We start from the raw sequence: 57671 nt of genomic DNA, 5'->3' as shown, positions 1-57671 counted from the left end.
CTGTCCATGCTCCATTATAAAGAATCCACTGTGAAGTGCCGTCCGCCAGCCTCTTGTATGCAATTTTCCCGGATGTGCTGGAGACGGAACGATCATATACATATAGTGTTCCCGTATCCGGCATGACCGCCGGCGTCTTCAGCGTGAAGGTAAGGTCATAGTCGGTATATGTCTTCGGATGAAGGGCCGAGGCGCCTTTGAGAATTTTATACTTTTTGTTGCCATCCACAGTTACGATACTGCGGTTCGGGTCCACCGGCCATCCGTTCGCTCCCGAATCGAAATCCGTAAAGTGCATCACATCCGATACCTGAATGCGCACGGATGCTGAAGCTTCCGGGTTGGCGACTGATGTGACGGTGATATCTGCCTCGCCTTCCGCCAAAGCGGTTACCAATCCATGTTCATCCACAGCCGCAATTCCCGGTTGGGAGGTATGGAAGGTAACCTCCTTATTCTCGGCATCAAGCGGATCAAATTGAACTTGCAGCTGCTTTTGTTCCCCCTTGACCATGTTGACACGGCTCTCACCCAGCAGCAAACCGGATACTTCCCTGCTTGGAACCGTGAATTTGATGTCATCAAACAGGAGTTCACTGAAGCCTCCGGCATAAAACCCAACCTGGCCGGACGCATTGAATGTCGCATCGCTCGCCTTCAGCTTCAGTTTGTTATCCACATAAACACTGATCTCTGGACCCTTAACGATGACTTTCATGTTATAGACCGTATCCGGCTGCAGATCAGGTGCAGGCAGCGTATTCTGCTTCACTGCAGCCCAGGCCGCATTATACAAGAGCCAGGCAGATGTTCCATTTGCATACTTCCGGTAACCAATTCTGCCGCCGCTTCCGCCAGAGTTCAGCCGGTCAAACACATAGAATGTGGCATCATCTGCAATGACTTTTGGCGTCTTAAACTTAAAACTCAGCTCATAATGGTTAAATTCGTTCTCGTTTAGCGTCGTTGCTCCTTTAACGAGCTTATACATATGGTTGCCGCCTTCCACCTCGACAATGCTTCGGTTCGGGTCTGTCGGCCAGCTGTTCCTGCCGTTTTCGAAATCGGTATAATCGATAATGCCATCCCCAACTTCAACAGTAACCTGAACCTCATCCTTTAAGGCCGGGTTGTCAGCAGAAACGGCTGTAATCGTTGCGTTCCCTATACTAACACCCTTCAGCTTGCCGCTTGGATCCACCTTCACAATTGAAGGGTCGCTCGACGTGTACTGAATAGCGGGGTTCGTTGCGTTCCAGGGAATGACTGCGGAATACAGAGCGAATGACTTCCCAATCCCGATGGTAACGCTTTCGTTATACAACTGGATTCGATCCACAGCAATGTGATCCGGAGCCAGGTATGGACCGGCTTTCCCCTGGATTCCCATCTCGCTGAAAGGGATCGCCGGGAAGCCAGGGATCTTTTGGAACACTTCGGCATCCGCCTTTAAATTCAGATCCCCATTCGCGAGATTAACAAAGCCAGGATCATGATCCGTAATCCAGTTGTTCGCATACTGGAGCAGGTTTCGTTTGTCATTTGCTCCCTGATTATTCGTGCCGCTTAGTTTCCTCGTCGGGTTATAGATTACATTGTTCTGAAACGTGTTGGTATCCGGATAAAACCGGTTCTCCGTGAAGAAATCCGCCAGTTCCGGGTATTTCTCCATATGCGGTGTGCCTTCGAAATTGTTGTTCTTTTCAAACAACGCCTTCCATTTAGGCATATAATTTTTGGAGATTTGCTGATCCGGTTGATCGCCTAGATACATGTCCGAATATTCATACGGTACCTTAGCATCAATAAAAATATTGTTCCGGGTCTTGATATGGGCACCGCCGTTATTGAGAATGGCATCGTTACCCATGCCGTTAAATATGTTCTCTTCAATGGTAATGCCCATGGTAAAGTTATCGGGATATACCCCTTGAACCCCTGCCTTGCCTTCCCCGATATTGTGGAAATAATTCCTGCGGATTACCGATCCCCGTTCCTGAGGCGACTCGCCCAGATTCATATAGATGGCGCCGAGGTCCGAGAAGGTTTTGCAGACGTCATAAATATTGTTGTATTCCACGAGATGGTCATTGCCAAAGATCAGCATTCCTGGATGGGGAGCGTCATGGATTTCGTTGTGGGAAACCTTGTTCCCCGCCCCGGTCAGAAAAATGCTCGGATTATAGGCTTTATGGTAATAAGCAAAATCATGGATATGGCTGTTCGCCACGACATTGTTTCCTGGCTCAAGCGTCTTCTTATCTCCACCATTCAGAATCACCCCGGTCCCTCCGATGTGATGAATATGGGAGCTGATCACCGCATGATTCACTCCGTTCACTTTGGCAAAGTCGTTATACAACCAGCGGCTCTGCGTATTAATCAGTACGCCCCCATTGGAGAAATTACGTATTTCGCAGTGCTCCAATCGGACGCTGTCACCGCCCATAATAACTGCTGCGGAGTCCCGGCCATTCTCCAGGATCAGGTCCTCAAAGGTCACATGCGAAAGATTATTCGCGTTAATCATCGGTGTTTTAAGCATTGTAACCATGATCTCAGGATGATCACTTTCAAAGGCAGCCGTAGGCATGAAGTAGAGTTTGCCCTGCTTCCGGTCGATGTAATATTCACCTGGCATATCGATCTCCTCAAGCAGGTTCTGGGCAAAATGGAAGTCCGGGTACCAGTTGGTAAACAGACCGCTCATCTCTCCGTATGCCAAGGTAATTGTCTTGTTGCTTGTATCGATGGATGCCACTTTATTGTACGACCATTCCCAGCTGTAACCGAATATGCCATCCAACCAGATGTCATCCGCCTCTTCCCAGAGATCCGGTCTTTCGTAATTGTAGGTAAAGGTCCCGCCGCGTGTCTGCAAATCCGGATCATTGCGGGTAGGTCCGGGATCGGTAATGGTGCCCATCTGAACCGTTCCATTGTTGGGCCAGCGGGCAAGGGTCATGCCTTGACCTTCAACATACAGCTCCATCGGAGGAACCTGACTGACGTCATTGGCTTTGTAATAACCATGCCGGCTCATTACCCCGTAATCGGTGATACCTTGAGCTTTCAGATCTACCTGAAGAACCTTCGTTCTGGCATCTGCACTGATGATTCGGTCCAGGACATTCGTGTCCGTTACCGGAGAAAACCAGCTTTTCTGAAGTTCCAGACCGCCGTTTAACCGCACACTTTCTCCTGGGTAAGCCTTGTAGGTTATCCGCTTATTCTCCGTACCGGAATCCTGTTCCTCCAGCAGAAAGCTTTCGCTTCTATTGTAGGTGCCGCCCCTTAAATAGACCGTCACACCGCCTTCAGGCAGCCCGGAATCCGTCTTCAATTGCCGGATTGCGTCCCTTGCCTTCTCAAGTGTGCGAAATGGAGCAGCTTCTGTTCCCGGATTCGAATCATCGCCATCATTTGAAATATAAAAGACAGCACCAGGGTCCACCGTATCTTCCGCATTTGCTCCCGTAACCGGCAGACACCCCACCAACAACACCAGGATTAATGCAATAATGATCCTTCTCCTCATCATCTTCGGAAATACCTCCCTTATCAGATCAATCAGATAAATTACACATGATCACTACCCTTTTACAGATCCAATCATGGTGCCTTTTTCGAAATATCGAAGCAGGAAAGGATACATAACGATCACCGGCAAGGAGCTGACAATGACAGCCGCCATTTTCAAGCTCTCCGGAGCAGGCGGTGTTGCAAGCGTCGCCGTAGTAAACGGGTCGAGCTTGCTCTCGATGAGGATTTGGCGGACAACCTGCTGCAGCACGAATTTGGATGAATCGGTGACGTAAAGCAGATTATCCATAAACGCATTAATGTGATAAACCAGATTCCAAAGCCCGATTGTCACAAGAGATGGAATGGACAGCGGGAGCAGAATACGGAACAGAATCCGCAAGTCCCTTGCCCCGTCGATACGAGCTGCTTCGATCAGTGCATCCGGAACGGAGCGAAAAAACGAAATCATCACAAGCACATGAAAAGCATTGGCAGCGGATGGCAGCACATAGACCCAGTGCGTGTTAAGCAGATGCAGTTCTTTGATTAATAGATATTGCGGGACAATCCCGCCATCGAAGATCATTGTGAACAACAGCAGCATGATCAGCAGCCGCTTCATGGGCAGATCGGGACGGGAGAGCGGATAAGCGGCGCAGACGGTAACGAGAAGTGTTAAGGTCGTGCCTACGACCATCCGAAACAGCGTATTCGCATATCCTGACCAGATTAATGGATAGTCCAGAAGCCCGCGGTATGCTTCCCACTCGAAATCCCGAGGATAAAAATGAAATCCGCTTCGCAGTGCTTCTCCCCTACCGCTGAAGGAGACGGACAGGACATGAATGAACGGGTACACAACGATGATTGCCAGGATGGACAATATAAGGTAGATCATGGCGGGGGCAATGAGCTCTTGCCATCTTTTTATTTTCATGACTGTCTTCCTCCTGCCTTTACCATAGACCGCTCTCGCCGCGGCTCAATTTTCGCACGGTCAGATTAGCCCCCAGAATCAGCAGGAGCCCCACCAGCGATTTAAACAAACCAATGGCCGCCGTGTAGCTGTACTGAAACTGCTGCAGACCTACCCGGTAGACATAAGTATCAATGACATCACCCGTTTCATAATTGACCGGGTTTAACAGATTGATGATTTGTTCGAAGTTTGCGCTTAAGAAACCACCTAGACTCAAGATGAACATAATCGCGACGGTTGGCATAATGGATGGGATATTAATTCGAATGATTCGCTGCCACCGATTGGCTCCGTCAATGACGGCCGATTCATGCAGCTCCGGGTTGATCGCCGCCAAAGCTGCAAAGTAGATAATCGAGCCCCAGCCGATATCCTTGAGGATTGAAGAAATGACCACAATCGGACGGAAATATTCCTTCTTTCCCATATAAAAGACAGGTTCCCCTCCAAACCACTTCACAATTTCCCCTACAACGCCGGACGTTGGAGAGAGAAAATAAATAATCAGCCCGGACATGACGACCCACGATACGAAATGAGGCAGGTACATGGTCGTCTGGATAAACCGCTGGAAATACCTTGACCTCACCTCGTTAAGCAAAATCGCCAGTATGATTGGTGCAGGAAAAGCAAAGATCATTTGATACAAATTCAGGAGCAGGGTGTTTTTAAGTAATCGATAAAAGTCACCATTCTGAAATATTTCCTGAAAATGGCGGAAACCGACCCACGGACTTCCCCATATGCCGTCGACGACCCGGAAATCCTTGAAGGCAATGACGACTCCATATAATGGGCCGTATTTAAATACAACGAAGAATGCGAAGGCGAATAGAAATAATAAAAGCAGCTCTCCGTGTTTTTTTATCGTTTTCATGGCGCACTTCCTTGTTAAACCAAACCGCCAGCCCTCCCCGCAAGGGATAATTAAGCCCTCACGGGTGGCTTAGCCAAGTCAGGGTTATTTTTTGAATTGTGCTTGGTACATTTCATTGGCTTCCTTCGTTAATTCATCGCCGCCTTTTGCCTTCCATTCTGTTACGAATGTATCAAACTCAGTCAGAGGAATTTCGCCGCTGATAATTTGTGCGAAATATTTTTGCATGAGTGACGTCAATTCCTGTTTGTATTTTCCGTCCGAAGGCAGCACAGAGAATAACAGCGCATCGGTCCATCTTGGAGCCGATGAATACGTTTTGACAGCCTCATTCAGCTTCGGATCGGAATATTTGTCCCGATAAGCCTGGGTGGTAATGTTACCAAAAGAGAACAGGCGGATTCCCAGTTGATCACGCTGCTCCTGCTTATCGAATCCAGGCAGGAATGTAGTCGCCCCCGAGGTAGCCCCGCTCTCAGCAAAATCCCATTGCTCCCCCTTTACCCCAAGGCTGGTCATATTGATGGTCTCTTCATCATTGCTCTGTGCCTGTAGAATTTCGAACAGCTTCTCAAGCTTCTCAGGCTGATCCTTGACTTTGCTGCCGATAACCAGGAAATTGCTCTTGATTCCCCAATCCCATGAGCCATCACCGCCAGGTCCCTTCGGATTTTTGGAAAATGCCATCTTGGCATCCGGATTTAGTGCCAGCATTTCCTTGACTGTTGCAGATTCCGGCAGAGCGCCTTTGCTGATCTGCTCTTCAATGACGCCGATCCGGTTGTTGTACAGTTTCTTACGATATGAATCCTGTGTATCTGTAATAAATTCCGGATCGATGACCCCATCCGCATACCATTTGCGCAGCTTCGCCAAGGCTTCCTTGGTCTCAGGCATGATCGATCCATTTACAATCTGACCATCCCTCTCCATCCACATGGTCGGCTCCACACCGAATGCACCGAAGATGGAATAGAAACCGGATGACCACGTGGACGTAGCCGTTCCTGTCAACCCGTACGTATCCTTCACACCGTTACCGTCCGGATCCTTTTGTGCAAAGGCATAAACGGCTTCCTCGAATTCATCCAACGTCTCCGGGACTTTCTGAATGCCGACCTGGTCCAGCCAGTCCTTACGCCACAACATCCCCAGATCGTAAGGCTTCAAATCGATAAACATCGGGATAGCCCACAGCTCGTTATTAACGGTAACGGTCTGAAAAAGCTCTTTCTTTTTCTCAATATCCGCGTAATACTCCGGCATTTTCTCCTTCAACATGTTCTGATCAATGCTCATTAACACGCCCTGATTCTGGTAAGCGATTACATTGGAAGGATCACCGAGCATGAATATGTCTGGTATATCCCCGGAAGCGATACTGGCGTCCGTTACCTTCACGGGTTTGATCTTTACATTGAACTTTTGTTCCAACCACTTCTGAACCTCCGAGTCATTCACAACTCCATCTGCGGCAAAGTGAATGCCCCAGGAGATTTCGATTGGATTGGAGTTAGCTCCCGGCGTTTCTCCTGCATTCGAACTCGGGCTTGAGGTGTTCGTCTCGGAAGTGCATCCGGTAAGCAAGCTTGCCGTTAAACTTACAGCCAGTAAGATAACGCTTACAAATTTGATTCTTTTACGCAAAAGAATCTACCCCCTGTTGTTGGATTGGTTATGGATTCGAGAATCCCGCATCCTGCCTAACGACCCGGCCGGGTATTGGAAACGGTTTTTACATACTTAAAATTTAAGCTTTAACCCTTCCGGCGCACAATCCTCTCATTCCACTTTTTTTATGTTTTTGGCTTCAGAAGCCGCATAGAGTCACTGACGTTATTCCGTTTTTTGTATGTTTTTCAATTTCGATCTGTTCTAATTCGGCTGGTGTGATATATAATGGACTGCACAACTGTTGAGATCATCGAATTTTATTGTAAGCGCTACCACATCTGAGGTAAGGAGGGATTGCCATGAGGGGACTTTTAGCCATGAAAAATAACTCCATGTTCGTGAAACTGCTCCTATCGATGACTGCCATAGCTTTGATCACTGTTGTTCTCATTTCTTCGGTCACTTACATGATTTCGGCTGATAACAGTGTCCGTAATGCTATCAGTTATAATGAATCTGTCTTGACTCAGCAGAAGGAGCTGATTCATAAGGAGCTGACCACCATCGGAAATGCGGCCAATAGTCTGCTGATGGCTCAATCCTATGTATACCATACCATCGGAGGCAAGCTCTCTGTTAGTTCGTTAATTGATCTATCCACTCTTGTAGAAGAGCAAAAAAAGCTCAGTCCCTACATCGATTCCATCTATCTGTACTACGCCCCGCTTGAACTTGTCCTGACATCACGTCCGGAGATAAAGACATCTCCTATATCCGACTTTGCTGACCAGTCCTGGCTGGATACCTTAAATCAAGACTCATCATCTCGTACCGTCTGGTTAACGGGAAGATCGAATGGATTTTCTCCGGATCATCCTGCGACCTCCCTGATTCAGAAGATGCCACTGATTGGCCAAGTGGAGGGCGCGATCGTCATTAATTTGAATCTGGATCGACTCTTCGCTGACTACTTAAGTCATTACAATAGCAAGAAAGGCACCATCATGGTCATTGGTCCACAGGGTGAACTCCTCTATTCCGATGCTCATGACAGAGAAGCACTCCTTCAGCAGTGGGATGCCGAACAGGTATCATCGGAGAGCGGCTACTATATTGGTGATTCCGATCAGATCGTATCCTACACTGCATCCAATATGACAGGCTGGCGATTCGTCGATATCACCGAACGATCTGTCCTTCTGCAAGGCATGAACCGAATTAAAGTCCTCATTTGGACAGTCGCCATCCTATATATAACGGCTGCTGTTGCTATTTCCTATGTTTTATCGAGAAGATTATATCGTCCGCTGCAAAGTGTGATTTCCTATATTGTGAGCTCGGAAGAATCCGAACGACGCGACAGATCCGGTGCTCCCAGCAGCACGGATGAAGCCGGCTTTATCCGTCATTCCTTTGAGCAGATGACACGTAACCGCGATATTTTAATCAAAGAAAAGCTAAAAGTAGATGAACTCCTCACCGGAAATCGCACGGCCATTAAGGAAAAGTATCTGAACGATCTCATTCTGGGCAACGTTCCAGAAGAAGCACCAAACAGACCCGACCATGCGGCAGAGCTGCTTGGATTACAGCTTGATTTCAATCGTTTTTCCATCCTGACCCTTGAGCTCGAAGAGCATCAGCCGTTGAGGGGATCGGAGGATATATTTCATTCCCATCTGCTCCAGTACAGTCTGATGGAAGAGCTGGGAAAAGATATCGATGGAGAGATTTTTGTCAAAGACAGCAGGCATACGGTCATCCTTCTCTCCTTGCATCCGGATGCCGATGATACCTTTCCTGTGGAACAAGCCAGAAGCCTCAAATCATATTTTCTCAGTCGTTATGGGATCTCTGTGACCATCGCTGTCAGCCGTATTCACTCCGGAGAACAAGCCGTGCGTGCAGCTTACAACGAGACTCAAGAGGCACTAAATATGAAAATCTACATTGGGAAGGGCGAAATTCTGCCCTATTCGATCCTTGATGAATGGAAATCGGAAGAAGGTACCTACTATTATCCGTACGAACTCGAAACGAAGCTGCAGCAATCCCTGCTGAAGACGGATAAAGAGGAATGTACTGCCGTGATCCGGGCCATCACCCGGGAGGTGCTAAAGCAAAGGCTGGGTAAAGCCAATATTCATCAGCTGTATGTTCAATTAAGCGGGGAGCTGGTTAAAACACTTGTTCAGACTGGCGGCGAGGTGACCGCTGTTATCGGCGAAGGGTCGTCCTATACCGATGCTCTGGCGCGTGCCGAAACCGTTCAGGATATGGAGAAATGTGTGTTAACGATATGTAACAAGATCATCGACTACCACCGGGAGAAGCGCTCCAAAATGACGGATGTGACCCTTCAGCTGGCCACCGAATTCATGGACAACCATTACAACAAGAATATCTCTGTGGATAACGTGGCCGAACACGTAAAACGCAGTTCGTCCTACTTGGGTCGCATCTTCAAGGAGTCAACGGGCATGACGGTTAATGACTATCTCATCCAGCTGCGCATCAAGCGTGCCATGGAGCTGTTGAAGCAGACAGATGCTTCCGTTGAGGAGGTTTGCCGGGAGATTGGGTACGCAAACGTCAGCTATTTCAACAAAATATTCAAGGCCAGAACAGGATTTACCCCAGGACAATTTCGGCACCAACATACGGCAGACCAACAGTTAACGCAGGGAAAGGGGCCGAAGACATCCTAATTGGGACCATTTCCGATTGAAGAAGTCGACCAGGCCCGACCTCAACATTCTGTCGTTCCTGGCATTCCGTTAATAGCGAGATATCCCTAAGATGACTCGCCTAGGTATGTTATGTGTAAAAAGAAACCGTCCCTTAGGTATGTGGCTGCGCACACTTCCACTTTACAAGGAACGGTTTCTTAGGGGGTTATCATTTTCAGGATGGCGCTCTCAAGCCAACAAAGCCTGAGCAATCTGATCGATGATGCCATTGATGCCGGTTGGTCCATAACAGCCGATCCATGTCGCGGCATCTACGGAATATATATGCTGTCGCTCATCGGTATCCAGCATCCCCCAGACACTTTGCTCTGTAGCAGACATCCCCTCCTGCATGATTTCGCTGCTAAGCAAAAAGTAGTGGCTGGCATGTACGGCCGGCAGTCTGTCAACCGAAATATGATAAGCCGTGTCGGAGGGATCGGCTACAAATAACGGGGCAGGCAGACCCAGGTCTCGATAGAGCACAGCGCCTGTACGATGTGAGGCTGTATGTACCCGAACCATTGACTCAAACGGACGAATTAGTGCCACGCTCTTACCTGCCAGTACAGGAGCAAGTTCTTCTGACAATAATGCAGTTCGTCGATGATAATCTGCAATGATCCGCTTGGCCTCTGCTCGCTTGCCTGTCAGCTCACCGAACAGACTCAGAATGGTCTGCCAGCTCTCATTGCGTTTAAACATGAGAACCGGAGCGGTCCGGCTTAACCGTTCATAGTGCGGTTCATGCACCTCCGTACATATAATCAGATCCGGAGACAGTCGTTCCACCGCAGGTAGATCGGGATACTCATACGTTCCAAGTAATTCGGTACCCTGAAGTCTGGCCCTGATATATTGAGGGAAATGGAACGCCGCACTTCCCGATCCTACACTGCCTGCCGGAGTCAATCCAAGTGCAAGCAGATGATCCGCATATTGCACATCAAGTACAGCAATACGCTGTGGAGATATGGTGACATCATATTGACCTCTCAGATGGCAAATCACGATGCCTTTTGACGACTCATACCAGGAAGCCATGCGGTTCTGCGGCAAGGGATACACAGAGAGAGCACTTGCTCTCGAAGCAGCAGTCTGCCTATAGAACTGCGGAGGAACTCCATGGTATTTCTTAAATGCCCTGCTGAAATAATACATATCGCGATAGCCCATTCTATCTGCAATTTCCCCAATGGGAGCATCCGTATGACGGAGCATTCGCGATGCACTCTCCATCCGCAGCTGGATGACGTACTCCATCGGTCCAATTTGCTTCTCCTGCTTGAACCGTCGCTGCAGCTGTCTTACGCTGCATCCCGCAAGTGCCGCCAGCTCTTTCAGTTCCAGATTCCGGCGATAATGCCCCTCTATGTACGCAGCGACAACATCCACCATGTCTGACGCTGTCCCGCCCTGACCACGTTCATACTCCATAATGAGTTCGTAGAGAATCCCCTGCAGCAGTGCATTGGTGTGAAAACGCTCCAGCCCTTCGCCCCTACTCCATTTCGCTGCAATTTTCTCTGCCAGCTGGACCCATTCCGCCTGAGTTCGCGGATGCTCAACAAACGAAGTACGCAGCGGGTGATTGCGGTGCGAGGGCAGAACAAGGGAGACTCCTTCCATGGAGGTTGCCTTATACATGATCAAGATATAATCGATGTTGTCTGAGGTAGCAGTCAGCGTAAAGGAGGATCCCTCTATCACATGAGCAGCAAAAGAAGCTCCAATGTGGCAAACCTCACCATTCATTGCAAGCTCCCCTTCTCCGCCACCGGCCAGCAGCAACAGATTTGATGATAATTCGGCTTCGCTAAGACTACTGCCTGGCTGCAACGTACCGCTATACACGTCAAGCATCTTGATCGTCGTATCACTCCATGGACTTGTCTGTTCTTGCAGCGGCATTTCTCTCATCTCCTGACAATAGCAAAGGTAAAGTTGTTGCTGCTGTCATTTTAATTGAGATTCATTCTCATTGTCAATTTTCGGACATTTGTTGCAATACTCCTCTGACATTTGATAGTACAAGCAGCAGGTAAGGCGCTTGCTCTTCGCAACAGGAGCGTTGTTTTGTATTTCTGTAAATCGGGTAAACGGATTACGTTTTACACCGAACACCTGCCCGGGTGCGCCTTGTGTCAGATAAGTAAAATCATGCTGAACGTGCTGGCTTTCCTGTCCATCATCATCTGCATCAGGTATATACAGCCGGCCGATACGTACCATGATATTCTCCCAGAGAATACTCATCGATAGAGGTGCAATTGCAGCAAGCGTCTTTAACAGTGGTGTAAGCTGTACAGCAAACATCTCTTCTACTACTCTTTCCCGCCACACTTCCCTGTCTCCTGTCACTGCATCTGCCTGAAGCCGATTCACCGCCAGAAAAGGAAAACGTGTCCCCCCCTCATGAGCGGAGAGCTTCGGATGATAGAGGAAGCTGTTCTCCAGCTCAAAGGAAACATGCTGATGATGAAAGGTCATCGCCTCCACCAGCGGAGCAGTCCACAGATAGCCAATTCGCTTGGCTAGCATTGAAGCGGCAACCTTCATGTCAGGCGCATCGATATACTCCTGGAACCAGCTGATATACTCTCGGCATGCAGATTCATCATGCAGCTCGCTCAAAGCAATGGTACGGACACTATGTTCAGGCGGTTCACCAAGCCATATCGAATGATCCTCCACCGTTTGTTGCCATAAGTCTGTCGAGAGATATTGGTTCATGTTAATTCGATCCGAGCAGGGCTTCCGAAGCCTGATCTACAATCAGATTAATGGCAAGTGGTCCGTAGTATGCGATCCAAAGGGTCGAATTCACATCATACGCACGGTTATTTTTCACGGCATCAAGGGACTTCCAGACTGGATTGCTAATCATAGCCTCTGCTTCTGCGGCAAACAGTTCGTCCGACAGTACGAAATAACGATCCGCTCCAATCTCAGGAACCTTCTCCATTGAGATTTCAACAGAGGTATCATCCTTGATTCCCTCAACGAGTGCAGGCATGTTCAAGCCCAGATCCTGATACAGGATACCGCCTGTACGATGCTCAATACCATGAACACGAATACCTTCTTTTCTCGGACGGATCAGAGCTACCGTTTCATCTCCCATTTTCTCTGACAGCTTCGCCTTCAGACCAGCGACTTTGTCCTCATATGCCTGACGCACCTTCTCTGCCTCGTCCTGTTTGTCTGTAATCTTAGCGACCGTGGCTAACGTATCGCGCCAATCTTCGTAGAAGTCGAGTACAAGGGTGGGTGCAATTTTGCTTACATTCTCATACCGTTTCTCCTGGAAGTCGGTCATGATAATCAGATCGGGGTCCAAGGCTACAATCGCTTCCAGATTGGGCTCGTCCCGCGTACCCAGAACCTGTACGTCACTCGGCTGATCACCTAGGTATTCTGGAAAATCGGTGTTGCCTCCAGCGATAACACTGCCTGCCGGCTTCTCGCCAACGGCCAACATTTGATCCAGAAACTTAACATCAAGCACAGCAATTTTATTTGGTTTTTCGTCGAGTGTCAGCTCACCCTTCATGTGCTTGATCGTTACAGGGAAAGCTCCGACCGTCTGAACTTCTTCATTCGCAGGTGTCTCCGCTGGTGCTGCAGCAGACGGCTTACCACTATCTGTACCTGCTCCGGCACCGCAAGCCGTCAGGACAAGAATCAGAGCCAGCATCAGGCCCATTAACAATCGTGATTGGTGGGCAATGTAGGCATTGCTTCCAGCTGCTTGCCCCTTCGTTCTATGATTCATGATGAATCCCCCTTATGTATTATACTGATAATGATTTTCATTATCGAAACATAAGGAGAGTATAAACGATCTCCGCATCGCGTTACCATGTACTTTTGCGACATTTCAGCCGGACTAATGCGACATGCAGGGAGAAGGAGGATACTATTTTGCTGTATACTTGTTGTTGTAGGCAATGAAATATAGGGATGTAGAATCTTCCACAGCAATCATATCCTTAGTATCTTTGTTATTCATTTTAAATAGCCTTGTACCTACTTTATATGTATTCGAACTTACAGTGTTCGCCTCATTAAGATCTCTCTCATTGGTTGAAGTTACTTCTATCTCGCCTATTTGTTCAACTAGTTCATCTTCTGTAACGGTCTCATTACTTGTAATGTAGACTTCATTCTTTATTTTTATCATTTTATCTGAAGCAAAACTTCCAGACGACGATGAACACCCGAATAAAAGTACAATGAATGATATGAAAGGTATGAATAGAATTTTTCTTTTCATATTACTTCACCTCCACATATAGACTAAGGTCCCTATTGCTAGGAACCATGTTGTAGTGTGTTAGAAGCTCTATGCTAAATAATATTAATGGGGTTTCTCCGCCAAGACGAGCGTTTTATCTCCTTCAGTCTCCTCTACTCAACTTCTTAAATGCCGAGAATTCCTGCTCGGAATGGATATAATCTAATATCTTTGCAGCACAGTCCGCTGAACTGAGTTCTTCCGTATTCACTTCAAGATCATATTCATCATAGGCATATATGTAGTCAAACTGGGAATGGGCAAGTCCAATTGCACGATCTCCCCTGTTTTGCTCTCTTCTGGTGAGTTCTTCCTTGGAGCAGTGCACACCCACAAACAATATCGGATAATCCGAAAGCAAATCATAAAAACCGTTAAACCACTTGTCATTGGTAATGACCGTATCCACAATAACATTCAATCCCATCTCCGAAAACAGTTTAATGGTTGAATAGAACAATGAGACAATCGGGTCAAAAAGGATATCTGTCATCACATGAGGCTCCAATTCTCTTGTAGGTTTCATATCTGGGTATGTACTGTCGATAAACTGGTCATAATTCTGGAAAAATTGATCTACAGACAAATGATGTAACGGAATGTCTCCCTGCTTTTTCATTTCCAACCCGATACTTGTCTTCCCCGAACTTGACGTTCCGTTCAAAAATATAATGAGTCCTCGTTCCACATGAATCACCCTCACGTTAAGATTGGCGTATCTCTCTTAAAGAAACATGTTCCCGTATCCTTGTGCTGGGGTATCCAGCACCTGTCGAATCAAGGCCCTATGCCTGCAGCTTGAATATGATGTTATGTGTAGTATCTACACTTATCAAGCAGATTTATATATTCTTGCGGAGTGGTAAGAAAGCAGCGGACATTAAGCTCTACTTTCTTTATCGAGGTTTACATTAAACGAAGCTGGTATAGGTTTTTGTCCAGAATCATTGGGTATCACAATAATTTCAACCTTTAGATTTAGAGAATCAGGCAGATCGTTTTCATCTATATTCTCAAAACCAACAAAGTAATAGTGCTTTTCGTCCAGTTCTATCAGACCTCCACCTGTTGAGCCAGAAGTTGAAATTAAATTCCCGTCATGATAAAGCTTACAAGAAATATTATACTCCTTCAGACTGAACCCTTTCACTTCATATCCAACCTTGATTTCATTTTCGGAGTAATTTGCATTTCTTAAATTAATCGTACCACCATCAACCATTTGGGTCTGAATCTCAATATTTGCGTTGGGCATCTCTGGTTTTCTTAATAAATATCCCACTCTAAAATACCATATCGTCACCAATACAATTACAACAAGTACAATGATAACAATAATATACTTTCTTTCTTTTATATACACATGGATTACTCCTTACATCTTCAGTCTCCTTCGAGTTCTTTTCCAAACCTGTGCTTCAAATAATATATTATCCCTGCGCGATCCACATCTGAGAACTGTCTTGGATCATCGATCATACGCTCATAGACCTCATCAATCGTTCTCCATCCGATATTTGTTGTTTCGTCACCCTCTTGTAAGAGTTCCCCCTCCACCTGACATATAAAATACATGCCGATAGAATCCACAGGCCCTTTCATGGTTTGATATACACAATACGGCTCCAAACATTCAACTTCAAAATTCGGATTGATCCCACATGTATCTATTCGCTTGTGACTACCTTCTACGGCTACAACGGTCAAACCTGTCTCTTCATATACTTCTCTTCTCAACGCATCTATGATGGATTCGTAAAGTTCCAATCTGCCGCCCGGCAATTCCAATGAAACCTCATTCTTTTTATTTCGAGTCTGAATTATGATTTCTGTTCTGTCCCTATCTTGACGTTCAATAAAAGCTCTGGCATTAACATAGAACATGAATGATTCTCCTTTAGTTAACGTTGCTTGCTCAAAGCACTCAAAGAGAACGAGGCTCAAGAAGCCTAGTCTAATAATATCTCCAATCCTATTTAAAGCTGTCCTTCACATAATTATAGACATTAAAATCATCGTACTTCACGTAGAACCCTTCTCGTATAAGCTTCTGTTCTTCTGGATCGATTCCAAAAGAGAATGACGCGCCCGGACCAACCCCTGTCTGACCTACGGAGAATTCTTTCATGTTCTTATCGAACAATCTCACATTCGCTGAAGTGTAAGTAGAGATTCCATCCTCATGAAAAATACCATTATAAATGAACACCCCGGAGGGATTCTCCATATTAAACGTAGTTCTAAACGTAAAATAAATATCGCTGCCTCTATTCAGCACATCCAACAACAGATTAGAGTTGTGGAGCTCTGCTACATTGATATCTTGTTTCATTGGATCATTTACGTTAAAGGTAATCCATTCAGGCTTCACAAAAATTTCGACTGGAATATGTTCTGATCGTAGTGTGACTGTATACCCATCTTGATTCAAAACCTTGTCCGCTATGCCCTCATTGGTATAGTTTGACATGTAGTATTGATAAACGAATATAACGGCTAAGATAAATATAGCAAACAAAAGTATCGTCCATCTTTTTTGGTTCATATCTATCCTTTCATTTTCTGTGTTGTAACTGGGATCCATCAATTATGCAATTTAGAGAAAATCCCCTTTTGATCTTTCCTTCCAATTAAACTCACATGACAGTGCCTTACGGCAGGTCCCCACAAAGCATTCGTCTGTATGCAATGGAATATGTAACTTTTATTTTCCCCATCCACCCTTTAACTTCTCAGCAATGTATAACTGCAAACTGTGGATGTCTGAACAAACCTCTTCTTCCTCCGGTGTATTTCCATATTCCCCTAGCCAACGAGGTGTGTTGATATGCCACTCGTTTGACAAATATTGTTTACGATTCCTATACTCTATCATATGGTTCAAGAGATACTCCAGAGAGCCGAAGGATTGCTTACTTCGATCGTTAACTATGATTTGTAATTTTTCAATGATCGCCTGTAACATGTGTTGGATATATTCTTCTGTGCTCATGAGCGTCTACCAATAAATAGCTTATTCTGAGTCCAACGTAGATTATAGCCATAGCGATATAGCTCAAAGTATGGATACAGGCAGTCTTCAGCCTCCTGCAAACCTTGATAGCGGGACCACTGCAAGTAATAGGCAACCCAATAATCGCAAGCGATGGAATAGTATGCTTCACTCAACAGTTCGATATTTTCGTTGTAATTGCTACGCGAGCGAAGAAGGTCTCCAAGTGCTTCGTAAACGACCTCACTATCCTCTTCATCCGCACCTTGAATCAATCTTTGCTCTAACTTGCCAATTTCGCCTGGCTGTAATACAACAACTTCCTTCATACATGACAAAGCTCTGAATGCTTCCTTAGCTGCGTCCGCCGCTTCGTCATCCTCCGATACCTTGGAGAACAGGAGCTTCAATCTTTGGATTAACTCCTCCCCCAGACTATGCAATGTGTCCTCGGAAGCATCTTCATTCCCACCATTGAAATAACCTGGCACATATTCGCCGGCGAAATCCTCTGGGTTCAACATCTCATAGATCGGACGTATTCTGTCCAGAAAACGCTGACCGTCTGGAATCGGCTCAAATACTCGTTCAACCCCTGCTCCCGTTGGCATAAACCACTGAAATAATCCATAGAAATGGTCTGCTTCAACCTCCTCATCATCTTCTGGATCAAATTCGTCTCCGCCCATCGCTAGTAAATAGCGGCCGTATTCCTGTTGTTCCATCCATACCATCCCTCTCTTTATTCAACCCAATGACTACTCTCTACCTACCAATTACTTTTACCCTATGCTTCCCATAATCTTGTCACTTGCTCTAATTCCATCCCTTCAAATTGAAGCTTATAGATATCAGGTTTGCTGGTTTGATTAGAAAAATCAAAGCCGTAGCTTGCATCAAAGTAATTCATCATCAACGTCATGACATGTCCGTGCGTGCCAATAGCTACCTTTTTCCCCTGGTATTCTTCTAGAATTTGCTTGAACACATATACAGCTCTATTCTGGCAAACCGTGTTAGACTCGCCTCCTGGTAATGCATAATCAGGGTCTTCAAACATTCGCTTCGAAGCAGGCATAAATTCTTCATCCCTAATATGATCATCTGAAAAATGTCGTTCCCGAAGGTCTTCCATGATCTGAATGTCTATTCCCAGCGCTGTTGCCAGCCCCTCCAAGGTTAAGACAGCTCGGGCATACGGACTTGAGAAGATAGTATGTATTCCTTCATCCTTTAATATTTCTGTGATTTGGGCTGCATTCCCTTTGCCCTTCAAGGTAAGTCCTCTCGTTCTTTCCGTCCCTTCCGTATACGGTGACTCCGCATGCCTAACCATATAAATGATGGTCTTCATATGCCCTCCTTGAATTCTTCTGACTTATACAATTAATTTACAATAATTTTCAGATATGTGTATAGTAGAAATGAAGCAATATTCTTGGAAGGAAACTATATGTAACCGAAAGGATGAGATCATGTTTCTTTTCAAAAAAAAGCATCTACTATTCTCTGTATTATTTGTGCTGGCTATCTCTGTTAGTACAATCGCGTATATGAACGGTCCATCGAAACTGGAGGAGCCAATTCAACAAGTAATCAACCTTTCGGCCAATTCATTAACCTTACGTGAACTAGACAAGTTAGATGCGTTTGCTGAACTGATTGTCATTGGTTATGCCACAGAGGACTTTAGAGATCGAGAGCATGTCGTTACTACATTTGATGATGGGATCATGCAGTCCTTCCACACCAATACAACTATTAAGATTGAGAAGATACTAAAGAAACCTGAGGATTACCCTTCTGATCAGAACAAATTGACGATCATTGAACCCGTAAGTCTGAAGGGAGACGTCAAATATACAGCTAATGACTATGTCGAACTGCAAAAGGGTGATAGAAGTGTTCTTTTTTTACTAAGAAACTCCTATGGTGACTATGGATTAATTAATGATAACTGGGGGAAATTCAGCATGGAAGGGATCAGTCAGAGCAGTATACCTCAATCGGCCACTTCAAATGAATTATTAGAGTACGAGACATTTCGTGGTTCTGTCATGAAGAAGTACAATCTAGATATACAGTCTTAATGGAACTATTGGTGGGCAGCAAACTATCCGAATATACGTTTTTCATCGCTTTCTCTATTTGGGTATTCAATGGGAGTAAAATCCGTGATATCTATCCAAGTTGTTGGGTGCTAGTTGAAATGCTCTCTAACCATTCCAAACAAAATAGAAGGCCCCTCCCTCATCCCATGGGGAATCAGACGACCTTCCGATGCTTACAGAACATATAGTTGTTGTAAAAGGTAAAGATTAGCGCGGCTTGTGCAATGGCAAGCCGCGTAAGGGTGAGGCGCTGCTCTCATTCGGGCAGCACCTCATGGGGAAGCGCCACGACCGCAAAGCCGTGGCGCTTCTTCTGCTGCATGACGCCAATCCGGCGGCCTATGCAGCTTCTTCTTGGCCGCTGCACCTACATGGCAGCGGCTTCTTCTCCCAGCGGCAGCGTGTAATACTGCGCCTGCTGGTCTTCATGCTGCTGGTACACAACGACCAGCAGCGTCCGGCCTTTCGCGGCAAGCGGGCTGGCGCCAGCTAGCACACGCTCAAGCCGGAACGGAAGCACGTCCAGTACGGCGTGCTTCTGCAGTTCCTTTTCGCCGAGACCAAGGTCGGCGAAAGCACGGGCACCCATGACCGTCTGTGCGGTCATGGCCGAGGTCATCGGCAGCGCACGCGATGCGCTGCCGTCCCCACCGTCCGCCGATCCATCCGCGGCGGACCCCGCAGCTTCGCTGCCGATCACACCCGCCGCATCTGCGGCAGAGTTTTCCCCGGCAGCAGCCGAACTTCCCGCAGCGGCACCTGTACCTGTGCCGCTGCTTTCCAGCCATGCCGTGCCTGCGGCACCGGCAACGCGCGGCAGGCGAACGTCTTCGGGACGTTCAGCCAGCGTTTTCATATAGAGCGCCCACTGGTCCTTCTCCAGCGCATCGTCCCACCAGATTTTGCGTGGTTTGTACTTGTGGCCGAGGAAATAATCCAGCTTCATCAGGCCGAGCACGATATCCATATGCGGTGTATTCCGCGATTCCAGGAAGCTGTGCAGACGGGTGAACAGATCTTCGAGCTGGTGACCAATCTTCTGCCAGCCCTGACCCTCCCAGTAATCCCCGAACGCCTGGAAGAAGTCGAACGGCGAGTCAAACTCCTGCTCCATCAGATACTTCAGCGTATGATCCATCCGGTGTGCGTTCCAGTATTTCTCCAGTACATCCTCGAGCCGCTTCAAGCGCACGATATCGCTGAATGGCAGCACGTCACTGCCCAAAATCTCATACGGTGCATGATCCATATACGTGTAGTTGTACTTTTCCGCATCCAGACGCAGACCCGTACCACGAAGCATTTTGAGGAACCCAAGCTGAAGCTCTTCCGGCCCCAGTGCAAATACATCGTTAAACGTCTTACGGAACGTATTGTAATCTTCCTCCGGCAGTCCGGCGATGAGATCCAAGTGCTGGTCGATTTTCCCGCTGGCTTTGACCTTGTTCACCGTACGGCTCAGCTTGGCAAAGTTCTGGCGGCGTTTCACCAGTTCATTCGTCGGATCATTCGTGGACTGCACCCCAATTTCGAACCGGAACGTGCCCGGTGGCGCATTCTCTGCCAGATAATCGAGTACCTCAGGACGCATGATATCAGCTGTAATTTCAAACTGGAACACCGTTCCCTGATGATTCTCGATCAGGAATTTGAACATCTCCATCGCGTAATCGCGCTTAATGTTGAATGTCCGGTCCACAAACTTGATCAGCTTCGCACCCTTCTTAATCAAATACAGAATGTCCGACTTCGTCCGCTCAATATCATAATATCGCACGCCGACCTCAATACTGGACAGACAGAACTGACAGCTGAACGGACAGCCCCGGCTGGTTTCAAAATAAACAACCCGTTTCCCGAGATCCGGGATATCCTCTTCAAACCGGTGCGGTGACGGCAGATCGTTCAGATCCGCCTTCGGTCGTCCTGGCATGAGAATGACCTCTTCCCCTTTACGATACGCCAGTCCATACACAAAGTGGAACTTCTTGCTTCCTTCCAGCTCCGTCAGGAGCTGATGCAGCGTCTCTTCCCCTTCACCCATGACGATGAAATCAACATTGGGAATCCGGTTCATCCAATATTCCGTGTCGTAGGACACTTCCGGCCCGCCCAGCAATATTTTCACGTCAGGCATAACCTTTTTCAGGTTATCAATGACCTTGATCGTCTCTTCAATGTTCCAGATGTAACACGAGAATCCAATCACGTCCGCGCCGCGCTGATACAGGTCAGACACAATGTTCATGACTGGATCCTTGATCGTATACTCTGCCAGCTCAATATCAAAATCCTTCTCACTGTACGCCTTCAGACAGCGCAAAGCCAGCGAGGTATGGATGTACTTTGCATTTAATGTAGAGAGAATAACCTTCATGGTTCACAACCTTTGCCTGGACACCCAGACCATATTTTTTTGGTAAAAGTAAAGCGCCACAGCCATCCAGTCCCGGATGCTGTTCATGTAAACCTATTTCGACACCCAGCTTTGGATGCTGTTCGTGTTAAATCTCTATACATAGCCATTCCACGTATCATGGACATATTCGAATTTTGTCTTTCAAAGGGTGGACACCCTTTTCAAAAAGACATCCACTCCCTGAGCCCCTCCAATATACTACATATTGACCCATGGACACTCATCGGAACCATATCCTGTGTAAGCCAACCATCGCTTTCTTCAAAAGCAATGTCCACCTTATGAAAGACAATCTATCTCATTTCGTCCACCGCATAGAGACACACGAGACACTCCGACCGATGTAACTTTGCCAGTGACTGGATTCAAGTTTTGTTCACGATCCATAATCCATGATTCACAATCCACGATTCAAAATCCAAGTTCAAAATCCATCATTTCATAAGCACCTCTGGAATTGAAGCCTTGCCCTTTTACTTACTCATATTCGTAAAATGCATCATCATCCGTATCCACTTCTTCGCCCGTTTGCTTCTGGAAGAACTCAAGGAATGGCAGTCCGTACTTGCGGTACTTGACCTCACCGACCCCTTTAATCATCAGCATGTCACGTTCCGTCTGCGGACATACCACACTCATCTCGCGAAGCGTTGCATCATTGAAAATAATATACGATGGCACATGCTCCTTCGCCGCCAGATCGCGCCGGATCAGGCGCAGCTGCTCGAATACCGTCTCGTTGACCGCCGATGGCATCGCATCGCGACCCCGACGTCCGCCATAGTTTGTACCCGAGGCCGTAGCCGCTGTCTTGCGCACCACACGCTGCATCACTTCACGTTGGCCTTTCAGCACTTCCACCGCCAGCGGCTGTAAACGCACGACCGGATACTGTCCCTCGGAAAGCATCAGATAACCTTCGGATACCATGACGTTGATGATTTCGGCAATTTCACGTTCCGTGCGATTGCCCATGACGCCATAGGTCGGTAAGGAATCGAAGCCGTACTCCAGTACTTTCTTGGCACGCGAGCCCTTGAGCACCGACGCCACCAGAGATACACCGTACCGTTCGCGCATGCGGTGAATACAGCTGAAGATTTTCTGTGCATCAATTGTCATATCCACCAGCTCGCGGTCGTCCGTACAGGAACTGCAGATGCCGCACGGCTTGTCCTCATGTATTTCACCGAAATAATCCAGCTGCGCACTGCGCAAACAACGTGTCGTGTAACAGTAGTCCACCATCTGCTGCAGCTTCCGGTAATCGTTCTGTTTGCGGTCGCCCTCCATCGGGTTCTGCTCAATCAGGAACTTTTGGGTAATAATGTCCTGCGCCCCGAACAGCAGAATGCATTGACTCGGCTCTCCGTCCCGTCCCGCACGACCAGCTTCCTGTACATATGCCTCCATGTTCTTCGGCATGCTGTAATGCAGCACGTAACGCACGTTGGATTTATCAATTCCCATTCCGAATGCATTTGTCGCGACCATCACCCGGATATCATCGTACAAAAACTGCTCCTGGCTCTGGGCCCGTTCATCGTCCGTCATCCCCGCATGGTAGCGTCCTGCCGGCAAGCCTGCCTGCAGCAAACGCTGATGCAGATCGTCCACGTCCTTACGGGTCGCGGCGTACACAATCCCCGGCTCGCTTGCATGCTCGCGCGCGTAGTTCAAAACAAAATCCTTTTTGCTCTCGCCGCGCAGTACGCTAAACGCCAGATTATCCCGCCCAAGTCCGGTCACATATGTCTGCGGGTCCTGCAAACGCAGCAGCCGCAGAATATCGCCCATGACCTCTGGCGTTGCCGTCGCCGTGAAGGCCGCAACCACCGGCCGCTCCGGCAAACTGTCCACAAACGGCGCTACCGCCAGGTAGCTTGTCCGAAAATCATGGCCCCACTGTGATACACAGTGAGCCTCATCCACAGCCACGCAGGAGATGGGCAGCTGTCCCATCTCGTCGCGGAACCAGTCCAGCTCCAGTCGCTCCGGCGCGACATAGAGCAGCTTGAGCTCACCGCGCTGCGCCGCGCGGATGCGATCATTCACTTCTTTGCCGCTTAACGTACTATTAATATAAGCGGCAGCAATACCGGCGGTCGTCAGCGCATCGACCTGGTCCTTCATCAATGAAATAAGCGGGGAAACGACCAGTGTCAGTCCCGGATATAAGAGAGCGGGAATCTGATAACAGATCGACTTCCCGCCCCCGGTAGGCATAATGCCCAGCGTATCTTCGTATTCAAGCAGGCTGGACACGATCTTTTTTTGACCCTCGCGAAAGTCGGGGTAGCCATAATATTTTTGCAGGAGACCCTGCGCTTCTTCTAAAGTAGGTGCTTGCACACTCATGTAAAGACTCCTTACTTGTCACTGGTGTTCATCCACCAGCTTGGTCCCATCCGATTCTGACATCCGAACACGGCACCATTGCCGCATCCTTGACAACAAAATGGCGTTCTCATGACTTGTCCGTCAAGCAAAACGCCGCTCTCTTTAGTTTAACGGGCCAGCCCCGAATGAGCAACCGCGTTTTACTGTAAAACGTTTGAAGCTGCATCGCCCATACAAAAACAACCGTTCATCCAGTTTGGACAAACGATTGCTTTTTCGTTATGAACGAACCACACTCATATCCCGGCGGTATAATCAATTGCACCAATCAGCTCGTGTGCTCATTGTACTCCAATGCTAATCTTTCAGCGACTCAATTTCGGACTCCGACAGGCCACTAGCTTTCGCGATAACCGAAACTTCAATTCCTAACGAAAGCATATTTTTTGCAATTTCAAGAGCCTTTCTTTTTTCACCTTCAAGTAATCCTTTTTCTCTCCCCTGAGCTATCCCCTTTTCCGTAGCCCACTCAATCATTGAGGCTTCGTCATGCAAATACTTCTGTCGCTCTTCATACAAACGACGCGCCTCTCGATCCTGACTTAAAAACTCCAGCGTATCCATTGCTTTTTTCAGCGTAGGTTCATTCATTTGCAGCACCTCTAGTAAGATATATCACTCATATTAGGATATTTTTAACTTCATTGTAATCATTAAAACAATCCCTGTGCTATCATTATTTAATGCAGCTTTAAGTGATTACGAATAGAACCACCTACATATCCATGTCATTTGACTCCAAAGGAGGCAAAGCATTAATGGAACGCCACCATCAAGCGAATTCGAGTTCATCCACAACCAAGTCCCGCAAGCCCTGGATACGCAGACATCCCTTCCTCACAACGTTCACCTTCTTGATCTTCATACCGTTATTCATGCTCGTCGCCTATTTCAACCTTCGTCCTTACTTCTCAACATTTGACCGTTCTGAACGAGGAGATCTGAGCTATTCTATGCCTTCACGGAATGGAGAATATACAGCTGAGATTTACGGTGTACCTTACGGCGGTGCAGCCGGTGGAGTAACCATCTGGGTGGACGTGAGGAAAACGAATGATTCGGATGCCTCCCGTGTGAAAACCATCTATCGCGCCGAGCATCACGGGAATAACCATCTCGAATGGGAGAGCGAAAATACACTTCGGATCGAAAACTGGAGCGAATACTCGGATGAGACCATGACGCTCAACATCGACGACGAAATCTATGATGGCCGGGGCTGGGCCTGCAAAAGCCTGCGCATGAAGGACCAGTATTTGCGGTGCTTATCCCCTAATAAAATCCAACACAAAAGCAGCTCCGCTCGCCAAATTCTCTAGGCAAGAGAGCTGCTTATTTCACTTCTATTACCTATCCTTGCATTCTCGACTGTTCTAGCTCCATGATCCATACAGGTTTTAACCACAAGACTGCCCATCGTTAAGAGCAAACTTACTACTTACTATACCGTGCCCCAGAAGATGCATCTTAACACCTTCTCATCCTATTCCTATCACCACTTCAACACTTTACTAATTCTAAAACTTCTGTTAGCTCTCAACGTCTTTTACTTTTATCTTGTTGCTTCGTCTAATAATCTACTCTCTATCGCCCTTTCACTACAGTGTTATTCTTCCTTCTACTTTCGAGACTGTGCCTCGTCCTTCTCTTCTCGATTACGAATCTCTTTGCGTAAAATGGCTTCCAGCTTCTGACGATTATCCAGCAGGCCGGGATCGTTCGGCAGATACTCACGGGCTTTCGTGTTATGCATAAGTGCCTGTTCCCAATTGCCCAGATGGGCATAACAGAGCGATAAACGTGCATGCGGCAGCCAGCTGCGGCAGGCTGTGGGTACCGGCCGCAGACCCGTGTCGCGGCTGCTCACATCTACAGCCTGCATATACCAGTAGATTGCTGAGACCAGCTCCTGTCGTTCATGAAAACAGGCCGCGATTGCACAGCAGAAATCGGCATGCGGCAGATCGTACTGGAACGACTGCAGCAGAGCACCCAGCTTGCGTCCCGGCTGCCCCAGCCGCTCATAACATTCCGCCAGCCGCGCACAGGCAATGAGCCGATCCTCGCGATAGCCGCTGGGCTGCTCCAGCAGCTTCGCGTACCCCCGAGCCGCCGCTGCATAACGCTGGCGGTCATAACATTCGCCTGCATAGTAGAACAGCAGGCGACCCTGGGCTGCGCCCTCTTCGGCGATCCATTTGCGCAGAATGCGCACGTTACGCGCCGAATGATGGCCCGCTTCGCGGCGGTGCGTGACGGCAATGTCTGCCGTAATGACCCCACTCGCCGGGAAGCTGAGCTGCTCGTGCAGCCGGCCATGCCAGCGGCAACCTGCATCCCGCTTGACCAGGCGAAGCCTGCGGTCCGTCACAAGCGGACTCCCCTCCGGCCCCTCGGCCAGCGTATAGTTCAAGATCACAGCTGCCGTCTCCCCCTCGGACGGCAGCTGCTGCTTCAGCTTCTCCAGCTTCGCCCGTTCCGCTGGCAGCAGCACATCATCTGCGTCCAGCCACAGGATATATTCCTGCGTGGCCTGGTCGAAGGAGAAGTTTCGTGCCGCCGCAAAATCATCCGCCCACTCATACGTGAAGATCCGGTCGGTATACTGCGCAGCGATATCCATCGTACGGTCGGATGAACCGGTATCCACAATGACGATCTCGTCCGTGATTCCGGCTACCGAATCCAGACAGCGCGTAAGCGTGCGTTCCTCGTTCTTCACAATCATGCACAGACTGATGGTGATCACGTTCCCGTGCCCCTTCCTGTAGTACGCGTATTCGTTCTAATCGTCATGCTATTTTTTTCTTACTCACTGAATGCTCCTACTCCCAATCAACTCCCTGTACAACCTACGACCTGCAATCTACTGCTATCTTTGCGCTGCCACATCTTCCTTCCCCCGTTACCCTTCCGCATTCTCCTGACGACGAAGCCGTTTCACCTGCTCTACCGCTTGATCCAGCGCCTTCTTGCGCAGTTTCATCAGACGAAGATGGTTCTGCTCAACCTCGGCAAAGTGCAGATGATCCAGCTGCATCCACTCCGTTACTTGTTTCAAGGTTGGCGACATATGCAGCTGCGTTTTCCGCCGCTTGCGGGCCACGCAACATAAATATTTATGATGAACCTCCAGTTTCAAGACTTCAAAATACGGCATCAGGCACATCGCCAGGTTTCCTGCATAGAACGTCTGCTTGTGGTCATAGAACGGATGATAACCATACGGCACAGTTACGATCAGCGTCCCTTCCTCCTGCAGCAGCCGGTGAACCTGAAGCAACAATGTCTCCGGATGGGCAAAATGCTCCAGCACTTCTCCAAGCAGGACTGTATCGAAGGTGGTCTTTACTTTCCACTGCGTAATGTCCAGCATGCGAAAATCCACATTGTTCCGGACAGGTTTGGACTCTTTGGCAAGCTCTGCCTGGGCGTACCGGATACTCTCTTCTTCCAGATCGACACCTGTTACACGAAACCCCTCACGCGCCAGCAAAATGGAGGTAATCCCCTGACTGCATCCAACGTCCAGAATGCGTTTGCCGGTTGCTTCCCGGCACATCCAGTGAATGCGGGTCCGGGTGGCTTCATGGGAATCTTCCGAGTTGATCTCACCATAGTACCGTTCACTTACCCGATCATGATTCGCCATGGGTATCCCCCGATTTCTCTTGAAGATGTGCAGATTCTTCCTGGGCTCCACCCTGAACTTCCGCTGTGTTCGGCTGCACGTGTTGCTTTTGCTCATCTTCTGTCTCTGGCATTTCATTCATTGCAGGGACACTTTGCAACGCTGCTGCCTCAGGCCGATCGGGCTGTCCCAGCACGACAATATGGCCTCCATGGCACCCGGCTGTCGCATTCCGAGTATCGAAGATGAGCTTTGCATGATCCGCCATTTCCTGATAATTGAAGCCCGAATGGTCAGTCGTGATGATCACCAGATCGGCCCAAGCCCACAAGCCCGGCACAGCGGGCTGAGACTGAAGCACAGAGCCATCATCCTTGCGGAAGACCGGCACCATCGGATCTGTGAAAACAACCTCTGCTCCCGCTGCGCTCAGCAGGCGGAAAACGTCCAGCGCCGGCGATTCGCGCAAGTCGTCGATATCCTTTTTGTACGCCATGCCTGCCAGCACAATGCGTGCTCCCTGAACCCGCGTACCTGCCTGTTCCAGCAGCGCTGCTGCACGCTGAACCACACGCTCCGGCATCTGTCGATTCGTCGCGTCTGCGAGTGTGATGAATTGCAGATCTGATCCCTGCCGGTTAGCCGCCCAGGACAGATAGATGGGATCAATGGGGATACAGTGCCCCCCGATGCCTGGGCCCGGATAGAACGGCATATAGCCAAACGGCTTGGTTGCTGCCGCGTTCAGCACTTCCCAGATGTTCACGCCCATTTGTTCACAGGCAGGCGTGAGCTCGTTCACCAGTGCAATATTGACGCTGCGAAATGTATTTTCAAACAGCTTCGCCGTTTCGGCTACGGTCGTTGAACTGACTGGAACAATCTCATTGAGGAATGAGCCATAGAATTCTTTCCCATAGGATAGGCAGGCTGGTGTTGAACCACCGATAATCTTCGGGGTATTTTTTACACCATAGTTCACACTGCCCGGGTCCACCCGTTCGGGAGAATAACAGACATACAATTGTTCGCCTGTTCTCCAGCCTGTGGCAGCTTCGAGCGGCTGCTTCACATGCTCCTCCGTTGTGCCGGGGTACGTCGTGCTTTCCAATATAACCAGGCTCCCCTCCTTCAGATAAGGAGTCATGCCATCCACCGCTGCAGCAATATATGAAATATCGGGCTGATGATCGGGCGTCAGCGGGGTAGGTACACAGATAACAATCACATCCGCCTGCGTTACTGGTGCATAATCCGTACCGGCTGTAAACAACCCGGCTTGAGCTAGCGATTGTATAGCCTCGTCTTCAATTCCGATGACATACGAATCGCCCGCACGAAGTCTTGCTACCTTGAAAGCATCTATATCGATCCCGTGAACGCGATAACCGGCCTGTGCCATCTCCACCGCCATGGGAAGTCCAACATAACCAAGACCAATCACGACGGCTTTCAGGGAGCGGCTGTTTATTCTGTCTTGCATATGATCCACTTCCAAACGCTCCGCCTCCCTTGTTAGTCGATATAGCCGCCTGCACGCAAAAATTCGGCAATGGCCTGCCGCTTCATCAAGTCACTGTCCGAACCGTACTCGGAGAAGGTCACTCGGGGCAGTGTACGATATGCATCGTTCAGGCGCTTGTCCGGTTCCTGCGGCAGGATCACGTAATATTGCTCATCATATTGATAGGTACGCGGCGCCTCATAAGGCGAAATCAGCACTTCATGCAATTTCTCGCCTGGGCGTATGCCGGTAACCTGGTAGTCGCTCGCCGGACGTCCGGCCTGTTCCAGCATAACTGACGCCAGATCCGTCATGTTGCAGGCTTTCATTTTCATCACAAATGTCTCTCCTCCTACCGCAGCCTCAGCCGCCTTAAGCAGCAGATAGATGGCTTCCGTACGAGTCAGGAAAAAGCGGGTCATGCCCTTATCCGTTATGGTCAAGCTTTTACCTTCATCGATCTGGCGACGGAATAGCGGCACCACACTGCCGCTTGTACCCAGCACATTGCCGCCGCGGATGCAGACAAACCGGGTGTGTTCACTCAGCCAATTGGCGCGGATCATCATTTTTTCGCCAAGAGCCTTCGTCATGCCGTATACGTTGATCGGATCTACGGCTTTGTCGGTCGAGACATCGATGACTTTGGGAATCTGCATACGGATCGCGGCGCGGATAATATTCTGCGTACCGATGACATTCGTTTTAAACGCTTCGTCCGGCTGGTCCTCGCATACCGGAACATGTTTTAATGCAGCCAGATGAAAAAGGACGTCCACACCCTTGCACGCATCCTCCACTGCGCGGTAATCCCGGATATCCCCGATGAGGAAACGCAGACGGGCATCATGGTTGAATTCCCGCTGCATGGCAATCTGGGCATATTCGTTACGCGACAGAATGCGAATCTCGGCAGGGTCCTGTTCCAGCAGGACCTCAGTCAGCTTTTGACCCCAGGAGCCTGTTCCTCCAGTGATCAGAATCGTTTGTCCTTTAATCATGGATGAATCCCTCCCTGGTCAGTTCATGAATTCACGTAATACCTGAGCCATCTCGTCCGGGCTTAACCGGTCTTTTGGCGGTACCTTTTTAACCGACGTGTTGTTTGAATGAACGATGTTGACGTAATTGCGCGGAGCGAGGAGCTCGTGCGGCAGATCGATGACATTGCCATGCGTCCCTCTGCCCGGGAGCTTCACCCGGTATCCTGCTGCATACTCGGCCGTTTTATATAAGTAGACATAGAATTGCGGCGAACGGTGAAACGCCGGGGCCATCTCGTTATTCACGCTGTCCCACAGGTAACCGTTCTGATTGATTAGTGCCATCGTCTGCGGCTGTGGCTGCACGTCATAGAGCTGCTGGACGAAGGTCCGGTGATACAGGTCATCTGAATCCAGACGGGCAATATAGATGTGCTCGGCTCCTTCTGCAAAGGCCAGAATCGCCCGTACACTCTCGATATGGGTCCCGAATCGAATATTGCTGGGAAGGGGCTCCTGCTGGGCAAGAATCTCCTGCATCAAATCTCCCGACTCCTTGGATAGCTTCACAACGGTCAGAAAATCCTGATTCGTCTGCGCCTTAAGAGAGTGCAAGGTAAAGGTGCGAAAAATGCTCATTCTCCGCTCCAACCATTCTCTTGTGAGCCGCTGCGGGTCCAACCCATAGTTATTGAAATTAATCTCAATCACGACTTTCCTGGACATAACCTTCCTCCTCCTTCGTATCTGCCAATCTCCTGCGCGGAGAATAGATTCATTTCATAGTTTTTGGCAGTCGACTCTATAGCGTATGAAAGGAAGATAGAACCGGTACGGACACTTGCACCAGTTCCTATATAAATAGATTGATATACTCCCCCAAGATTGGCCCTGCGGGTTGAACGTACAAAACGTTAAGGGAACGCGAACATAGAATAGAGCAGTTCCATTTTCAAAGGAGGCCCAAAAGCTGCTATGAATTCAAAATATCTTGAAATGGATGGTGTGCTGGATCAGTTGGAAGAGGCAATCAGAGAACAGCGTCCGTTCTCTCTTGTTCGCGTTGGGGATGGCGAGAATATTGTCATGTCCCAGGAAACGGTATGGACGACGGAGCAGGTTCTTCAGGAGCGCTGGACCATTAAGGCGAATCTGGGACAAAAAGGGCTTACCCTTCCCAATCTGCAGCTCCGAGATGAAGTGGCTGCTTCTCTGCAGCGGGCCGATCTCGTCGGTGTGCTTCCCTACGGAGACAGTTCAATCAAAGCCCCCGACCATCTCAAACGGCCGCTAACCGACATGGTGTTCGCCCATTTCGGCATCTCTCCTGCGCTCACTTGCCATGCCTGCGTGAACCGGGAATTGGCTCAGACACCACGCTTCTGGGAAATGCTCGCAGGCAAACGTATTCTGCTGGTTACCCGCGAGCTTGAGGCACTGCATAACACGCTGATGCGGGAACCCTATCATCTGAATATTGCAGCTGCATTGCCCTTTGATCGTTGGGAAGAGATGGGAGAAACACTGCAGTGGATTCAAACCAACCCGGATGCATTTGACATTGCCCTCTTCTGCTGCGGAGTTAATGCCGTCGTCCTGGCCGAACGCACAGCTGCACTGACGGGTAAAGTGGCAATCGACTTTGGAAAAGCCAATAACATCATTCTCAAAGGCCGTGCCAACTGATCTGCATTTATGGAACCTGATGGAGTAATACGTTACACGCGTAGCTGTAGAGCAAAAAATCCCGGACTCCTGGAGTCGGGATTTTTTTGCTTCTCTGGCAAGTTTCAATCCAAGGATACTTCCTTGAAGCGCCAAACCAGGTTACACAAGCACCGCTAGTTTGTTCCGGGTGTATGGCAAACTCTGCTGGTCATGTGAATCAGAATTTTTGACGCCCTACCTTCGGATCAAAGATTACATATCGGCTAGGTCGTTGCTGCAATGCCATAGAACATTTCCGGTCCGGTACGCACTGCCGTAGACACGCCGGAAATAAACGAAGTATACACACTCTCCAGAGCAGGTGGTGCTGACAGGTCCTGTGCCGTAAACGAATGGAATTCAGCCCCGCCGTTCTGTCCTATTGTGCCTTCAGCCCGATAGATTAAAAAGAACGGATCATAAAAGCTGCCGCGAACGATTTCGACAACGAACGTATCTCCGATCTCTCCGGTTACACCAACCGTGCCATTCAAGGTGATAATGGGATTCGCAACACCAAGGGTCTGAAGGCCAATCGATCCGAACGCTTCCGGGGATGGACCCAGAGATAAACCGGGCTGTCCTACGGTTCCCGAGTTCATCGAAGTTCTCATATCGAGGAACACACCCATGAGTAACACCTCCAATGCTGTGGGATACGTTATTCTATGAATCTCGATTCTCGCTCGCTTGGATGGATAACAGATTCGTTCCACCTATTTTTATTTGCACCCGGTTAATGGTATATTGAACTGCATAAACGAAATGAACGGATCGTATGCACACAAGCGGTACAGGCTGTTCAGAAGGAGATTAGTATTCATGAATAAACGCAATCGATCAACAGGCCGTCCATCGGCCAAAGGTAAAGGACCAGCGAGTGCCTCGGCAGCACGTTCCCCGAAAGCTAACGCTTCGACTTCATCTTCTGGGGCTCCCACATCCCGTAATAGTGGAGCATCGAAGAAGCCCTTAACCTCGAAGTCCTCGGCTGCTTCCAAACCCAAACATTCAGGTACTCCCAAACGCGCGGGCAATGCCCATTATCGTAAACAGGAACCACCTCGCCAATATAAAGTAACTGAACCGGATGAGCTGCTGAACTTCCTGCTCCAGCATCTAAAATCAGGCCGGAATGCCGTCAAGTCCATCCTGGGACGAGGACAAGTATCCGTAGACCAGACCGTAGTCACCAAGTTTAACCATCCGCTGACGCCTGGACAGATGGTTTCCATCAGCAAGGAAGGCGCCGTAGCCGCACCAACCATGTCAGGACTTACGATTTTGCATGAAGACGATGACATTATCGTGATTCGCAAGGATGCCGGACTGTTGTCCATTGCAGCAGATCGTAGCGATGAGATCACCGCGTATCGTCAACTGACTGAGCACGTACGCCGTACCGATTCGCGCAATCGCATATTTGTCGTGCACCGGCTGGATCGGGATACATCAGGTGTCATGATGTTCGCGAAGAGTGAAGAAGTGAAGCAGAATCTGCAGGACAATTGGAAGGACAAGGTGCAGGAACGCGTATACGTGGCGCTTGTCGAAGGTCAGGTAGCCAAACCGGTGGGCACCATTTCCTCCTGGCTGAAGGAGAGCAAAACGCTGAAGATGTACTCCAGCCCACGTCCCAACGATGGACAGCATGCGGTTACACACTATAAACGGCTTCAATCGAACCGTGAGTTCTCCCTGCTCGAAGTTCGGCTGGAGACCGGTCGCAAAAACCAGATCCGCGTGCATATGGAAGATCTCGGCCATCCCATTGCAGGCGACAAGAAGTATGGTTCTCGCACCAAAACACTCGGACGTCTTGGACTCCATGCACGCGTGTTATCCTTCATTCATCCTACAACGGACGAGCTCATGACCTTCGAGACGGATATTCCGAAGCAATTCCTCTATCCTTTCCGTACAGATGCGCCAGCTTCGAAGTAATCTTGATGGTTGGGCGTTTAGAGGACAAGTCGTGCTGAGAAGGAGGAAGTTACGCTGAAAAACCTGTTAATAACCGGATACCGGGCACATGAACTGCAAATTTTCGGACAGAAGCATGAAGGAATTCCCTTTATCAAAAAGGCCATCTCCTCCCGTCTCACGCCGCTTGTCGAGGATGGACTGGAGTGGGTGCTGACTCCTGGACAATATGGTGTGGACCTGTGGGCCTGCGAGGTGGTACTTGAGCTGAAAGAGACCTATCCCCACTTGAAGCTGTCCATTATCACTGCCTTTCAGAACCCGGAGGAACAATGGAAAGAAGACAAGCAGGAATACTACCGCACCATCCTTCAGGGCGTGGATTACTACGGAGCGGTGAGCAAGCAGCCTTACATCGGCCCATGGCAATTTACAGCACGGGATGACTTGCTGCTGCGCAAAAGCGATGGCATCCTGTTGGTCTATGATGAGGATGCCGCAGAAGGCAGCCCCCGTTTTGTGAAGGAAAAAGCCGTGAAGAAACAGCAAAATGAGGATTACACGATCATCAGTGTCACTTCCGAGGATATTCAGTCCATCGCCGAGGACGAGCGGATGAACAGCGTAAGCGAGTATGAGGACTCCTCATTCTAATACGGCTGGATAAGCCGGAATTCGTACTTATGTTTTTTTTGGCGGAAGGTTGGGTATAAGTAGTATTAAAACTGCGATTACCATGTCGTATGGATAAAGGGGAACTGCAGCCATGACATTAACGCCTGAGCAGCGCATTCAACTGCATGGGTTCAACAACCTGACCAAGTCGCTGAGCTTCAACATGTACGACATCTGCTACACCAAAACCAAAGAAGAACGCGAAGCTTATATTGAATATATCGATGAACAATACAACGCAGATCGTCTGAGCAAAATTCTGAAAAATGTTGCGGACATCATTGGTGCGCATGTGCTCAATATCGCGCAGCAGGATTATGTCCCCCAAGGGGCCAGTGTGACGATGCTTGTCTCGGAAGGACCGATCGTGGAGGTTCCGGAGGAGTCGTTTGAAGAATCCCCAGGTCCGCTCCCGGACAATGTCGTCATGCAGCTCGACAAGAGCCATATCACTGTTCATACGTATCCCGAATTCCACCCCAGTGAAGGGATCAGTACCTTCCGTGCCGATATCGACGTCTCCACCTGTGGGGAAATCTCGCCGCTGAAGGCGCTCAATTATCTGATCCATTCGTTTGACACGGATATCATGATCATGGATTATCGGGTTCGTGGATTCACGCGGGATACGAGCGGCCGCAAGCTGTTTATTGACCACGAGATCGGTTCGATTCAGAACTATATTCCGGACGAGATCAAAAAAGGCTTCGACATGATTGACGTTAACGTGTATCAGGAAAATATTTTCCACACGAAATGCAAGCTGAAGGCGTTTGACCTCGATAACTACCTCTTTGGTTATACCAAGGACAAGCTGAGCCAGGCGGAACAGCATGAAATTACGGAGTGGCTGAAGCTTGAGATGGATGAGATTTATTATGGCAAAAATATAAACCGTCCTTCTGTACAGAATTCCGATTCGTTATAATCCATCATCGGGCTATGCGCCCTACCAACAGGGCTTTGCTGACAACCGGGTCGGCAGAGCCTTTTTGCTGTCTTTCGGTAATTGTCTGGCATCCATAGTATAATAAACATACGAGATATTTTTCAGCTTACACGACCTAAAACCTAAAACAGATTACAAATCAAAAGAGGTGTACGCAGCATGGCTCCACGTAACTTGAATGCTTTTCACGGCTCCAAAGTCCGGCTCGCCGCTCCATGCCCGGAAGATTGCATGCGTCTGGCACATTACACGGACAATTACGAATATTTGCGCAACCTGGATACAGATATTGCGGTTCCGCTAACCCCGGACGAGACGGGTTCATCTGCTGTCCGAAGAGACAACGGTTTTGAATTTGCCCTGCGAACACTGGAGGACAATCGATTCATCGGATTTACCGCTCTTTACCGAATTGAATGGAACAATCGCTCGGCTCGTCTTGCCATTGGCATTGGTGAAGACAAGGATCGTGGTCAGGGATACGGGAGTGATGCACTAGCTCTGATTATTCGGTATGGCTTCCATGAACTGAATCTGAACCGGATTGCGCTGGAAGTGATCGAATACAATGAAGCCGCCAGGCGCGCGTACTTAAAAGCCGGATTCCGAGAAGAAGGTCGGCAGCGCTCGGCTGTCTTGCGGGATGGAACCCATTATGACCTGATCTCCATGAGCATTCTGGCTGAGGAGTGGGCTGCCCGGACCGGACTTCCGCTGTCGTTCCAATCCACCTCGCCGAAGCTGAAATCCGAATACTCGGCAACCACTATACCCGTCGCAGCTGCCTCCGATCAACCTCGTATTGGTGTCGGAGCCGTTATCCTGAACGAACGCAATGAGGTGCTTCTCGTATGGCGGAATCGTCAGCCGGAGCAGTACACTTGGAGCATTCCCGGGGGTAAAGTCGACCCATACGAATCACTGGAAACGGCGGTCATTCGGGAGATCAAGGAAGAAGTGGATCTGGATATTAGCATCGATCAATTGCTCTGCACCGCTGAGACCATTCGTCCGGAACGAGAAGAACATTGGATATCGGTCCTCTACTCGGCCCGGAATATCCGCGGCATCGCCCGAAACCTGGAAGAAGGCGGCGCAATTGGCGAGATCGGCTGGTTCCCGCTCCATGACCTGCCTTCCCCACTGGCCTGTTTTGCCGTACCTGCCCTAGAGGCAGCTAAGCGACTTTATATGGATTAGAATGGAGGTCATTCAATTGAATCAATCCGAAGCAATTCGCGCTTTATTTCAGGCAGCACAACATGGTGATGTAGCGAACCTGCAATCGGTTCTTGCAACCTTCCCTGAGCTGGCCAACACCGAGAATGTAGATGGGCTTACCCCACTGGGATATGCCTCGCATTATGGACAAGCAGATGCAGTTCGTACTCTTCTTGATCATGGAGCAGATGTAAATGCCATTTCTCATTCCAAGATCTCATTCATTCCTTCCAATACTGCGCTGCACGCGTCGCTTGCAGGGGAGCGTTCCTCAGAGGTCATCCGTTTGCTGCTGGAGCATGAAGCATCTTGCAGTATCCTTGACAGTGATGGACAGAATGCCCTCCATTCGGCAGCATTTCATACGGATCAAGCTGAACTGATTCAACTGCTGCTACAGCATGGTGCGGACCCGAATGCTCTGAATGCAGCAGGTCAAACTGCACTGGACATTGCAACTGAACGCGGCAACACTTCTACCGCCTCCTATCTGCGAGAAGCAGCTGCAACGAAATAGTAATCCAGCAGACAAAGTGAAACCAAACTTGAATAACCGTCAGGACTCTTGTTGAACTACAAGAGACAGCCTGGCGGTTGTTTGCGATCTGATTCAAGGTACTGAACGAGAATTTGAGCAATAATCTACATAATTTTTCTAAAAGCAAGAACCGATTGGCCCTTTACACGGTCTAATACGAAACAAAGCCATGAAAGGAGGCGCCATGTGACCCCTACTGAGCTTACTGTTGCCGCACAAAAAGGGGATGCTGAGGCTTTTGCTGCCTTAATGGCAATGCATCAGAGCCGCCTGTATCGTATCGCTTATGCTTACCTGCACAACGAGGGAGATGCCCTGGAAGCGATACAGGAGTCTACATACCGAGCATACCGCAAACTAAAAAAACTAAAAGAGCCTTCATACTTCGGCACCTGGCTCATTCGCATCCTGCTCAATTACTGTGCAGACGAACGCAAACGGAAGAACCGTTATAGCCCCGTCACGGAGATGCACGAACCGAGCAGTTGGGACCGGCCCGAAGACCCGGATCTCGCCGCAGCTGTATCTGCATTGGACCCGGATTGCAAACAGATTATTATCCTGAGTTATTTCGAAGGATTCTCCCTCACCGAAACTGCAGAGATCCTCGACATTCCGGTTGGTACGGTCAAATCCCGACTTCACCGGACACTTGGACAGCTTCGTGCTCAGCTACAAATGAAAGGAGATGCATGATCATGACCGATGAACAGAAGCAGTTTGAGGAGTTGGAACAACGTCTGCATGGACGTAAAACGGAATACGATACGATCACTGTTCCGGATGCTGCTGTGCAGCAGTCTGTACAGACCGGAATTCGTCAGGCTGCACGCAGGCGTAAATCGCGGGTACGCTGGTACATGAGCTCGATCTCGGCAGCGGCCATCATCCTGCTGTTTACCGGATGTATCCGAGTCTCCCCCGCCTTTGCCTCCTTCGTGGAGCAATGGCCTGGCATGGAAGGCATCGTCAGCATGATTCGCCAGGACAAAGGCCTGCAGATGGCGATTGACCAATCTTTGCTGCAGAAGGTCGGGATTACCGATGAGCATGACGGGGCTTCTGTGACCATTGACGGCATTATTACCGACGAGTCACGCATGGTTATTTTTTATACGATGAAAGGCATGAAAGATCCGGAGAAGGGTGAGTATGATATCGACTTGCTTGATGAGAATGGTGACAATCTCCCTGTTGCTTTTGGCTATTCTTCACCCAAACCCACTTCAGACGAAAATGTGTACGAGAATATGATTGATGTTGTTTTTACCGATGAGGCCACTCCTCCCGACGAGCTGAGTGTGGTGTTCAAAACCAGAGGTAAAGCGAATCCTGGAGAATGGAAGATCACCCTACCTGTAGATAAAAATTTAACCAAAGGCATGAAGAGAGTTCTGCCAGTGAACCAAACATTAACGGTAGATGGGCAGCGTATTGATGTCAAACAAGCTACGCTTTACCCGACTCGCCTCGTACTTGATGTGGCATTCGATCCGAAAAATACGAAGAAGGTGTTTGGATTCAGAGATCTTCAACTGGTTGATGAGCAAGGGCGTGCGTGGAGAACGGACACAACAATGGGTGGCGATGGCGAACGTTCCATTTACTTTGAGAGCATGTATTTCTCCATTCCGAAAAAGCTTACTTTGCAAGGGTCTGGTCTTTCTGGTCTGGATAAGGATGAACTGGATCTCTCCCTTGATTTGGAGTCTGGGACTATTACAGGAGGTCCTCCAACTATGAAGTTTATGGGAAGCCAAATTGCTGGAAAAGACCGGATTCTAATGTTCTCTGTACCAGACATGGAGGGCGGATTTGCTTTGGGCTTTACCGAGATTAAGGACAAAGCTGGCAAGACTTACAATGTCCCAACCTCAAGTTACCGCTCTGGAGATGGAGATTCTTCAGGGATCACAACCGTCCACTCTACTGTTGAAAACGGAGCAAAAATAAAAGGTCTTCTAAAAATGAAGCTGAGCACTTATCCAATGAAAATCAAAGCACCATTCTCTCTGGAAATTCCTTTGGATAACTAATTTTATAATAATGGCTGGAATTAATAGGGGTATTCTATATAATGGAAATCATCTATCAAAAAAATATAATGAACAGAAACGGAGGCTTACACTATGAATACCCATTCCATCCGTTACCCCCAGCCGCTTGCCTCAGGAGACACCATTGGTGTGGCCGCACCTTCAAGTGGTGTGGATGAGTCCCTGCATCATTATCTGAATGAGAGCAAACGCAATATGGAGCGACTTGGTTTCCACGTTCAGGAGAGCCGCTGGCTGCGGCAAAATATCAAATGTGTAAGCTCATCCAAAGAGAACCGTGCAGAAGAGATAAACACCTTTTTCCATGATCCAGCGATCAAGGCCATCATTCCACCGTGGGGCGGAGAGTTTCTGATGGATATCCTGCCATTGCTGGATTGGGAAGCTCTACGGACATTACCGCCGAAATGGGTTCTGGGCTACTCGGATATCAGCACCTTTTTATTCGCCTATACTCTGCTCACGGGAACGGCTACAGCACATGGTACCAACTATGTGGACCTTAGATCGAACAAGCTCGATCCGGTGACTGCCCGCTGGATTGATGTATTACAAACGGGTCAGGGAGGACAGATTACGCAATCTTCCTCCACTCATTATCAATCGGCCTGGATACAGGAGTCGCCCGGTTTCAATTTGGACACCCCTTCTCGCTGGAAACTTCTCGGTCAACCAGATGATGCAAATGCCTCTGTTACGTTCTCAGGACGACTCTTGGGCGGCTGTATGGATACCATCACCTGCCTAATCGGCACTCCTTACGCGCCGGTTGCAACGTATCTGGACCAGTATTGCGCGGATGAAGGCACCATCTGGTATTTGGAGAGCTGCGAGATGAATGCAGGGGATATTTATCGCCATCTGTGGCAGATGAGACAGGCCGGCTGGTTTGCGGGCGTAAAGGGCTTTTTGTTTGGCAGACCAGCAGGTTACTCGGATACCGGGGATTTCAATTTCACCGATGCCTTGTCCTCTGCACTTGGAGATCTGAATGTGCCTGTACTTTACGATGTGGACCTCGGTCATATCCCTCCGCAGATTACTTTTGTGAATGGAGCACTGGGCCTTGTCGATTATCAGGCTGGACGCGCGGGACTTCAGATGTCATTTGTGTAATCACCTTTTGTAGGCGGATGCATACCTTGAAGTAAGAACTTATTTCGAGGAAGGGTTGTGCACCATGTCTGAATCCACATCCACACCATCCGCACGCGTCGTCTATCAGGCCAATCAACCGATGCTCCAATCCGTGCAAAGTGTGCGGAATATGCTTCATCATACAGCCCGGCAGTATGTGGGCCAGAAAGTACAGGTCCAAAATATCGATGGTCAGGTATGGGAAGGCGTCATCATCAGTGCAGATCGGGGGATTCTGTATCTTCAGGTCACTCCAATGCATGGATATCCGGAGCCGCGCGCACTGTTTGGACCAACCATCCTGCCACTCGTGCTGTATGAGCTGCTGGTTATTACCCTGTTAATGTAGTTCATACAATGTGTAATAACGCAATATTCAAAAGGCTTCGCTCCTGTAACCTCCGGGGATTAGGGACGCAGCCTTTTTGGTGCTGCTGCAAACGATTGAGCGGATGTATTAGAAATGTATGTATGACTTTATCGCTCGTGCGGTATGTTTCCGTGTTAACGTGTGAAATATGATACAATGGTGTCGGCCCCAGGCCTTATCTCATAAGAAACGGAGCATGATCCCGCTTGGAATACAACCCTCTTGATCCCCTTCCTACGGTCCAGACCGAGAAGGTGATTCCGGAAAAGAATACGACTGAACAGTCCCGCGTGATTGCCATCTGCTTGTTGGCAGGCAAAATCATGCTGCAAAGCGGGGGCGAAACCTACCGTGTGGAAGATACGATGAAACGGATGGCTGCCGCCCTGGGACTCCCTCATTCACATAGCTATGTTGTACCGACAGGCATCTTTTTCTCGGTGGATGCTACCGAACCAGCCAAGCTGATTCGCATCTCCGAGCGTACCACAGATCTGGATAAGGTGTCTGAAGTGAACGCTGTCTCCCGCCGCATAGGCCAAGGGGAACTCTCCGTTCAGGAAGCCCATGATCTGCTGCTGCAGATTGAAGGTAAACCCTCTTCCTATTCTGCGCGGGTCAAACTGCTTGCCGCAGCACTTTCGAGCGGTTGTTTTACCATCATGTTCGGCGGAGGCTGGGATGACTTCCTGCCTGCTGTGATCTGCGGAGGAATCGGTTATGCCGCAGTTATCGTTTTCCACCGGCTGGTGCTGGTCAAGTTTTTCGCAGAGCTGAGCGCTTCTTTTGTTATCGGCCTGCTCGCCTTCTTACTTGTTGCTATCGGAGCTGGACATGAACGCGACAAAATCATTATCGGATCGGTCATGCCGCTCGTACCCGGACTCCTGATTACCAATGCTGTGCGTGATCTGATGGCTGGACATCTGGTGTCCGGGTTATCCAAGGGAGCTGAGGCGTTCCTGACGGCGTTTGCCATTGGTACAGGCATTGCGGTTGTATTTTCACTTTTTACGTAAGACGGAGGTATGCAGGTTATGCTTCATTTTATAGAACAAGCCCTGACCAGCTTTGTCGCTTCGGCTGCGTTTGGCATCATATTCAATGCTCCGCGCCGCATGCTGCTTCATGGCGGCTTCGTCGGCATGATCGGCTGGATTATCTATGTCGTGCTGGAATATACAGCAGATGCCGTTCCTGCCACACTTGCAGCTACCATCGCAGTTGGTGTGATCAGCCAAATGTTCTCCCGTCTGTTCCGGGCGCCGGTCATTATCTTCAGCGTCGCGGGTATCATTCCACTCGTCCCTGGTGGTCTCGCGTATAATGCCATGCGCAGTTTTGTACAGAATGACTATAGTGCAGCCATCGAGATGGCTGCCAAAGCACTTATGTTATCGGGAGCCATCGCTGTAGGACTTGTCCTCTCTGAAGTTCTCAACCAGATGATACGCCGGCTGCCTGGCGCGCTAAGAGCCAAGTCATAATCGGTTCTGGAATTAGATATCGACTTATACATCTGATGGTCATAGAAAAGGCCCGTTTCATCAGGATTCAACCTGATCATAACGAGCCTTTTAACAATTACTATCTTTGAATGATTACTTGGTAAGAATAGATTACTTTACGAATGTGTTTTTCACCCGAACCGACTTCAGAAAATATGGAATGAAGATACAGCATGTCAGTATTGATCTGATGGTTAAATTCCGTGCGGGAGTTGTATCGAACGCATTCAGCGCTCCTGGAATCTCCGTCTGACCAATCATGATCCATGTCCCGATGGCAGCCAGTACGTTAGCCAAGTACAGCATGATCATCATGCGTGGAAACTGCCTTTTTTTCCTATACAACAGGACCAAATTCACTATAACGATGAGCAAAAGAATGACGTTACTTATCGCTCCGTACCATAATAACGGGTTCATGACACGATAATACAGATCCAGATCCGCTTCACTGAACATTCCCCGATCGGCCGGATTCATGATAACGGAAACCTGGGACAGATCCACAACCAGTAACAGCAGCGAAGCAATTAAGCTAATCTGAATTAAAATAAGCCAGCCGCCCAATCCGGATATTCCCGGCAGCTCCACCCTTGTCCCGGGTTCAGAAAATAATGATCTTGTGTCAACATCAATGTTACGTTCTTGATCTCCCATCTCATCCTCCTTCCAAACCATTAAAACGTACATTATACCTTATAATCCATATTTTGTGTTGTAAATCACGAAAGAAAAGAAAACAGGTTGGATCCATTCAGCTCTACCGACCTGCACGGTTCATGACTGATGCAAACAAGTCTGCCGCCGCACCGCTGCCCGAACGCATGTAATGTTCTGCATCGGTGTGGTCAAATCCCATCCAGACAGCTGCAGTCCACTTGCTCGTGTAACCGACAAACCATAGATCCCGATTACCCTTACTGCCAATCCCGGGTACGGCTGCCTGTGTCGTTCCCGTTTTCCCCGCCACCTTATACCTGCTCAGCCCGGCCCGGCTGCCGGTTCCCTGGCTAACCACATTTTGAAGCATCGTGGTCATTGTATTAGCCGTTGTGGACGTAATTACCTGCTTGTTCTCGGGTCGATACGCGTAAATGATTCGTCCATTCGTGTCCCTAATCTCTCGAATTAGATGTGCCGTATTGAATCTGCCATTATTGGCAAAAACGGAATAGGCCTGGGCCATTTTCAGCGGTGATACGCCTTTATGTAAACCTCCCAGCGCAATGGAGAGGTTGAAATCTTCCTGATCCAGTTCAATCCCCACTCGGCTTGCAAACTCATGTGCCTGCTTGAGCCCCGTCTGATTCAGAAGCCATACCGCTGGTGCATTAATGGATTTCTGGAGTGCAAATGACATTGTGACAGAACCTCTATAGTGTCCTCCCAGATTGCTTGGTCGATAACTGCCATACGATGTGCGTTTGTCAGGCAGCATGCTCTCCGGTTTAAAATGACCGGATTCCAGAGCTGGACCGTACGCAATAATCGGCTTAAATGCCGAACCAGGCTGCCTTGCGTCGGTGATTGCCCGGTTCATGCCACCTGTCACCGGATTTCGTCCACCCATCATCGCTTTCACTTCACCATTATGCTGATCAACTATAACCATACTGGCCTGTACCTGTTCATCTTCCCGATCATCGCTATACCGTGAGGGGTCACGGAATGCTTCCTCCATGGCAAGCTGCGCCTGGCTGTCGAGTCCGGTGTGAATGGTCCATCCTGCAGATTGAAGATCCGCTTCTCCTATGCCCGTAAGACGAGCAGCTTCCTGCATCACTGTATCCACCGCAGATATATAATCCGGCATAGGTTGTTCTGCAGCAGCTGACACAGATGCTGCTTCAGGCGGCGTATAGTCCACGCGGCGCGCTTCCTCCATTTGTTCTTGGGTAATCAGCCCCTGTTCGTACATGAGAGTAAGGATAACGGAACGCCTGTGCTTGGATCGCTCATCATCATCCACCGGATTATAGATGGAAGGCCCCTTGGGAATACCCGCCAGCGTAGCGATCTGCCATAGCTCAAGCTGATGCAGGTCTTCATGGCCGAAGTAACGCCGCGAGGCGGCTTTCACTCCATACTGCTGGCGCCCCATATAAATATGATTCAGATACATCTCCAGCAGTTCATCCTTGTTAAATCTCTTCTCCAGTGATAGGGCAATCGACATTTCGTTCACTTTCCGCACCAGCGTTTTCTCTCCGTTTAAGTACAGATTTCTGGCCAACTGCTGTGTAATGGAGCTGCCTCCCTGACTCCAATCCATGTGTGCGATATCCTGCACAATAGCCCGGCTGATACCGATATAATCGATCCCTTCATGCTGATAAAAGCGGCGGTCTTCCGTAATCAGAAATGCCTGTATTAACAACTCCGGCATGTCTTCGAGATCCGTATATTCTGCAAATCCGCTCGACTGCGTACGGAATCTGGCAATTTCAGCTCCAGTCGAGTCGGTAATAACGGTCGAAGAGGCTTGGAATATGGCCTCGGGATGATTACGCACCATAGCCTCACCGTATAGAACCATATAGAGACAACCTATCAGTAACAAAACAACAACGACTACTGCTGCATCAAAAATAGGATACATGGCCTTCTTTAATTTACTTCTCAATATCCCTGCTCCTTGCCTTCCTGTTCTTCCGGGAAGGCATGTTCACGCGCGTCCAGGTGAACGGACTCAAGTGCGTGCTGTAACAGTAATGTCTGTTCATAGGCCATTCTTGCCCAATGCTCTATCTCAGCTTGGTCCCTGCAATGTCCATTCATGATCTCCTCCAGAGCAGAACGAACTCCATACAGCGTCAGTTTGATCGGCAATTCGGCTTGCACCGAACCTCGCTGCACTTCGTCTCTTTTCATCCTTTCATCGGCATGATTAACGAGACCTGGAGTATATTCAGGCAGTGAAGCGAAACCTTCACGTCCACTCAACTGCTCCTTATGCATGCGGAGTGCAACGTCATTCAGGTTGGCTGCAATCTGCCGGAGCTCACCTCCATTCAACACCTCAATCTGGGCGGGGATCTGCCCCGCAGCCATCTCCTGTGTTCCCATGGCAATCCGATTCATATCGTCTGAAATTTTCTGGGATCGAATCCAAAAGAACAGAGCAAATAAGGCTCCTCCGATGAATATCAAGAAGGGCCTTGTTCCGACATGGTTGATTCCCCAGTGGACGATTCGAGTCACTCCAGTGGCCTCAGACAAGATGTGATGATAAGCGAAACGTGACAGGCGATAAACGACAAACAGGAGCATCGCGCTAAGCAGCGCACTTGCTCCACAGATGTATATGTATCTTAATCTGACTGTACGTAATGAGCCTCTCATATTCGGTCTCCTCCTCCATTTAAGCAGATTCTTGTGGATGAGGTTAAGCTTACCGAATACTTCTTAATAAGGAAGTGGTTAACTTCTTATCATTTTCTTAATATAGACTGCTACTGTTACCTTTCCTGTTCCTCTGAATCATGGTGAACAGAGGCAGGAGCCAGCGGGAAGCGGGTCACAAAATCGGTTCTGCCATTCTCACTGAATGCGGCGATACGGCCATGATGCAGCTCAATCATGGATTTGGCAATAGCGAGACCAAGCCCCGTGCCTCCCGTATCGCGTGAGCGGGATTTGTCGACCCGGTAGAACCTTTCAAATAAATGAGGCAGATCCTGAGCCGGGATAGATTCTCCATAATTACTGATACGGACCACTGCTTCTCCCTCATCAAGGGATAATGCAATTTCAACCACTTTCCCTTGTGCTCCATACCGGATTGCATTGCTGAACAAGTTCTCGTAGGCCCGGACAAGCTCTCCTGGAGCTGCCATAATCCACAGCGGCTCCTGACCGCCAGTGATCTTGTACGTCATGCCTGCCTCTTCCAGCATGGGAGCAAACTCTTCAGCCAGCTGCATCAGGAATGGATTCAGATTAAGCGGTGTCAGAGACAAGGGAAGGCTTCCACCGCTAACACGTGTATACTCGAATAAATCATCAATCAATTTCCTTAAGGTTAAGGATTTCTCATATGCAATGCTGACATAATAACGCATTTCAATCTCGTCCTGATACCGATCCTTCTCGATGTACTCCAGGAAGCCAAGAATGGAGGTCAGCGGCGTTCGGAGATCATGAGAGATACCCGTGATCAGGTCATTTTTGGCAGCTACCGCACTTCGTTCTTCCTGCAGCGATTGCTGCAATTGCTCAGCCATCTGATTGATGCTGGCAGCAACAACGCCGAATTCATCGGATGTCTTCACCTCGATCCGGTGTGACAGTTCCCCTTTGGCTACCTCCTGAATACCGTCAGTAATCTCGTCCAGAACCAGCATCACTCTGCGCGTGAACAGGAAAAAGAACAGCACAAAAGCTAGCACCCCGATCATAATCAGCAGCGGAACAGAACCAACATGGTTAATCAGCCACCGGATTCCTCTGGCCGGAATGGAGTAATTGGGATATACCTGGGCTGCCAGAATGGCTTGCACAACTTTGCTGCCACCATACAGAATGGCTGCCGTCAAAATCCCGCTTAGCAGAAAGGCATAGATAAACTTCCACCGAACCGTATTAATTAATTTTGAATTCATCTACAAGACTCCCTGCTCATGTGCTTCAACTGCCATGCAACGTCGCGATATAATCGAGCATTTGTGTTACAGTTTAATCATTTTGTAGCCGACGCCCCACACGGTTTGAATAAATTTCGGATGTTTACTGTCAACTTCAATTTTCTCGCGAATCTTCCGAATATGTACCATCACCGTATTATTTGATTCCATAAATTCTTCTTTCCATACCTGTCTGTAAATCTGCTCCATGCTTAATACAGAGCCTTGATGACGTGCGAGCAGCTCCAGGACGGCAAATTCTCGCGGAGTCAGACGAACAGGCTGCTCGTCCACCCAGACCTCATGTGTATCCGTATTGATGACCAGATCATCGATGACCCATTCATGGTCCTTCTGTTCCCGTCCTTCATTGAACGTATAGTACCTGCGAAGCTGCGATTTGGCCCGGGCAACAAGTTCAAGGGGATTAAACGGCTTGGTCACATAATCGTCCGCACCAATGCTTAGTCCCGTTATCTTGTCGATATCCATGCTCTTGGCGGACAGCATGATGATGGGCATCTTCTGCTCTTCCCTGATCTTCATGCACGCTTCGAGTCCGTCCATATTCGGCATCATGACATCCAGAATAATCAGATCGATCTGTTCTTTCTTCAGTTGTTCCAGTGCTTCAAGACCGTCACTTGCCGTCAAAACCCTGTAACCTTCATTGCCAAAATAAATCTCCATCAGTTTAATAATTTCCTGCTCGTCATCCACAAGCAGAATGGTAGCTGGCTGTGCCACGGCATTATTCCTTTCGATTCCATGAATCATTGATTCTTCAAATTATACCACCGGGGAACGAATCTGCGAAAATCATCATGATCTTCCCGGACACGCTCAATCTTGCCCATCATGTCATTTGTCTCGTCCGGTTTCACCTGCTGGATCCATACTACAGAAGATACAAGCGCCATTGCTGTGTATAAGGAATACAATCTCCAGAACTGCTCATCAGGCTCATTCCCGCCAAAATAACCCTGAATCTGTCCAATGGAATAGGGAATGCTCGTCTCGGATGCAAACAGGCCCAGCTTCAGAAATTCATGAACCGGATCCCCCTGGTCATAACAGTTAAAATCGATAACACCTGCGAGCTTATCTTCCTTGATTACAAGGTTGCCCGGATGAAAGTCATCATGCTGGAACCCATCGGGCCGATGTTTCATCCAGTCCAGACTCTCCTCGATAAATGCCAGAACATGCTGATCATGTTCCATTTTGACAGAGCACTGTCTATACTTCTCCACATAACGCTTATGCTTCTTGCTCTTGCGTATGTACCACGATTCTGCTTGGTTCTCTACCTTGAATTGGTGCATTTTCCGCAGCTCATCACCTGCTTGCACACCTATAGCCCACTGGCTCTGTTGGTTCATCTTCGGGAGCACCTTCGATGCGTCTTCACCCTCTATGTAGCTAAGCAGCATATAGCCATTATCTTCATCAAGTCTCCCCATGCTAACCGGTAACGGGCAGCGAACCCCCAACTCCTGCATGCCCGCCATGCATTGATATTCATTTCTTTTCAAGGGTTCTTGAGACAAGTCAAATGTGCGCAGCAAAAAATCCCCTCGACCCGGGATTTTGACCTTGAACTTCAGATCAGAAGAATAACCTTCCGTTATTGGCAGAAGCTCCATCGTCTGCTGCAGCTTAAGAATATTTCGGAGCTTTTCTTTTATCGCATCATACATCATTTTCTGTCCCATTCCTCCTCCTAAATTATTGAAACGTATGATCAGCTTGTTGCTCCAGTGAGCGTTGCCTGCACCCGACTGCACGATTCTATGTATGGAGTAGATAGACATGATTCAGGAAATACCAAAATATACTATGTAGTTCACTATGCAAACAATACTACGCCAGGCTCGATCCCCTCCAGAGTCAGCATCGTGTACAACTGCCCTCTGTGATGATAGATGTGCCCCATCATTTCGAGCAGCCATTCCAAACGGCTGTATGAAGCCCCCCAATAAGATTCCGTTACCCTCAACAGTTCCTCTGTGTTAAACTGCCTGTACCGCTGATATAGATACATCCGATTATCCGTCAGGGATTGCTTGATCTCGCTCAGCGTACAGGGGTGATTCATCTCGTAGAACATCATCATCTCTTCTTCCGTTGTACCTTCCGATATGTACACATCTGCACGGCAGATCAACGACAGATGAGACAGCAGTTCACCAACCGAGCGCTTCCCTTCAATCGGAGTTAAAGCCAAGTCCTGTTCGGACAGCTGATCACAGATGTCAATTAACGATGTGACTGCCACATCAATATGTTTGAATACGGATTCTATCACCTAATTCACTTCCTTTTTATCCCATTATACAGAACGTATGATCTCATTTCAACCCAAGCCATACCCCATATATAAATAAACAGGTTGTGTACCAAAACCAACATTCACTGAACAAAAAATGAACAAAAAAATCCCCCTTCCATCACATGGACGGAAACAGGGACGTTTTTGTTGCTTCTATACATTTATTCGGGAACTTAGCTTGAATATAACGAACAATACGTTTGGTCGAACCTTCCGGCAAACAGATCCGATTTACGAATGAAAAACTGCAGTTCTCCGCAGTCCCACCACTGGAAACCAATGGCGTCATGGGTATCTATCTTAAGCAGCAGCAGCGTGTCTTCCAGTTCCTGCCGTGTGCGTTCCGGATCTCCGCCATAATGGGCGGTCAGCTTGTTCTCGCACTTCTCTTCATCATACTCGTATTCTTCACCAAGTACGATCTGTAATAGGGCTTGATGCTCTGCATCCGGGTGCTGCCCGTCAGGGTAACCGAACATTCCGCCCCAATTCTGGGTACTCGGATGATTCCAGTCCGATTCGAATTCAAGATACCGCTCATACAGCCCCCCTTCCGGGTCTGCCACTTCATTCTCGCCCGTCTGCTGTACGGATAGTGCATTCAGCGCCTGGGCATCAACATAAGCATATGTAGGAAACTCCAAATTAGGCAGTACCGTAACGGCATGTGCAGCAAATTCGGTCTCCAGCGCGGTAACGCCTTCAGGCTCACGCCTAGTCAAGTTATGCGAATCCGGCTCATAGATCACATGATGTTCAATATTGTAGGCGGGCTCATCGACTCCAATAAAAAAGTAGAGCATTCCCCGTTCAGGCAAGCTCACGCGTCCATCATTCGGGGTATATGGAAGCAAGTCCACAAGATTCAGCTGGGCAAGAAAAGTCATCGGTACACCATCCTGTGTCAGCGGCCACTGGATATGCTCAGGGAGGTCCGGATTGCCGCCCACACGTGAATTGCCCGTTCGGCGATATTCATCGAGTGTCGATACATCCAGCCGGATTCCCCAGCGACTTGAGGATACCAATAGATCAGCGGCAGTGCCCAATCCGTACTCCTTAAGCGTTTTGCGAGCTTTTCTAGTCAGACGTTCACATTGTTCGGGTTTAATCATTCAGATCCTCTCCTTCAGCCAATACATCTATGGTGAGACATATTCACGTTCACACCTGTATATTCTTCCGGCACGAGTTCTTTCCCTGCTTAAAGTAAAAAAAAGAGACCCGCAGAACGTTCTGCAGGTCTCCTTACATATATAAACCTTGTTAACGAATCTGATCGGACGAATCACGCTGTAAAGCCCGAATGTGCTCTTCTCCATCGAGAAACTCATGAGCCTGATGCGCAGCCATCACGCCATGATAGCTAATATCCAGTCCCAGATCTTCCTCTTCTTCCGTGGAACGAACAGGTACCATTTTGCCAATGAGCTTCAGACCGAACCAGGTCATGACAAAGCCCCAAATGACAAGCGCTGCGAGTCCCAGTGCCTGAACACCGAGCAGCTTCCAGCCACCGCCCATGAATAACCCGCCATCTGTCGCGAACAGCCCTACAGCAATCGTCCCCCACATCCCGGATGCCGCATGGACAGGGAAAGCACCAACCGGATCATCAATCCGGCGACGTTCCAGCCAATTGGTTGCTGCCATCATGAGCAAGCCGGATACTGCACCGATAAAGATCGCTGCTGCATCACCTACAAATGCACAGCCTGCCGTAATCCCCACCAGACCGGCAAGAGATCCATTAATGACCGACGGAGCATCTGAACGTTTGAAGCGGAACAGCGTGTATAACATCGTAACCGCTCCACCCGAGGCCGCTGATAACATGGTGACAATCGCAATATGACCGATTCTTGCATCCGTGGCGCTCAGCGTACTCCCTGCGTTGAAGCCGAACCAGCCAAACCACAGCAGAAATGCACCTACGGAAGCAAGCGGAAGATTGCTGGGAAGAGCAATGGCACTCACACCATGAGGCGTGTACTTGCCTTTGCGCGGACCTATAATGATCGCTGCAGCCAAGGCTGAGAATCCACCCAGCGCATGGATGACAGCCGATCCCGCAAAATCCTGCATGCCCAGCTCGCTGAGCCAACCGCCGCCCCATGCCCAGTGACCGCCAACCGGGTATATTATAGCCGTCATCAAAATGATATACAGGAGATAGGCCCGGAAGTTGATCCGTTCTGCTACCGCACCTGATACGATGGAAATAACAGCGATGGTGAATGCGGCCTGAAACAGCCAGAACGTTTCAAGCGATACAGGCACGTCGATATGAGACAGATCACCATTCAGGAAGAATCCTGTTACTCCAAAAAAACCTCCGGCATCAGAGCCGTACATCAATCCGAATCCAATAGCATAAAACAGTAATGTGCCTATCGTAATGTCGGCAAATACCTTCATAATAATGTTCACACTATTTTTATAACGGACAAACCCGGCCTCCAGGAGGGCAAATCCACCCTCCATCAATAAAATCATGGCTGCACTCAGTACCACCCAGACCGTATCGATCCCGGAGCTTAACGTCTCCAAAGTCATGCTTGTACATCCTCCGTTTCACTAAGCTGTCTGATCTCGCGGATCATATCGGGCGGAAGCTCAATCTCGCCTTTCTCCTTGATGTCAGGATGCTCGATTTGCTCCATAATCCGATCCAGTTCTCGAATATGACGGCGGATCTGTTCCATCTTGCGAAAGCGCTCCTTCACCTGGACCATATATTCCACGGCCTGATGATGGGAGGCAGGACGGCCTGCGAACCACTTCCGTACGGTCGACATGGATTGATAGGCGACTTCCTCCGCACGCTTCTTTTGTTCAAATTGTTCAATTTTATGTTTGAGGGTTCCAATCTCATTTTCTTTTTTGACCTTCAGCTGCTCGATAAGGTACAATAAATCGGACGATGATATTTGCAATGCTGTATGGTGGTACACCTCGTCGATTACTAACATATCATGTCAGGACTCCTTACATATCAAGTTACTTGTTACCGATTATAGTTTGCCGCGGTCTGCTCGTCAATCTTTTTTTGGAGTCCGTTTATTTGGATGAGAAGTCGTTCTTCGCAGACGGCTTTATTTTTGTTAATCTCATTACACATAACAACATCAATTCGGCATCATTCGCATTTCCCGCTTCGATCCTCTATGCTATAGATCTAGCATCCGCATTTCAGTACTGGAACCTCACAAGCTGACATCTAGAACCCATGTATAAGGAGAGGATTGCAACATGTTAACTCGCAATGACGATATTCGGCACCAAATCTGGCAGACCGTCTCAGAGCTGGACGGAGAACAATTGAACCGGAAACCTTCACCGGAGCAATGGAGTGTTATGCAGGTACTCCGTCACTTGAACCTGATGGAGCGCATCATCGTGAAGCAAGCTGAGCTTGCTATGCAGAAGGAACAACATGTGACCGTGGATAAAAAACCTTACGAACTTTCACTGGACCGCAGCCGTTCCGTCGATGCTCCACCCCATGTGCAGCCTCCCGCAGAGCCGGAATCTCTTGCTGACGTTCGCCGGGATCTGGAACAATCCCATCAGGCATTGACTGATTTCGCCCAAAGCAATGACTCCTCCCTGCTGCGCAGCAAGTCTTTCCCTCATCCTGTATTTGGAGAGATGGACCTTGCCCAGTGGGTTGATTTTGCAAGCTATCATGAAGAACGCCATCTCGGGCAGATCAAGGATATCAAGCAGCAGCTCGGATTTTAAGAGCTCTCCGTATCCGCAATAAAAACGTTAAAAACCTCCAAAGCACATCATCGTGCTTTGGAGGTTTTTTGGGTTCAAAGTAGTTATTATTAATTAAAATACTGATCATGGCTCATGGCCTGACAGCAGATCATTTACGTTATTTTTTTGCCCAAAATCGCCAGATCCCGGTTCACACCGTCCAGCACAGCCACTTCCGGATAGTAACCCCATTGCTCAAAGCCATGCTTGCGCAGCAAACCAAGACTTGGTTCATTATGTCCAAAGACAAAGCCCAGAATCGTTGTAATTCCCAGCGCAGGACAAGCATCAAAAATCGTATTTAACAAACGTCCACCAGCCCCGATTCCCCGGCATTGCTCGTCAACATACACACTCACTTCCACCGTACCGTTGTATGCTGGCCGCCCGTAAAATGAACTCAGACTGGCCCAGGCCATAACTTGTCCTTCAAGTCTCATCACCCAGAGCGGACGACGGTCCGGTGAATGCTCCTCAAACCAGGGCATGCGCTGCTCAACCGTAACAGGCTCCAGGTCTGCTGTCACCATCCGGCTCTCAATGGTGGAATTATAAATCTCCACAATTCTCGGCAAATCCTCAAGACGCGCATATTCAATCTGCACACGTTCCAGCTTCATCTCTACTCCCCCATCATTCCAGATCGAACTCTAGTATGACGAATATTATAACGGAGAAGGCAAGCAAACGTCATCCCCCAAACATTCCTATGCAAAGGCGAGGGGACACCATACCATGAACGGTGTAACTTCAATGAGCTGTCCCCTATCACCTGTTAAATGAACAAAAGCAGTCGATCATAGATCGGCTGCTTTTGTTCAAATTTCTCGTTTAGCTTTCCTTATTCCCTAGCCTCAATATCATTCAGCCAACCCGTCATCATGACGGGTTGGCTTCGCTTCTTGAAGGGCTCTTTTTGTAAACATGGTTGATTTAAATTATAACAATGAGCAACTTACTTTTTATGGTATTATATACATCAAAACTTCCTAAAAGGAGTGTGTAATATTGACCAGTGAGAGTACAATCATTATTTCTCCATTACATGATGACCTAATAAAGGATATCAATAAGACCAATGATTCTTTTGAGATATATGGTAGAGTTGTCCCCTGTTTACAATCAGGAAGATGGTCTTATACTGAAGAACTTTATGATAAAACGAGAGAAATACGCTTTCCAGATGACCAACTGGATTGGAGCCAATTTATAAACCGAGAGGATAAAGCTTTGTTTTTAGCTTATACGAATAATGCTTGCATAGGACAAATTAGAATCATTAAGGATTGGAATCGCTTCTGTTATATTGAAAACATTGCTACCAAAAAGGATTATCGAGGCAGTGGCGTCGGAAAGCTGCTCTTACATAAAGCAGAAGATTGGGCCAAACAAAGAAATCTGCTCGGAATGTCCCTGGAGGCACAAGATGATAATCTTGGTGCATGCCGATTTTATGTGAAACAAGGATTCATACTAGGTGGAGCTGACACACTGAAGCAGTCATATACTCCAGATATTGAAACCACTTTATACTGGTACAAGTTATTCAAGTAACGGTTGTACTTCAATAACTCGTTCCAGCTGACTGGTCAGATAAGGCGAAACATCGCCCATTCTGGACAATTCCTCTAGCAAGGGAAAGGTGTCTCCATTCCATGGCCCTTGTGGATCAAAAACTTGTCTGCCAATTCGCATATTGCCTGCTGCCATATAGGGTTTCAATTGTTCCAAGCCCTCAAGAATCAAATCTTCCGGAAGGGCTTTGTTTCTGCGCCTTGACCATTCTACCAAGTAAGACATTCCACGCAATATATCATATTCAAAAAATCTCGGGAAGCAGGGTTTTAGCCAATCGGTATTAATGATGGTCCCATCACGTTTAGAACATACAAGACGATGCTCTATTAAATAGCGTGCACCTTCATCGAGAAACACGGCTTCCTGTTCCGTAAAATTGCGGTTTGTATGCCATAAGATAGCCTCTAGAGGCGGAAGGGTAGAAACAATAGAACTTTTATGGGAATGAACATAAGCATCCGGATCACAGTTCAATCCCCCATCAGGTAACTGATATTTCAATAGCCATTCGCGAATCCAGGGAAGTTCATGATCCAAATCACAGCCATAAGCTTGGAGAATCATATAGTACACCGCAAGTTCACAATGACAGCAATCCATCTTCATTTTATCACTTTCACTTGTTGGATGATCATTGGGGGAAATGATGAACGTCTGCCAGACTTGCGTTTCCAGCCAACTTTTAGCTTGGATAATAGCAGATTCGGGGATTTTGTCCACTTCTCCCATTTCGTGAATTGCTGCCATATGCCACCAGGCCCCATTCCATTTGTGACGGCTGTATTCGCTGCTGAACTTTAGATCCGGGGAAGAATTCAAGAATCTTATCGATTCATCGATAGCTAAACAGATTGATTGATTTTTTTCCATCTAACCTCGCTCCTTGTCAGAACTGATTTCAAGCTTAATGAAGACAGGCTCTCTTGCATTTCCACTCTGCCATCCACCATAATTTATAACAGTGAGTTTACGATATTCACCTCTGGAAAGAAACGATTCGGTCCTTTCATTAAGGTTCCATTTTGATGTTTTAGATACAAATCGAAGAAATCCAGCATGTACGCATTGATAGCGGAGTTAGCTCTTTGGGGTGCAATCTTTCCTGTAATACCCAGCAGGTTGAACATCGGAGAAATGAACTGTACATCGGTAAAATTCAAGTGTTCCGTATTTTCGATATAAAGGATTTGCCCCCCTTCATCGGCCGCTAATCGCATCCGGTCAAGCTCTAACTTTTTGTCTTCCGTTACTTGATCCTCCCACTCTCTTGTTGAACCCATACGTTTAAGCTCTTCATCCGTGTAGACCCGGTTTTCCATCACCATTTTTAATTTTTCGTAATAGCTTTCCGAGTTGATAAACAAAAACGGCTTTTGCAGACCCTCTCTGTCACTCAAACGATAAAGCCCTCCATCAAGATCTATTCCGACCGCGATTCGCGGATCGTATGCAGCGTCATAAGCAGCCGCACCGCCGATGGAATGACCGAACGCCCCAATGTGATCGAGATCCAACCTTCCCTTTAGATTACTTGGGATCTGTCCCGATTGGATAAGCTCGAACTGGTCCAGCGTAAAGATCACATCGTTAGTTAACACTTCCCCCAACTTGTCGCGAATGGTTCTACTCTCCCTATAATCCTGATCCGGCGAAAATAAGTCGTTGGTTGTGTCGGTTGTGATTCGACCGTCTGGAAACTGGGTTGCAAATGTATTGTAGGTGTGGTCAATCACTGCCACGATATATCCGTGACTCGCGAGATGTTCAGCTTGCGTCGTGTGGAGGAACCTCGAAGAGCCAAAACCGGGACTTGCAATGATCAATGGGTATGCTTTCTGTTTCGAAGAGACTTTGGCCTCCAAATAAGCATGATTGGATACATACTGAAGGTGCTGAAACGTAAACCCGGGAAGGCCATAATTCCCAGCCATATAACGTAAAATCTCCGTATCCGGAATAAGGGGAGCGTACTGGCCAGGATCAGCCTGAGCCGGATACCATACCTGAACCATCAATTCCCTGTTACCTTTCGCGCTTTTCCCAAACGTTTCCTCGCGGCTTGAGTCAATAAAATGAAAAGCTTGCGTGCCTACTTTCCACTCACCGGTTGGCACCGGAAGGTTGAAGACGGGAAACACGTAGAGGAGGCACCCTGTTGCCATTAGCCCTATCCCGATAAAAAGCCTACCGAGTACCCTTGGCATTCGAGAGACAATCTGAACGACTTTCGGCTTGATGAAAATGCCAATAAGCGAAATGATAAACATCAGGATTATAAATCCGTATAGAAATAAAAGTTGAATTCTGTATCCTTCGACAAGTAAATGTACCACTAAGAAAGTAAAACTTGCCCCGCTTATAACGAGCAAGGTCGATTTTCGAATACGTTGATGATTGACGAACTGGAGCACCAACAAGCAAACACTACAAAAGAAAAGCAGCATTTCTAAAAGCCTCACGCCAACTCCCCCTTAAAATAATCCTATATGTGGATTAGTCTAGAGGAGCAGCTATGCGACTACCATTGATTTAAATGACAATTGCCTTACACACTTGTAAGATTGAGTGATGGCCCAGATAACAGCGAGTGGCTGAATGATGAATTCTTCAACTAACGTGTCCCGTTAGTTCGATTGTCTCGAAACCAAATATAACTATGTAAATTCGTTTTATGACATTGATAATAGCAGACAGTATATACAGCAAGATAGGTTGATTGGATCAACACATGTAATATAATAATTGAAAATTAAATGAGGGATGGTGTTTCTTAATTGAAAACTTTTTATTGTGATCTGGAAATAACCTTAGATGTCATTGGCGGAAAGTGGAAACCTCTTATTCTATATTACTTAATAAAAGGTCCTAAACGGACTGGTGAATTGAAAAGGCTCATCCCATCCATTTCTCAGAAAATGTTAGTACAATCTTTGCGGGAGTTGGAGAGTAATCATTTGATTATAAGAACAATGTTCAATCAGGTGCCTCCAAAAGTGGAATATGCAATATCAGAAATGGGTATGTCTCTTGAACCCACTTTGCGAGCCCTTTGTGATTGGGGTCAGAATTATGCAGAGAAGGCATTGAATAAGGATGAATATCGGAGATTAAATGTGGAATAGAGTCATTTTAGAAATCAATTTATTCTTTACTTCATCACAATTATCACTATTTGGTTACTATATCACCAAAAAGTACGTACTATTTTAAAGGTGATACATCGTACAT

54 protein-coding genes and 2 pseudogenes (1 of these 56 cut by a window edge) are annotated in these 57671 nt (G+C 48.2%); 19 read left to right on the top strand and 37 right to left on the bottom strand.

Annotated elements, in window-relative coordinates; translation table 11 throughout:
- The 4 genes from F4V51_RS07490 to F4V51_RS07475 form a co-directional block, all read right to left on the bottom strand.
- Positions 1–3541: the 5' portion of an Ig-like domain-containing protein gene (locus F4V51_RS07490; RefSeq protein WP_153977487.1), read on the bottom strand. It extends 974 nt beyond the left edge of the window; only the first 3541 of its 4515 coding nucleotides appear in the window; the start codon lies at positions 3539–3541; the stop codon falls past the left edge of the window.
- 51 nt (positions 3542–3592) lie between these two features.
- A complete protein-coding gene (locus F4V51_RS07485) occupies positions 3593–4462 on the bottom strand; it encodes a carbohydrate ABC transporter permease (protein ID WP_153977486.1) in 870 nt (289 codons plus the stop codon).
- Between the two features lie 19 nt (positions 4463–4481).
- Positions 4482–5381 carry an ABC transporter permease gene (locus F4V51_RS07480; RefSeq protein WP_095360474.1) on the bottom strand — a complete coding sequence of 300 codons (900 nt, stop codon included), beginning with the start codon at positions 5379–5381 and terminating at the stop codon, positions 4482–4484.
- Positions 5382–5465: 84 nt separating this feature from the next.
- Positions 5466–7028 carry an extracellular solute-binding protein gene (locus tag F4V51_RS07475; RefSeq protein ID WP_153977485.1) on the bottom strand — a complete coding sequence of 521 codons (1563 nt, stop codon included), beginning with the start codon at positions 7026–7028 and terminating at the stop codon, positions 5466–5468.
- 326 nt (positions 7029–7354) lie between these two features.
- Between F4V51_RS07475 and F4V51_RS07470 the strand changes: the two genes are divergently transcribed.
- Positions 7355–9703 carry a helix-turn-helix domain-containing protein gene (locus tag F4V51_RS07470; protein WP_153977484.1) on the top strand — a complete coding sequence of 783 codons (2349 nt, stop codon included), beginning with the start codon at positions 7355–7357 and terminating at the stop codon, positions 9701–9703.
- Between the two features lie 210 nt (positions 9704–9913).
- Here the strand turns inward: F4V51_RS07470 and F4V51_RS07465 are convergent, their stop codons facing one another.
- From F4V51_RS07465 to F4V51_RS07415, 11 genes are all read right to left on the bottom strand, one after another.
- On the bottom strand, positions 9914–11635 hold the full coding sequence (locus F4V51_RS07465) for a helix-turn-helix domain-containing protein (protein ID WP_153977483.1): 1722 nt from the start codon (positions 11633–11635) through the stop codon (positions 9914–9916).
- A 45-nt stretch (positions 11636–11680) separates the two neighbouring features.
- Positions 11681–12457 (bottom strand): (2Fe-2S)-binding protein, encoded by a 777-nt coding sequence (locus tag F4V51_RS07460; protein WP_153977482.1) that lies wholly within the window; start codon positions 12455–12457, stop codon positions 11681–11683.
- A gap of 1 nt (position 12458) precedes the next feature.
- Positions 12459–13499 carry an ABC transporter substrate-binding protein gene (locus tag F4V51_RS07455; protein WP_153977481.1) on the bottom strand — a complete coding sequence of 347 codons (1041 nt, stop codon included), beginning with the start codon at positions 13497–13499 and terminating at the stop codon, positions 12459–12461.
- A 144-nt stretch (positions 13500–13643) separates the two neighbouring features.
- The gene (locus F4V51_RS07450) at positions 13644–14000 is read right to left on the bottom strand and encodes a hypothetical protein (RefSeq protein ID WP_153977480.1); all 357 of its coding nucleotides are present in this window, start codon (positions 13998–14000) and stop codon (positions 13644–13646) included.
- Positions 14001–14124: 124 nt separating this feature from the next.
- Positions 14125–14709 carry a chloramphenicol phosphotransferase CPT family protein gene (locus F4V51_RS07445; protein WP_153977479.1) on the bottom strand — a complete coding sequence of 195 codons (585 nt, stop codon included), beginning with the start codon at positions 14707–14709 and terminating at the stop codon, positions 14125–14127.
- 192 nt (positions 14710–14901) lie between these two features.
- Positions 14902–15384: a hypothetical protein gene (locus tag F4V51_RS07440; protein ID WP_153977478.1), complete on the bottom strand. Its 483-nt coding sequence runs from the start codon at positions 15382–15384 to the stop codon at positions 14902–14904.
- Positions 15385–15404: 20 nt separating this feature from the next.
- On the bottom strand, positions 15405–15905 hold the full coding sequence (locus tag F4V51_RS07435; RefSeq protein WP_153977477.1) for an NUDIX hydrolase: 501 nt from the start codon (positions 15903–15905) through the stop codon (positions 15405–15407).
- An 88-nt stretch (positions 15906–15993) separates the two neighbouring features.
- The gene (locus F4V51_RS07430) at positions 15994–16452 is read right to left on the bottom strand and encodes a hypothetical protein (protein ID WP_153977476.1); all 459 of its coding nucleotides are present in this window, start codon (positions 16450–16452) and stop codon (positions 15994–15996) included.
- Between the two features lie 273 nt (positions 16453–16725).
- A complete protein-coding gene (locus F4V51_RS07425; protein ID WP_153977475.1) occupies positions 16726–17013 on the bottom strand; it encodes a hypothetical protein in 288 nt (95 codons plus the stop codon).
- On the bottom strand, positions 17010–17738 hold the full coding sequence (locus F4V51_RS07420) for a hypothetical protein (RefSeq protein WP_153977474.1): 729 nt from the start codon (positions 17736–17738) through the stop codon (positions 17010–17012). The genes F4V51_RS07425 and F4V51_RS07420 overlap by 4 nt, the downstream gene beginning before the upstream one ends.
- Positions 17739–17800: 62 nt before the next feature.
- Positions 17801–18367 (bottom strand): histidine phosphatase family protein, encoded by a 567-nt coding sequence (locus F4V51_RS07415; RefSeq protein ID WP_153977473.1) that lies wholly within the window; start codon positions 18365–18367, stop codon positions 17801–17803.
- Between the two features lie 121 nt (positions 18368–18488).
- Between F4V51_RS07415 and F4V51_RS07410 the strand changes: the two genes are divergently transcribed.
- Positions 18489–19103: a hypothetical protein gene (locus tag F4V51_RS07410; RefSeq protein ID WP_153977472.1), complete on the top strand. Its 615-nt coding sequence runs from the start codon at positions 18489–18491 to the stop codon at positions 19101–19103.
- Between the two features lie 388 nt (positions 19104–19491).
- Here F4V51_RS07410 and F4V51_RS07405 read toward each other — a convergent pair whose 3' ends face one another.
- From F4V51_RS07405 to F4V51_RS07395, 3 genes and pseudogenes are all read right to left on the bottom strand, one after another.
- Positions 19492–21501, bottom strand: a complete 2010-nt coding sequence (locus tag F4V51_RS07405; RefSeq protein WP_153977471.1) for a B12-binding domain-containing radical SAM protein — start codon at positions 21499–21501, stop codon at positions 19492–19494.
- A 519-nt stretch (positions 21502–22020) separates the two neighbouring features.
- Positions 22021–23901, bottom strand: coding sequence for a DNA helicase RecQ (recQ, locus tag F4V51_RS07400; RefSeq protein ID WP_095360484.1), 1881 nt, complete (start codon positions 23899–23901; stop codon positions 22021–22023).
- 339 nt (positions 23902–24240) lie between these two features.
- Positions 24241–24546 (bottom strand): annotated as a pseudogene (locus F4V51_RS07395) (Rpn family recombination-promoting nuclease/putative transposase); the annotation flags it as partial.
- 155 nt (positions 24547–24701) lie between these two features.
- Here F4V51_RS07395 and F4V51_RS07390 point away from each other — a divergent pair.
- Entirely contained in the window at positions 24702–25262 is a 561-nt protein-coding gene (locus tag F4V51_RS07390) for a DUF5412 family protein (protein ID WP_153977469.1), read from the top strand.
- 299 nt (positions 25263–25561) lie between these two features.
- Here the strand turns inward: F4V51_RS07390 and F4V51_RS07385 are convergent, their stop codons facing one another.
- From F4V51_RS07385 to F4V51_RS07365, 5 genes are all read right to left on the bottom strand, one after another.
- The gene (locus F4V51_RS07385) at positions 25562–26692 is read right to left on the bottom strand and encodes a glycosyltransferase family 2 protein (RefSeq protein WP_236146713.1); all 1131 of its coding nucleotides are present in this window, start codon (positions 26690–26692) and stop codon (positions 25562–25564) included.
- Between the two features lie 156 nt (positions 26693–26848).
- Entirely contained in the window at positions 26849–27595 is a 747-nt protein-coding gene (locus F4V51_RS07380) for a class I SAM-dependent methyltransferase (RefSeq protein WP_153977468.1), read from the bottom strand.
- Positions 27582–29066 carry a nucleotide sugar dehydrogenase gene (locus F4V51_RS07375; protein ID WP_236146790.1) on the bottom strand — a complete coding sequence of 495 codons (1485 nt, stop codon included), beginning with the start codon at positions 29064–29066 and terminating at the stop codon, positions 27582–27584. Before F4V51_RS07375 ends, F4V51_RS07380 begins: the two co-directional genes overlap by 14 nt.
- Positions 29067–29089: 23 nt before the next feature.
- Positions 29090–30079 carry a polysaccharide biosynthesis protein gene (locus tag F4V51_RS07370; protein ID WP_153977467.1) on the bottom strand — a complete coding sequence of 330 codons (990 nt, stop codon included), beginning with the start codon at positions 30077–30079 and terminating at the stop codon, positions 29090–29092.
- Between the two features lie 18 nt (positions 30080–30097).
- Positions 30098–30787, bottom strand: a complete 690-nt coding sequence (locus tag F4V51_RS07365) for a glycosyltransferase (protein WP_153977466.1) — start codon at positions 30785–30787, stop codon at positions 30098–30100.
- A 249-nt stretch (positions 30788–31036) separates the two neighbouring features.
- Here F4V51_RS07365 and F4V51_RS07360 point away from each other — a divergent pair, with 249 nt between their 5' ends.
- Positions 31037–31747: a GT-D fold domain-containing glycosyltransferase gene (locus F4V51_RS07360; RefSeq protein WP_153977465.1), complete on the top strand. Its 711-nt coding sequence runs from the start codon at positions 31037–31039 to the stop codon at positions 31745–31747.
- 245 nt (positions 31748–31992) lie between these two features.
- Here the strand turns inward: F4V51_RS07360 and F4V51_RS07355 are convergent, their stop codons facing one another.
- Entirely contained in the window at positions 31993–32400 is a 408-nt protein-coding gene (locus F4V51_RS07355) for a hypothetical protein (RefSeq protein WP_153977464.1), read from the bottom strand.
- Between the two features lie 190 nt (positions 32401–32590).
- Between F4V51_RS07355 and F4V51_RS07350 the strand changes: the two genes are divergently transcribed.
- The 12 genes and pseudogenes from F4V51_RS07350 (at position 32591) to F4V51_RS07300 (ending at position 42125) form a co-directional block, all read left to right on the top strand.
- Positions 32591–33712: an RluA family pseudouridine synthase gene (locus F4V51_RS07350; protein WP_153977463.1), complete on the top strand. Its 1122-nt coding sequence runs from the start codon at positions 32591–32593 to the stop codon at positions 33710–33712.
- Positions 33713–33766: 54 nt separating this feature from the next.
- Entirely contained in the window at positions 33767–34345 is a 579-nt protein-coding gene (locus F4V51_RS07345) for an SLOG family protein (protein ID WP_153977462.1), read from the top strand.
- Between the two features lie 112 nt (positions 34346–34457).
- A complete protein-coding gene (gene speD, locus F4V51_RS07340) occupies positions 34458–35294 on the top strand; it encodes an adenosylmethionine decarboxylase (protein WP_095289300.1) in 837 nt (278 codons plus the stop codon).
- A gap of 180 nt (positions 35295–35474) precedes the next feature.
- A pseudogene (locus F4V51_RS07335) lies at positions 35475–35966 on the top strand (GNAT family N-acetyltransferase); the annotation flags it as partial.
- Positions 35967–36116: 150 nt separating this feature from the next.
- Positions 36117–36515, top strand: a complete 399-nt coding sequence (locus F4V51_RS29020) for an NUDIX domain-containing protein (RefSeq protein ID WP_416226532.1) — start codon at positions 36117–36119, stop codon at positions 36513–36515.
- A 16-nt stretch (positions 36516–36531) separates the two neighbouring features.
- On the top strand, positions 36532–37053 hold the full coding sequence (locus F4V51_RS07330; protein WP_153977461.1) for an ankyrin repeat domain-containing protein: 522 nt from the start codon (positions 36532–36534) through the stop codon (positions 37051–37053).
- Between the two features lie 207 nt (positions 37054–37260).
- Positions 37261–37770, top strand: a complete 510-nt coding sequence (locus F4V51_RS07325) for an RNA polymerase sigma factor (RefSeq protein ID WP_236146712.1) — start codon at positions 37261–37263, stop codon at positions 37768–37770.
- A 2-nt stretch (positions 37771–37772) separates the two neighbouring features.
- On the top strand, positions 37773–39110 hold the full coding sequence (locus tag F4V51_RS07320) for a DUF4179 domain-containing protein (protein WP_162009913.1): 1338 nt from the start codon (positions 37773–37775) through the stop codon (positions 39108–39110).
- A gap of 93 nt (positions 39111–39203) precedes the next feature.
- Positions 39204–40247, top strand: coding sequence for a S66 family peptidase (locus tag F4V51_RS07315; protein ID WP_153977459.1), 1044 nt, complete (start codon positions 39204–39206; stop codon positions 40245–40247).
- 64 nt (positions 40248–40311) lie between these two features.
- Complete coding sequence (locus tag F4V51_RS07310; RefSeq protein ID WP_095289295.1) at positions 40312–40617, top strand: hypothetical protein; 306 nt, start codon at positions 40312–40314, stop codon at positions 40615–40617.
- A 275-nt stretch (positions 40618–40892) separates the two neighbouring features.
- A complete protein-coding gene (locus F4V51_RS07305) occupies positions 40893–41657 on the top strand; it encodes a threonine/serine exporter family protein (RefSeq protein ID WP_390584586.1) in 765 nt (254 codons plus the stop codon).
- Between the two features lie 18 nt (positions 41658–41675).
- Positions 41676–42125: a threonine/serine exporter family protein gene (locus F4V51_RS07300; RefSeq protein WP_153977458.1), complete on the top strand. Its 450-nt coding sequence runs from the start codon at positions 41676–41678 to the stop codon at positions 42123–42125.
- 132 nt (positions 42126–42257) lie between these two features.
- Here F4V51_RS07300 and F4V51_RS07295 read toward each other — a convergent pair whose 3' ends face one another.
- The 10 genes from F4V51_RS07295 to F4V51_RS07250 form a co-directional block, all read right to left on the bottom strand.
- Positions 42258–42803 carry a DUF2569 domain-containing protein gene (locus F4V51_RS07295; protein ID WP_162009912.1) on the bottom strand — a complete coding sequence of 182 codons (546 nt, stop codon included), beginning with the start codon at positions 42801–42803 and terminating at the stop codon, positions 42258–42260.
- Positions 42804–42906: 103 nt separating this feature from the next.
- Positions 42907–44769 carry a transglycosylase domain-containing protein gene (locus tag F4V51_RS07290; protein ID WP_236146711.1) on the bottom strand — a complete coding sequence of 621 codons (1863 nt, stop codon included), beginning with the start codon at positions 44767–44769 and terminating at the stop codon, positions 42907–42909.
- On the bottom strand, positions 44766–45488 hold the full coding sequence (locus F4V51_RS07285; protein ID WP_153977455.1) for a HAMP domain-containing protein: 723 nt from the start codon (positions 45486–45488) through the stop codon (positions 44766–44768). The genes F4V51_RS07290 and F4V51_RS07285 overlap by 4 nt, the downstream gene beginning before the upstream one ends.
- A gap of 116 nt (positions 45489–45604) precedes the next feature.
- Positions 45605–46747 (bottom strand): sensor histidine kinase, encoded by a 1143-nt coding sequence (locus F4V51_RS07280; protein WP_153977454.1) that lies wholly within the window; start codon positions 46745–46747, stop codon positions 45605–45607.
- 66 nt (positions 46748–46813) lie between these two features.
- Entirely contained in the window at positions 46814–47545 is a 732-nt protein-coding gene (locus F4V51_RS07275) for a response regulator transcription factor (protein ID WP_201281188.1), read from the bottom strand.
- Positions 47542–48483: an aminoglycoside phosphotransferase family protein gene (locus F4V51_RS07270; RefSeq protein ID WP_162009911.1), complete on the bottom strand. Its 942-nt coding sequence runs from the start codon at positions 48481–48483 to the stop codon at positions 47542–47544. Before F4V51_RS07270 ends, F4V51_RS07275 begins: the two co-directional genes overlap by 4 nt.
- Before the next feature lie 134 nt (positions 48484–48617).
- Positions 48618–49076 (bottom strand): DinB family protein, encoded by a 459-nt coding sequence (locus F4V51_RS07265; RefSeq protein WP_153977451.1) that lies wholly within the window; start codon positions 49074–49076, stop codon positions 48618–48620.
- Positions 49077–49273: 197 nt separating this feature from the next.
- Positions 49274–50215: a YwqG family protein gene (locus F4V51_RS07260; protein ID WP_153977450.1), complete on the bottom strand. Its 942-nt coding sequence runs from the start codon at positions 50213–50215 to the stop codon at positions 49274–49276.
- 151 nt (positions 50216–50366) lie between these two features.
- Positions 50367–51656, bottom strand: coding sequence for an ammonium transporter (locus tag F4V51_RS07255; RefSeq protein ID WP_153977449.1), 1290 nt, complete (start codon positions 51654–51656; stop codon positions 50367–50369).
- Entirely contained in the window at positions 51653–52072 is a 420-nt protein-coding gene (locus tag F4V51_RS07250; RefSeq protein ID WP_153977448.1) for a hypothetical protein, read from the bottom strand. Before F4V51_RS07250 ends, F4V51_RS07255 begins: the two co-directional genes overlap by 4 nt.
- A gap of 280 nt (positions 52073–52352) precedes the next feature.
- Here F4V51_RS07250 and F4V51_RS07245 point away from each other — a divergent pair, with 280 nt between their 5' ends.
- Entirely contained in the window at positions 52353–52844 is a 492-nt protein-coding gene (locus F4V51_RS07245) for a DinB family protein (RefSeq protein ID WP_153977447.1), read from the top strand.
- 134 nt (positions 52845–52978) lie between these two features.
- Here F4V51_RS07245 and F4V51_RS07240 read toward each other — a convergent pair whose 3' ends face one another.
- Entirely contained in the window at positions 52979–53485 is a 507-nt protein-coding gene (locus tag F4V51_RS07240; protein WP_153977446.1) for a GNAT family N-acetyltransferase, read from the bottom strand.
- 388 nt (positions 53486–53873) lie between these two features.
- Here F4V51_RS07240 and F4V51_RS07235 point away from each other — a divergent pair, with 388 nt between their 5' ends.
- Positions 53874–54419, top strand: a complete 546-nt coding sequence (locus F4V51_RS07235; protein WP_153977445.1) for a GNAT family N-acetyltransferase — start codon at positions 53874–53876, stop codon at positions 54417–54419.
- Here the strand turns inward: F4V51_RS07235 and F4V51_RS07230 are convergent.
- Both F4V51_RS07230 and F4V51_RS07225 read right to left on the bottom strand, forming a co-directional pair.
- Positions 54408–55313: a prenyltransferase/squalene oxidase repeat-containing protein gene (locus F4V51_RS07230; protein WP_153977444.1), complete on the bottom strand. Its 906-nt coding sequence runs from the start codon at positions 55311–55313 to the stop codon at positions 54408–54410. The two genes, F4V51_RS07235 and F4V51_RS07230, sit on opposite strands and share 12 nt — an antisense overlap.
- Before the next feature lie 83 nt (positions 55314–55396).
- Complete coding sequence (locus F4V51_RS07225) at positions 55397–56902, bottom strand: alpha/beta hydrolase family protein (protein WP_201281187.1); 1506 nt, start codon at positions 56900–56902, stop codon at positions 55397–55399.
- 315 nt (positions 56903–57217) lie between these two features.
- Here F4V51_RS07225 and F4V51_RS07220 point away from each other — a divergent pair, with 315 nt between their 5' ends.
- Positions 57218–57565, top strand: a complete 348-nt coding sequence (locus F4V51_RS07220; protein WP_153977443.1) for a winged helix-turn-helix transcriptional regulator — start codon at positions 57218–57220, stop codon at positions 57563–57565.
- The last annotated feature ends 106 nt before the right edge of the window (positions 57566–57671 follow it).

This window comes from Paenibacillus xylanilyticus (assembly GCF_009664365.1).
Taxonomy (GTDB): Bacteria; Bacillota; Bacilli; order Paenibacillales; family Paenibacillaceae; genus Paenibacillus; species Paenibacillus xylanilyticus_A.
The sequence above is the reverse complement of the archived record's forward strand: the minus strand, read 5'-3'. Positions and strand labels throughout refer to the sequence as shown.

What these genes read in the sequence shown, in the direction of transcription:
- F4V51_RS07485 (WP_153977486.1), bottom strand. Translation starts at nt 4,462, where the DNA reads ATGAAAATAAAAAGATGGCAAGAGCTCATTGCCCCCGCCATGATCTAC.
- F4V51_RS07480 (WP_095360474.1), bottom strand. Translation starts at nt 5,381, where the DNA reads ATGAAAACGATAAAAAAACACGGAGAGCTGCTTTTATTATTTCTATTC.
- F4V51_RS07470 (WP_153977484.1), top strand. Translation starts at nt 7,355, where the DNA reads ATGAGGGGACTTTTAGCCATGAAAAATAACTCCATGTTCGTGAAACTG.
- F4V51_RS07465 (WP_153977483.1), bottom strand. Translation starts at nt 11,635, where the DNA reads ATGCCGCTGCAAGAACAGACAAGTCCATGGAGTGATACGACGATCAAG.
- F4V51_RS07460 (WP_153977482.1), bottom strand. Translation starts at nt 12,457, where the DNA reads ATGAACCAATATCTCTCGACAGACTTATGGCAACAAACGGTGGAGGAT.
- F4V51_RS07455 (WP_153977481.1), bottom strand. Translation starts at nt 13,499, where the DNA reads ATGAATCATAGAACGAAGGGGCAAGCAGCTGGAAGCAATGCCTACATT.
- F4V51_RS07450 (WP_153977480.1), bottom strand. Translation starts at nt 14,000, where the DNA reads ATGAAAAGAAAAATTCTATTCATACCTTTCATATCATTCATTGTACTT.
- F4V51_RS07435 (WP_153977477.1), bottom strand. Translation starts at nt 15,905, where the DNA reads ATGTTCTATGTTAATGCCAGAGCTTTTATTGAACGTCAAGATAGGGAC.
- F4V51_RS07425 (WP_153977475.1), bottom strand. Translation starts at nt 17,013, where the DNA reads ATGAGCACAGAAGAATATATCCAACACATGTTACAGGCGATCATTGAA.
- F4V51_RS07420 (WP_153977474.1), bottom strand. Translation starts at nt 17,738, where the DNA reads ATGGAACAACAGGAATACGGCCGCTATTTACTAGCGATGGGCGGAGAC.
- F4V51_RS07415 (WP_153977473.1), bottom strand. Translation starts at nt 18,367, where the DNA reads ATGAAGACCATCATTTATATGGTTAGGCATGCGGAGTCACCGTATACG.
- F4V51_RS07410 (WP_153977472.1), top strand. Translation starts at nt 18,489, where the DNA reads ATGTTTCTTTTCAAAAAAAAGCATCTACTATTCTCTGTATTATTTGTG.
- F4V51_RS07405 (WP_153977471.1), bottom strand. Translation starts at nt 21,501, where the DNA reads ATGAAGGTTATTCTCTCTACATTAAATGCAAAGTACATCCATACCTCG.
- recQ (WP_095360484.1), bottom strand. Translation starts at nt 23,901, where the DNA reads ATGAGTGTGCAAGCACCTACTTTAGAAGAAGCGCAGGGTCTCCTGCAA.
- F4V51_RS07390 (WP_153977469.1), top strand. Translation starts at nt 24,702, where the DNA reads ATGGAACGCCACCATCAAGCGAATTCGAGTTCATCCACAACCAAGTCC.
- F4V51_RS07380 (WP_153977468.1), bottom strand. Translation starts at nt 27,595, where the DNA reads ATGGCGAATCATGATCGGGTAAGTGAACGGTACTATGGTGAGATCAAC.
- F4V51_RS07370 (WP_153977467.1), bottom strand. Translation starts at nt 30,079, where the DNA reads ATGATTAAAGGACAAACGATTCTGATCACTGGAGGAACAGGCTCCTGG.
- F4V51_RS07365 (WP_153977466.1), bottom strand. Translation starts at nt 30,787, where the DNA reads ATGTCCAGGAAAGTCGTGATTGAGATTAATTTCAATAACTATGGGTTG.
- F4V51_RS07360 (WP_153977465.1), top strand. Translation starts at nt 31,037, where the DNA reads ATGAATTCAAAATATCTTGAAATGGATGGTGTGCTGGATCAGTTGGAA.
- F4V51_RS07355 (WP_153977464.1), bottom strand. Translation starts at nt 32,400, where the DNA reads ATGGGTGTGTTCCTCGATATGAGAACTTCGATGAACTCGGGAACCGTA.
- F4V51_RS07350 (WP_153977463.1), top strand. Translation starts at nt 32,591, where the DNA reads ATGAATAAACGCAATCGATCAACAGGCCGTCCATCGGCCAAAGGTAAA.
- speD (WP_095289300.1), top strand. Translation starts at nt 34,458, where the DNA reads ATGACATTAACGCCTGAGCAGCGCATTCAACTGCATGGGTTCAACAAC.
- F4V51_RS07320 (WP_162009913.1), top strand. Translation starts at nt 37,773, where the DNA reads ATGACCGATGAACAGAAGCAGTTTGAGGAGTTGGAACAACGTCTGCAT.
- F4V51_RS07315 (WP_153977459.1), top strand. Translation starts at nt 39,204, where the DNA reads ATGAATACCCATTCCATCCGTTACCCCCAGCCGCTTGCCTCAGGAGAC.
- F4V51_RS07310 (WP_095289295.1), top strand. Translation starts at nt 40,312, where the DNA reads ATGTCTGAATCCACATCCACACCATCCGCACGCGTCGTCTATCAGGCC.
- F4V51_RS07300 (WP_153977458.1), top strand. Translation starts at nt 41,676, where the DNA reads ATGCTTCATTTTATAGAACAAGCCCTGACCAGCTTTGTCGCTTCGGCT.
- F4V51_RS07295 (WP_162009912.1), bottom strand. Translation starts at nt 42,803, where the DNA reads ATGGGAGATCAAGAACGTAACATTGATGTTGACACAAGATCATTATTT.
- F4V51_RS07285 (WP_153977455.1), bottom strand. Translation starts at nt 45,488, where the DNA reads ATGAGAGGCTCATTACGTACAGTCAGATTAAGATACATATACATCTGT.
- F4V51_RS07280 (WP_153977454.1), bottom strand. Translation starts at nt 46,747, where the DNA reads ATGAATTCAAAATTAATTAATACGGTTCGGTGGAAGTTTATCTATGCC.
- F4V51_RS07275 (WP_201281188.1), bottom strand. Translation starts at nt 47,545, where the DNA reads ATGATTCATGGAATCGAAAGGAATAATGCCGTGGCACAGCCAGCTACC.
- F4V51_RS07270 (WP_162009911.1), bottom strand. Translation starts at nt 48,483, where the DNA reads ATGGGACAGAAAATGATGTATGATGCGATAAAAGAAAAGCTCCGAAAT.
- F4V51_RS07260 (WP_153977450.1), bottom strand. Translation starts at nt 50,215, where the DNA reads ATGATTAAACCCGAACAATGTGAACGTCTGACTAGAAAAGCTCGCAAA.
- F4V51_RS07255 (WP_153977449.1), bottom strand. Translation starts at nt 51,656, where the DNA reads ATGACTTTGGAGACGTTAAGCTCCGGGATCGATACGGTCTGGGTGGTA.
- F4V51_RS07250 (WP_153977448.1), bottom strand. Translation starts at nt 52,072, where the DNA reads ATGTTAGTAATCGACGAGGTGTACCACCATACAGCATTGCAAATATCA.
- F4V51_RS07245 (WP_153977447.1), top strand. Translation starts at nt 52,353, where the DNA reads ATGTTAACTCGCAATGACGATATTCGGCACCAAATCTGGCAGACCGTC.
- F4V51_RS07240 (WP_153977446.1), bottom strand. Translation starts at nt 53,485, where the DNA reads ATGAAGCTGGAACGTGTGCAGATTGAATATGCGCGTCTTGAGGATTTG.
- F4V51_RS07230 (WP_153977444.1), bottom strand. Translation starts at nt 55,313, where the DNA reads ATGGAAAAAAATCAATCAATCTGTTTAGCTATCGATGAATCGATAAGA.